A 57,280-nucleotide genomic window follows, 5' to 3' on the forward strand; every position below is an offset into this window, starting at 1 on the left:
TGGACAACCACAAGAATGCCCAGTGGGTCGACCGCTGCGCCGACCTGCTCCTGGCCAACCGCCGCTGGCTGCTGGCCCTGTTCATCCTGCTGACCCTGGTGTTCGCCGCCACGGCCACGCGCATCCGGCTCGACCCCGGCTTCTACAAGATGATCCCGCTGCAGCATCCGTACATGCAGACCTTCACCGAGTACCAGAAGGCCTTCCCGGGGGCCAACCGTGTCCTGGTCAACCTGCGCTGGAAGGGCGAGGGCGACATCTACAACCGCGAGTTCCTCAAGGCCCTGCGCGAGGCGACCGACGAGGTGTTCTTCATTCCCGGCGTCGACCGCACCCGGGTGTCCTCGCTGTTCACCCCCGACACCCGCTACATCGAGGTCACCGAACAGGGCTTCTACGGCGACGTGGTGGTGCCGGCGAAGTTCGGCGGCAGCGAAGAGGACCTGGCGACCGTGCGCCGCAACGTGGCGCGCGCCGGGGTGATCGGCCGTCTGGTGCAGGGCGACCTGCGCGGCGCGCTGATCCGCGCCGACCTGCAGGAAATCAACCCGGAAACCGGCGCCAAGGTCGACTACGTCGAGATCGCCAGGGCGCTCGATGCGGTGCGCGCGAGGTTCGCCAGCGAACGGATCGAGGTCGACATCATCGGCTTCCCGGTGCTGATCGGCGACGTCGTCAGCGGCCTGAACGCGGTGTTCGTGTTCTTCCTGCTGGCCTTCGTCATCACCGCGGTGCTGCTGCTGGCCTACTGCCGCTCGCTGCGCATGACCCTGCTGGCCCTGGTGGTGGCGCTGCTGCCGGTGATCTGGCTGCTCGGCCTGCTGCCGCTGCTGGGCTACGGCATCGACCCGATGTCGATCCTGGTGCCGTTCCTGATCTTCTCCATCGGCGTGTCCCACGCGGTGCAGATGACCAACGCCTGGAAGCTGGAGGTGCTGGCCGGGGCCAGTTCGCTGGCCGCGGCGCACCGCTCGTTCCGCCGCATCTTCGTGCCGGGCGCCCTGGCGCTGCTGGCCAATGCGCTGGGTTTCGCGGTGATCATGCGCATCCAGATCGACAGCGTGCGCGAGCTGGGCATCACCGCCTGCCTCGGCGTGCTGCTGATGATCGTCACCAACAAGATGATGCTGCCGATCCTGCTCTCCTCGATGCGCCTGGAGGACTCCGCGCGGCGCAGCGCCACGGCCGGCGGCCAGCGCCATCCGTTCTGGTGGACGCTGTCGGCGGTGACCAGACCCGGCATCGCCCTGCTGGTCGCCGTCGTCTGCCTGGGCCTGCTCGGCGCAGGCATCGCGGAATCGCGCAAGCTGGTGATCGGCGACATCGGCAGCGGCGCCCCGGAGTTCCGCGAGGACTCGCGCTACAACCGCGACAACGCCAGCATCGTCGGCAGCTACGCGATCGGCGTCGACGTGCTCAGCGTGGTGGTCGAGGCCAAGGGCTTCGAGGGCGACGCCTGCCTGCACTACTCGGTGATGAGCGCGGTCGACCGCTTCGCCACCTTCATGCGCGGCGTGCACGGCGTGCAGTCGGTGGTCAGCGTGCCGGACATGGCCAAGGTCGGCATCGCCGCCAACAACGAGGGCAACCCGCGCTGGGCGGCGTTGCCGCGCAGCAGCCAGGCGCTGCAGCAGGGCGCCGAGGCCTACAACCCGGACCTGGGCATGAACACCCAGGGCTGCACGGCGATGCAGGTGCTGATCTACACCCGCGATCACGAGGGCGCGACCCTCCATCACCTGACCGGCGAGATCAAGCGCTTTATCGCCGAGCAGCCGCAGACCGACGCGGCCGGCCGCGCCGTCGCGTTCCGCGTGGCCGACGCCTTCCGTCTCGCCGGCGGCAACGCCGGGGTGATGGCGGCGACCAACGAGGCGGTGGAGCAGGCCGAGGTGGAGATGCTGGTGGCCATCTTCGGCGCCATCACCCTGATGTGCCTGCTGATGTTCCGCTCCTGGAAGGCGGTGCTGTGCATCATCGCGCCGCTGGCGGTGGTGTCGGTGCTGTGCAACGCGCTGATGGCCACGCTGGGCATCGGCCTCAAGGTCGCCACCCTGCCGGTGGTGGCCCTCGGCGTCGGGGTGGGCGTCGACTACGGCATCTACCTGTTCGAGCGGGTCAAGCACCAGATCGAGGCGGAGGGCCAGGACCTGCGCAGCGCCTTCTACGAGGCCATGCGCCAGCGCGGCACGGCGGCGATCTTCACCGCGGTGACCATGTCGGTCGGCGTCGCCACCTGGGCCTTCTCGCCGCTCAAGTTTCAGGCCGACATGGGCATCCTGCTGGCCTTCATGTTCCTGGTGAACGTGTTCGGCGCGGTGCTGCTGCTGCCGGCGCTGGCCTGCTGGCTGAACGTCGGCGGCGAGCGCCGCGCGAGCGGGTTGCCCGCGTCGCAACCTGCCGCCTGATCGATAGCCGGGGGCTGTCCGTGACGGGCAGCCCCCGGTAATTCCGCTGATTTCGAATGCGCGCCGGAGTGCCGCGCAGGGGCGTTCGCGCGCCCGCGAAAAGGGCTGGCCGGAAGCCGAAAAAGCGCCGATCCGCCTAGTCCGAACCAAGTATGTGAGCGCTTTTTTCGCGGGTAATCATGAACTCGCTCGACGATCAGCCTGCGGTTGTCGAGGCAGCAGCCAACTGCCGTGCGCCTTGCAAGTGACGGGTCTGCCGAGATTCAGGGGCGTATCAGGAAAACCATAACCAAGGTCCTCCGAGAGGAGCTGAACTGATGAATTACAAATACAAGAAACGTGGCGTATCCCGCCTGCCGCATCATTTCAAACTCAGCCTGCTCGGCTGCGCCGTGAGCGTGCTGGCGCTGCCGACCGCGCAGGCCGGCTCCTTCGAGTTCGGCGACGGCATCGAAGTCGACTATCTGGCCACCTTCAACTACGGCCTGAACATGCGTGCCGAAAAACAGGCGCACGCGCTGCTGGACAACATCAACGGCGACGACGGCAACCGCAACTTCGATCGCGGCAGCTTCTTCAACAACCGCGTCAGCCTGCTCGCCGAGATGGACATCCACAAGGGCGACTACGGCCTGATGCTGCGCGGCTCGTCGTTCTACGACTTCGCCTACATGCGCGACAACGACAACCGCTCGGCCAACACCATCAACAAGCTCGGCGACACCGACGAGTTCAGCTCCGAGGCCGAAGACCGCGTCGGCACCCGCACCCGCCTGCTGGATGCCTACCTGTACGGCGGCACCACCGTCGGCGACAGCGGCTTCCTCGACGTGCGTGTCGGCAACCAGGTCGTAGCCTGGGGCGAGAGCCTGTTCATCTCCGGCATTTCCGGGGTGCAGGGGCCGGTCGACGCCACCAAGGCCAACATCCCCGGCACCGAGATCAAGGAAATCCTCCTCCCCGAACTGCAGGCCTCCGCGCGCTTCTCGGTCAACGACTGGACCCTGCTCGGCTACTACCAGTTCAAGAACCATCCCTACGAACTGTCGCCGGCCGGCGAGTACTTCTCCTACGCCGACATGATCGGTCCGGGCGGCCAGTACATCCGCTTCATGCCGGGCGACCTGGCGACCCTGCTGAATTTCGGGGCGGCCATTCCGCGTACCGCAAGCGACAACGCCCGCGACGGCGGCGAGTGGGGCATGGGCGTGCGCTACAAGCTCACCCCCTACACCGAGGTGGGCGCCTACCGCCTGCGCTACCACGAGCGCACGCCGAGCCTGCTGCTCAACATCGACCCCGTCACCTTCTTCCCGACCTCCTACACCCTCAAGTACTTCGAGGACGTCGACCTGACCGGCGCCAGCCTCTCCACGCGCGTCGGCGACTGGCAGGTGTCCGGCGAGGTCAGCTACAAGGACGGCCTGTCGCTGCTGACCAGGACCGGCGTGTCGCGCGGCGAGGCGACCCAGGCGCAGGTGTCGCTGCTGAAGACCTGGGGCAAAAGCTGGATCGCGCCGCAGGCCTCGTTCGCCGGCGAATTCGGCGCGGTGCACATCAACGACGTCGACGACGGCGGCGTGAGCAACCTCGCCAACGACCGCAACGCTCAGTTCGGCCAGTTCATGGTCACCCTGACCTATCCGAACGTGTTCAACGGCTGGGATCTGGACGTGCCGTTCAGCTACGGCCACGCCTTCAACCAGTCCTCGGTGAGCACCTTCGGCTTCGGTGGCGACGGCGACGCGCGCGCCAGCCTCGGCGCCAGGTTCAAGTACCTGAACAACCTCGAAATGGGCCTGACCTACAACGCCTACCTGGGCTCGGCCGACCCGCTCGAGCGTCCGCTGGCCGACAGGGACTTCGTGGCCTTCAACCTCAAGTACAACCTGTAACAGCAGGAGACACAGCGATGAAGACGACTCTTTTCCGGGCCAGCCTGCTGAGTGCAGGCATCCTCTGCGCATTCAGCCAGACCGCGTGGGCCAAGGTTTCCCCCGAAGAGGCCGCGCGCCTGGGCAAGGACCTGACCTGCTCCGGCGCCGAGAAGGCCGGCAACGCCGACGGCAGCATTCCGGCGTTCTCCGGCAAGTGGCTGGGCGCCCCCGACCACATCAGGCACGAGGGGACCGGCAAGTTCTGGGAAAACCCCTACGCCAACGAAAAGCCGCTGTTCACCATCACCGCGCAGAACATGGAACAGCATGCCGACAAGCTCTCCGACGGCCTGAAGGCGCTGTTCAGGAAGTACCCGGAGACCTTCACCATTCCGGTCTACACCAGCCACCGCGATTTCCGCTTCCCCGACTGGGTCTGCGACGCCTTCAGGAAGAACGCCACCACCGCCGAACTGGTCGACGACGGCCTCGGCCTCAAGGCGGTGACCGGCTCCCAGCCGTTCCCGATCCCGAAGACCGGCCTCGAGCTGCTGTGGAACATCAACAACACCGGCCCGCAGCCGTTCAAGACCGAGCTGACCACCCAGGACGTGGTGGTCTACCCGGACGGCAACCTGGCCTGGGGCAAGATGGAGAACAAGTTCCTCGGCGTGCGCTCCGAGCCGGGCGTGATGCGCGACACCACCGACTTCACCCCGCCCTACGGCGGCATCCAGTCGCTGACCATCCAGAAGACCCACCTGCCGCTGCGCGACAAGGGCACGGTGTATTCGACGCGGGAGACCTTCAACTACAAGACCCTGCCGCGCGACGTCTACATCTACAACCCCGGCACCCGCCGCGTGCGCCAGGCGCCGTCGTTCGGCTTCGACATGCCGCAGGGCGCCGGCGGCTTCCGCACCGTCGACGAACACCACATGTTCAACGGCTCGCCGGAGCGCTACGACTGGAAGATCGTCGGCAAGCGCGAGATGTACATTCCCTGGAACGCCTTCAGCACCAACCAGGCCGAGGTGAAGATCGCCGACCTGATCAAGCACAAGGGCCACGTCAACACCGAGCCCATGCGCTTCGAGCTGCAGCGCGTCTGGGTGCTGGAGGCCACCCTCAAGCCCGGCTTCCGCCACCAGTACGCCAAGCGCGTGTTCTACATTCAGGAAGACACCTGGGGCGCGGCGCTGTCCGACCAGTACGACGGCCGCGGCCAGCTGTGGCGCACCGTGCTGGGCAACTGGATGTGGGCCTACGAGTCGCAGACTCCCTACTGGGGCATCGCCGCGCACCATGACCTGATCTCCGGCGCCTACCTGGTGGACAACATCGCCAACGAGACCGGTGCGCCGATCCTGGAAACCAAGGAAAACTGGACGCCAGCCATGTTCAGCGCCGAGGCGGCGGGTCGCTGGGGGCGTTGATCCGGTAGCAGAGCGGTAGAAGCGGAGCCCTCCCCACGCTGTGTGGGGAGGGCTTTTCTATTCTGGGTGGCCAGTGCCTTGATCGCTCCAGGCTGCACGCCGAAGTGCCGACTACCCCTTCAGCGCCGCCTCGATCGCCGCGATATCGATCTTGCGCATGGTCATCATCGCGTCGAAGGCGCGCTTGGCCGCTGCACGATCAGGGCTGGTAACCGCGGCCGTCAAAACGCGAGGCGTGATCTGCCACGACAGGCCCCACTTGTCCTTGCACCAGCCGCATTCGCTTTCCTGGCCACCGTTGCCGACAATCGCGTTCCACAAGCGGTCCGTTTCGGCCTGATCGTCGGTCGCCACCTGGAACGAGAACGCCTCACTGTGCCTGAACGCCGGCCCGCCGTTAAGCCCGAGGCAAGGGATGCCCATCACCGTGAACTCGACGGTCAGCACATCGCCCTGCTTGCCCGCCGGATAGTCGCCCGGAGCGCGCATAACCGCCCCCACAGCACTGTCCGGGAAGGTGGCGGCGTAGAAGGTCGCAGCGTCCAGCGCATCGTTGTCGTACCAGAGGCATATGGTGTTCTTGCTGGTCATCTTGGGGCTCCGCGATTGGGGGCTGGGAGATGGAGTCTAGTCGCGCAACCAGTTGGGGGGGGGCGGTGGCAGGGCAGTGGGCATAGCCGTGTGTCATAAGCTGATCTGCGATATCGTTATCGGCATCTGTCGACCCGGAGGGGCCAGTCGCGACAGGCAAAAATCTGTCAGGTGCGGTCATTGCCCGGTGACGATAGAATCTTCGCTGACATGGCTCTTCTCAGACTTGGGCATTTGTATGCACTTCGATAAATTACTGGCACGGTCAGCCATGCTTGAGGACCGGCTTATCGGCTTCTTCGCTCTGCCTTTAGTCAATGGCTCCAGCCGCCTACAGGCAACCCAAGCGCTAGCTAGCCTAGGATTTGAGCACGCTCGGAGCCTGAAGCATCTGGTAGCAGCAGGGCTGTACACCTCAGCTGCTGCACTGCTACGAGTACAGTACGAATCACTAGTTCGTGCAATTTGGGTGCTTTATGTGGCCAGAGATGGTCAGGTGGAGTTGATGCTTGCTGAGCTCACGCACGAGACGGCAAAGCAGGCAAGCAAGATTCCTATGCTCAGCCAAATGTTGGAAGATATTGAGGCGAAAGCACCGCACGCGCCGGTAGCTCACCTAAAGGAGTTTAAGCATTACTCTTGGCGACCTTTGAGCTCCTATGTGCATGGAGGTATCCATGCAGTTAATCGTCACGAGAGGGGGGTTCCACAAGAGCTGGTTTTGGCAGAGATCCAGCACTCGAATGGTCTTCTTGGAATCGCAGGCAATCTGCTTCTGATCCTGAGTGGTATACCGCCGGAGGTAGGAACGATGGCGGGAATTTACACGGAGTTCAAAGACTGCTTCCCTGCGAATAATCCGCCATATAAGAGCACTACTGAATCAGCGCATTGATCGCCCCCCAACTCCCTGTTCGACCATTAGTCGCTCAATTGGGACAGCCTAGGGTCGTATGAATCCACTCTCAAATGGACGAAGTTCACCCAATGTGGCCGGTTGCATCTGGTGGCAATCAGCCAATAGTGGTAACTCCCGAAAGCCATGCAGCATGAAAGCGGATCAAGCTACAGTTTTCTCTAGGGTTTTAGCTGAGATTTCCGGTTTGCTCAGCGAGTCAATAATGGCTTGGATTTCCTCAGGATGCTTAGGTCGTGGTCTGTAAATAATGTCGCGCTTCTCCACTAGCGTTCGATTTTGAGCGGCCGCAAAAAAATCCATGAGTCCGCCCAAGATAAAAAACAGAGAAATCCCCAGTGTAAATGGAATAAGCACTAACCCGATCAATATCCCTAAACACCCGCCTGCCGCTTGCTTTGAATCGTGCTCACATGCCTCAAGTTTCGTTATTTCCTGAGGGGCATAAAGAGAATCATCGAGCCCAAGGATGTCGGACGAAAAGAGCTCAGATTGTCCCCTCCCGCTTAGAGGTTGGGCCGGGTCTTTGCTATATTTTCCAAAAGCACGATGCTTGCTGAAGTGGTCCAGAAGTGTTTGCTCTAAATCCCACGCATCGTTGCTTCGTGTGAAAAAAATTTCTTTATCGATAAGTTTTTCATCGCCGTGGCCGCCATACGCCATGCGCTCGACCAAGCTAGCCTTTGTCGTGAAGCCAATTTTGTAAAAAAGACCCTGCGGGGTGTTTAGGCGCACATAGTAGACGTTACCTGCTGGATTGCTAGGTCTGCGAAACCATCGCTTGACTCTCGTATACAGTGATGCATGTGGCTTGGCCATTCTTTTAGAAATCTCAATCATCATTCGGTCGGGAAATAATACATTGGTGACAATGAGCTGCCTACCTCGGCTCTGCATCTCTCTAGGCTCGTTTCAGCTGGTGCTGCATAAAAAGGGTTTCCATACCGATAGCCTGTTCTGAATCGCCCGTAAATTTGTAGTCGCTCAATTAATGATCTCAGCCGTTTGCTGCTAGTCGCACAAGTGGGATTGGTCAATCCGAACGCCATACGTGGCCAGGCCCAAGCAAATTGGCTGGAAAGTGAAGGGCAAGGCCGCGCCAGCCCGCCGACGCACTGGCATGCTTGCCGGGATTGGCGTTTCAAGGAGCAGGGAGGTTGCCTACCCACTGCGACAAGCGGGCGGGGAGAGCGCTGTAGTGCCCGCAACGGACGCCCCGCCAACCCAGCAGAACGCCCGTTCATCTCCAACTCAGCGCAGCACGAACGCCTCCAGCTTCGGCGCCGCCATCTCATCCTTGAACCGCTGCTGCGACCACGGCCATGTATTCGGGATGCCGTCGGCGTCCAGATACCAGCTGTTACAGCCGGAGCCGAACACCGTCTTGCGCGCGGCGTCCTTGCGGGCCACGTCGTAGGCATCCAGCGCGGACTGCGCGGCGCTGACTTCCCGGCACTGGCCGCTGCGCACCAGTTCGATCAGCTGGGCGATGTAGCCCCACTGCAGCTCGGCGATGTCGATCAGCGAGAAGTTGCCGACCGGCCCGGTGGGACCGTTGAGCATGAAGAGGTTGGGGAACTCGGGGATCGAGATCGCCATGTAGGCGGTCGGCCCCTGGGCCCAGGCTTGCTCCAGGGTATGGCCGTCGCGGCCGGTGATCTGCATCGGGCGCATGAACTGGTCGGCCTTGTAGCCGGTGGCCAGTACCAGCACGTCCAGCTCGTGCAGCTGGCCGTCGCGGGTGCGCACGCCGCCGGCCTCGATGCATTCGATGCCGTCGGTGACCAGCTCGGCGTTCGGATGCTGGATCGCCTGGTAGTAGTCGGGCGAGTAGATCAGCCGCTTGCAGGCGGCGCGGTAGGTGGGGCGCAGCTTCTCGCGCAGGACCGGATCGCTGACGCTGTTTTCCAGGTTGTCGCGGGCGATGGCCTCGATTTCGAGGATTTCCGGCGAGTTGGCGTCGAGCACCGCGTTGGTGAAGCGCTCGACGTTGGCCAGGTAGGTTTCCTCGTTCTGCATGCGCTTGAGCAGGGCGCGGTCGGCGCGGAAGGCGGCCTTCTGCTCCTCGCTGTAGAACGGGTTGTCGACCGGGAAGATCCACTGCGCGGTGCGCTGGAAGTGCTTGAGCTTGCCGGCGCGGGCGGCCAGCGCGGAGACGATTTGCACGCCGGTGGAGCCGTTGCCGACGATGCCGATGCGCCGGCCGTCCAGCGGGATGTCGTGGTCCCAGCGCGCGCTGTGCAGCAGGTCGCCCCGGAAGCTGTCCAGGCCGCGCAGGCTGGGTGTGTTGGGGTGGTGCAGCACGCCGGTGGCGGCGATGACGATGTCCGCGCTGTCGGTGAGGCCGCTCTTCATCTCCAGCTGCCAGCGGCCGCCGACGAATTCGCAGCGGACGATTTCCTCGTTGAAGCGGATCAGCTCGTCGACCCGGTACTTCTTAACCGTGCGCTCGAAGTACTCCTGGATTTCCGCGCCCGGCGGCAGGAAGCGGCTCCAGTCGGGGTTGGGCTCGAAGGAGTAGGTGTAGGCGTGCGAGGGCACGTCGCAGGTCAGGCCGGGGTAGGTGTTCTCGCGCCAGGTGCCGCCGATGCGCGAGGCCTTCTCGTAGATGGTCACGTTGGCGAAGCCGGCTTCGCGCAGCTTGATGCCGCTGAGAATGCCGGCCATGCCGGCGCCGATCACCACCACGCGCAGGTCGGGTCTTGCTGCTGTGTCGTTCATGGTCACACCCTTTCTTGTTGTTCGGTGGGACCACTCTAGGGAGTTGCCGGCGGGCGGACCTGCCGTGTCCTTGCTAGTCCGATCAGACAATATCGTCTGCGTTTCGCTGCATCGCGGGATGCGGATGCCCGGTTGTCCAGGCACCGCCCTCTGGGCGGCGCAGGTCGGGGCGCGCCGTTGCCTGTAGGGGCGAATTCATTCGCCTTGAGGAGGATCGTTGGCGAATGAATTCGCCCCTACAGGGGGTGGGAGGTCAACCCGCGATTGCCGGGATAGCGTCCTTCTGGTGCGCCCGCTGCCGGGCGACGTGGGCGGCGGCGCGGCGGCCGGAGAAGATGCAGTCGGCGGCGGACAGGCCGGAGATGTACAGGTGCGAGGGCAGGCCGATGGCGGTGCGGCCGGCGGCGTACAGCCCGCCGATCGGCGTGTCGTCGGCGCGCAGCACCTGGCCGCTGTCCTCGTCGACGCGCAGGCCGCCGACGGTCATCGCCGACAGCGGGAACAGCCGGCTGCGGATCGACACGTCGATGGCGTAGAACGGCCCCTGGGCGATGGCGTGGATGTCCTTCTGGTCCTTGCCGAAGGGGTCGGCCTGCCAGCCGGCGGCCGCCTGGTTGTAGTCGCGCACGTTTTCTTCCAGCACCTGCGGGTCGAGGCCGCACTTGCGCGCCAGCTCGTCGAGGCTGCGCGCCTTGCGCGAGGCGAACAGCAGGGCGAGGATCGCCGGCTGGCGCTGGAACGGCAGCATGTCGTCCTTGCGCACCTGCTGCCAGGCCTTGCGGTACAGGGCGCGGTCGAGGATCAGCAGGCCGGCGCCGTCCTGTTCGTCGCCCATGATCTGGCCGATGGCGGCGCCGTAGAGCATCTCGTTGCAGTAGCGCTCACCGCGCCCGTTGACCAGCATGGCCTCGGCGAAGGCCTTGGGCGGGTTGAGGAAGCGCCAGCTGCTGATGCGGCCGAGGCGGTCGGCGACGGCGCCGACGCTCTGGCCGAGGCGGATGCCGCTGCCGTTGTCGCCGAGCGAGCCCAAGGGCATGGCGTTGGCGTAGGCGGGGGCGTAGTGGTTGGCCATCGCGCGGTTCTGGATGAAGCCGCCGCTGCTCAGGCACACGCCGTGGCGGGCGCAGATGCGCCGCTCGACGGCGTGCGCGTTCTTCAGCGCCTCGGCCTTGCGCCAGTAGCGCAGGGCGATGGCGCTGGTGAGGCCGGAGCCGGGGAAGCTGGCCGGCAGCATCAGCTGGAAGCGCGCCGCCTGCTGCATCAGCCGGGCGAACTGCGCCGCCGCCGCGCCGGGCGGCATCTGCAGCACCTTGACCCCCAGCACGTTGCCGTCGTGGTCGACGATCAGCTGGCGCACCTCGCTGTGCGCCATGAAGCGCACGCCCAGCCGGCTGGCCCGCTCGCGCAGCGGATCGGTCATGCGCACGCCGAAGCCGATGGGGGCGGAGGTGGGTGGCGAGTAGACCTTGTGCCCGCGCGCCGCCGGCCGGGCGACCGCCACCGAGCGTGGCAGCAGGGTGTTGTCGGAGTGGTACAGGTGGTAGCCCTGCGGCGGATAGGAGGTCTTGGCCGCGTACAGGGTGCTGTCGAAGCGCACGCCGTGGCCGCTCAGCCAGTCGATCATCTGCGCGCTCTGCTCGCAGAAGCGGCGCAGGGTGCTGTCCCTGACCACGCCCTGGGTCTCCAGCCTGAGGTAGCGGAACATGTCGTCCACCGAGTCCTCGACGCCCGCCGCGCGCTGGATGGCGGTGCCACCGCCGGCGTAGACCACTCCGCCGTTCATCGCCGTCGAGCCGCCGCCGTCGTAGGCGTCCAGCGCCAGCACTTCCAGACCTTGCTCGGCGGCCTCCAGCGCGGCGGCGATGCCGGCGCCGCCGTAGCCGACCACCAGGAAGTCGGCGGCATCGTCCCACGGCACGGCCGCGGCGTCGGCCACCCGCTCCGGCTGGCGGACGGGGGAATGCCAGTGGGGGCTACCGGGTTCGTCGCGCTGGGTCACGGCGGGTATCTCCTTGAATTGGTGTTGTGCAATCCCTGTGGGGGCGCATTCATTTGCCTTGGCGGGCTTTGGGGGGCGAATGCATCCGCTCCTGCAGGGGGGGCCGGGGTTCGCCATTGCATCGGCGATAGGGTTGGCCGCCAGGCGGCATTTGTAGGGGCGAATTCATTCGCCATGGGCCGCAAAGCGGCCCCGGTGGTTGTCGAGGGCAGGCCGGTGGCCTGTTTGGCGAATGAATTCGCCCCTACATGGATCGGCGGTCAGGAGCGGGCGGGCTTGGCGTTGAGCTGCGCGTCGCCGGGGGTGCCCAGCACGCAGCTGGTGCCGCCCGGGGTGTACATCATGGCGACGCAGCGGTTGCACGAGGTGCAGCCGGTGGCGCCGGCGCCGCCCGCGGCCAGCTGGTTGACGAACTCGGGGTCGAAGATCAGCCCGCGGCCCAGGGCCACCGCCTCGAAGCCTTCGCCGAGCGCCTGCTGCACGTTGGCGGCGGTCTTCACCCCGCCCAGGTAGGCCAGCGGCATGTCGACCGCGGCGCGCACCTTGCGCGCATGTTCGAGCAGGTACAGTTCGCGGAACTCCACCTTGGGTTCGGTGAACTGCTGGATGGTCATCGCCGCGCGGACGATGGGGTTGCTGACGCTGACGCGGTTTTCCTTGGGGAAGGACGAGCCGAACAGGGTGGTGGTGGACTCGACGTTCATCCCCGCGCTGAGCACCAGCAGGTGGGCGCCTTCGCGCTCGAGGATGCGCGCCACTCCGGCGCCGTCCTCGGCGGTGTGGCCGCCCTTGGCGCCTTCGGTGACGCTGTACTTGCAGATCACCGCCAGCTCGCGGCCCACCGCCTCCAGCACGCGGCGCAGCACCAGGGCGGGGAAGCGCAGGCGCTTGTCGAGGCTGCCGCCCCAGTCGTCGCGGCGCTTGTTGTACAGCGGCGAGATGAACTGGCTGAGCAGGTAGCCGTGGCCCATGTGGATCTCCACGGCGTCGAAGCCGGCCTCGCGGGCGAGCCGGGCGGCCTGGGCGAACTCGCCGGCGATGCGCTGCATGTCGGCCTCGCTCATCGCCTGCTTGAGGAAGCGCCCGCTCATGATGCCGACCTTGTTGAAGCCGCCGCTGGCCGACAGCGGCCGGGGCGTGGACAGCTCCTCGAGGAAGGTGAAGCAGCCGCCATGGGTGATCTGCGCCGAGGCCGCGCCGCCGTGGCGGTGCACGGCGTCGGTCAGCACGTGCAGGTGGGGCACGGCGTCGCGGTCGAGGGTGATCTGGTCGGGGAAGGTGCGGCCGTCGCGGCTCACCGCGCAGTAGGCCACGGTGGTCAGCGCGGTGCCGCCGGCGGCCATCGCCTCGTGGAAGCGCACCAGCTGCTTCGACGGCGTGCCGCCGCGGGCCATGCCCTCGTTGGTGGCGGACTTGATGAAGCGGTTCTTCAGCGTCAGCGGGCCGATCTTCAGCGGGCTGAACGGCGACGGCGAGGCGGGCAGGATCTTGTTGTTATGCATGCTGAGTCCCAGCGATTCGACTTCAGGTGGCAAGCAGGGCGCCGGGCAGAAGGCGCTCCCGTTGCTGCCGGTGGCGGGCCCACGGGAGCCCGATGCGATGTTCCTACCATAGATAGCGGGGCAGGGGGCTACCTCGTCCGAACAGACTAACTGCCGGCAGGTGCTCTGCGCATCGGCCACTGGCCGGTTAGTCCCATCGGACGATGCAGGGCGGCAGCGCGTTGACGACGATCCGGACGACCCCCGTGGGCGAATTCATTCGCCAATTCCCGGCGCGAAGGCAAGGGGCGCGACAACCCCCTGTAGGGGCGAATTCATTCGCCTTGGCTGGGTGTCCGGGCGAATGAATTCGCTCCTGCAGGACCGGACTGCCCAGGGACGGCCGCACCGCGCACAACCACCGAGAGGATCAGACATGAGTTGCGAGAATCGCCAGGTCGCCGTGGTCACCGGCGCCAGCCGTGGTGTCGGCAAGGGCATCTCCCTGGCCCTGGGCGCCGCCGGCATGGTCGTCTACGTCACCGGCCGCTCGACCACGGCCAGCGGCGCGCAGCTGCGCGGCCAGGTGCTGCCGGGCTCGATCCAGGAAACCGCCGAGGCGGTGACCCGCGCCGGCGGGCTGGGCATTCCGGTGGCCTGCGACCACGCCGACGATGCGCAGGTCAGGGCGTTGTTCGAGCAGGTCGGCCGCGAGCAGGGGCGCCTCGACCTGCTGGTCAACAACGCCACCTTCCTCCACGAGAACCTCATCGATCCCGGTCCGTTCTGGGAGAAGCCGCTGGAGCTGGTCGGCATCCTCGACGTCGGCCTGCGCTCGGCCTACGTCGCCAGCTACTACGCCGCGCCGCTGCTGGTGGCCGGCGGGCGCGGGCTGATCGCCTTCGTCTCCTCCTATGGCGCCGGCTGCTACATGCACGGCCCGGCCTACGGCGCGCAGAAGGCCGGCTGCGACAAGCTGGCCGCCGACATGGCGGTGGATCTGGAGGGCAGCGGCGTCGCCGCGCTGTCGCTGTGGCTGGGCCCGCAGCGCACCGAACGCACCACCATCGCCGGCGAGGAGCGCGCCGACCAGTACGAGGCCTTCCTCGCCCAGGCGGAAACCCCCGAGTTCAACGGCCGGGTGATCCGCGCCCTGCTCGACGACCCGGCGCTGGCCAGCCTCAGCGGGCAGACCCTGGTGACCGCCGAGCTGGCGCCGGGCTACGGCATCAGCGAGTAGGGCGGCCGCCAGCCGCCGTCCTACCGCGAGCAACTGGGCGCGCCGCGCGTGCCGCATCCGGGACGGGTGATCTGACAGGGCAAACTTCCCGCTCTGTAGGGGCGAATTCATTCGCCCGAACACCCCGCCAAGGCGAATGAATTCGCCCCTACAGGGAATCAGGCGGCGAAGCCGCCTTGGGCGATCCGACCCGCCGTTATCCAGCGCCCGCACCGCCGGTGCGGACGCATTCCATCCCTTGAAAGGCAGCGCATCCATGGAAAAAGTCGTCTATGTCGTCTGGCGTGATCGCCAGGTCAATCCCGAAGAATTCGCCAGCCGCCTGCGCGGCGAGGTTGCCGAGCAGCTGCTGGCGCTCGGCGCCCGCGGCCTGCAGGTGAACGTCGCCGACGCCGCGGTCGAACCCGCCGCCGGCCTGCGCCAGGCCAACCTGCAGCCGTTGATGGACGGCAGCGTGTCGCTGTGGCTGGACAGCGCCATCGCCCAGTTCCGCCGCCCGTTCGACGAGGCCATCGCCAAGGCGGTCGAGCGCCTGGCCGCCTACCTGGTCACCGAGTCGGTGCCGATCCGCAACACCCGCTTCCCGGCCGTCCCCGGCGAGCGCACCCACGGCTTCGCCCAGCTGGCCTTCCTCAGCCGCCCGCCGCGCCTCACCCACGAGGCCTGGCTGGACATCTGGCACAACCGCCATACCCAGGTGGCGATCGACACCCAGGACAACTTCCAGTACGCGCAGAACGTGGTGGTACGGCCGCTGACCCGCGGCGCCCCGGCCATCGACGCCATCGTTGAGGAGTGCTTCCCGCCGGCGGCGATGAGCGACCCGCTGAGCTTCTTCGACGCCCCGGGCGACGAGGAGAAGTTCCGCCGCAACCTGGCGGCGATGATGGAGAGCTGCAAGCGCTTCATCGACTACGACAAGATCGACGTGCTGCCGACCAGCCAGTACCTGATCGCCAGGCCCAGCGGCGCCTGAGCCGCGCTCCAGGCGGGCCAACGCAACCCGGAGTCCGCCGCTGGCGGGCTCCGGGTTTGTTTTTTGGCGTGCGCCTTCGATTGTGGCGAGCACTCCCGCCCGGTCGGCGCGAAGCGGGTCTTCAGTACCGGGACGCAGTGGGGCATGCACTCCGGGTCAGGTTCATCGTGCTCAAGTACATGGCATGCAAAGCCGATAGGTTTTGCAAGAATTTGGCTCGACGTCGGCACTGACAGCTGCCGCAGCCACAAGAGCAGGCACAGGGTGGTGATATACCTTGTGTCATCGCGCGCTGCCGAGTTATACGAAACCAGGCCGCTACACTGGCATGTTGAGCGCTGTATAGGTGATCTCACCTGTCGCGCCGCACATTGATCGATCAAGAATCCCTTCTTATTGATAGGGGATATATTTCCAGAGGGTTTCGGATGTATTTGTCAAGTTTTTTCGCGGATGCTGACGATGATCTCATCGGATGTATCCGCTGCAGGGATGCCAGGCCGCTCGGCCTTGAATTGAAGATGGCTTTTCAGCCGATCGTCGATGTCGAGCAGCGCAATGTATTCGCCTACGAGGCGCTCGTGCGCGGGGCCGATGGTGCCTCTGCGGCACAGGTGCTGGGCGCGGTGAAGCCCGAGGAGATGTACTCCTTCGATCAGACCTGCCGTGTGCTGGCGATTGAAACCGCTCAGCGTCTCGGTATGGAGACCTATCTGTCGATCAATTTCCTGCCCAACGCGGTATATGAGCCGGCCAGTTGCATTCGCCTGACGCTGGCCGCCGCGCGGAAAGTCGGTTTTTCGCCAGACCGGCTGATTTTCGAGTTAACGGAGTCGGAAAAGATCCGTAATCCCGAGCATGCCTTGAAGATCATCAAGGACTATCGGCAACGTGGCTTCCTGACGGCGATCGACGATTTTGGTGCCGGTTATTCGGGCTTGAATCTTCTGGCCGAGTTCCAGCCCCATATCGTGAAGTTGGATATGGCGCTGACGCGGGATATCGACCGCGATGCCGTGAGGCGGGCGATAGTCGCGGGAGTGATCGGCACCTGCAATGCGCTCGGCTGCAAGATCATTGCCGAAGGGATCGAGCGGGCCGAAGAACTCTACACCTTGAGGGAAATGGGCGTTTCGCTGTTCCAGGGCTACTTGCTGGCGCGCCCGGGCCTGGAGTCGCTCCCCGAGCCCGACATGCGTTATTGCTGATCGCTCGGCTGCAAACGGGGCCCCGAGCAGCCGCGAGCTGCACGGGGCGCCAGGTTTTGTGTTTCTCCCCAAGCCCTGAAGCGTCTGGCGCCCGAGCCACGGCGCCAAATGGGATTAGTCTCCCCAGACGATGTAGCCCCTCCCACCCGTTGCAACAATCGAATCCAGTCGATTGCGCGCTCGATCCGCGCTGATCCAGCAACGGGAGAACAACAATGAAACGAGTCGAAGGCAAGGTGTGCATCGTGACCGGCGCCGCCAGTGGCATCGGTCTGGAGGACGCCAGATTGCTGGCCCGCGAAGGGGCCAGGGTGGTGCTCACCGACCTCAACGAGGAGGCCGGCCAGCGCGCGGCCGCCGAGATCGGCGGCGACGCCCTGTTCATCCGTCACGACATCGCCAGCGAGGCGGACTGGCAGCGGGTGATCGACACCACCCTGGAAACCTTCGGCCGCCTCGACGTGCTGGTCAACAACGCCGCCATCCTCGCCGTCGGCACCATCGAGGACACCTCGCTGGAGCTGTTCCAGAAGGTGCAAGGCATCAACAGCGCCGGCTACTTCCTCGGCTGCAAGTACGCGGTGCTGGCGATGAAGGAAACCGGCGGCGGCTCGATCGTCAACATGTCGTCGATGGCGGCGCTGGGCGGCATGCCGGCGTTCTGCGCCTACTCGGCGTCCAAGGGCGCGGTGGCGGCGATGACCCGCTCGATCGCCCTGCACTGCAAGCAGCAGGGCTACCGCATCCGCTGCAACAGCGTGCATCCGGACGGCGTCAACACGCCGATGACCAGCGCCCTGCACGGCGGCCAGCCGATTCCCCAGGCAGAGCTGGAGAAAGACCCGAAGAACCGCATGTGCGCGCCGCTGGACATCGCCAACGTGGTGCTGTTCCTCGCCTCGGACGAGTCGCGCTTCATCAACGGCGCGGAGATCCGCGTCGACAATGCCCAGCTGATCGGTGGTTCCGCCTGATTCGGCGCAGCGACTGCAAACCCAGTGCGTGCTGACAGGTCTGTCGCTCTGTCACCCTTTCCCCGGCCGCTGGCCGGGTTTTTTTGCTTTCCGCCAGGCTCGCCCGGTGAGGGCGTTGCCCGCCACGAGGGAATCCCATGCAGGCTGCCGCTGACTTCGAACGCCCGCTCGCGCCATTCGCGGCCACCGGCGTCGCCGCGCTGCCCGAGCTGATCGGCCTGGTCTACGAGGGGCTGAACGAAGCCCGGCCCTGGGCGGCGCTGGCCGAACGCCTGCGCCAGGTGCTGGCGGCGCGGAATGTCACGGTCACCCTGCTGCACGCCGAGGACCGGCCGACCGACATCCAGGTGATGGCGCTCGAGGAGGGCGACGACACCGACTGGCTGCAGGCGGAGCGGGTCTACCGCGAGCGTTTCGCGCATATCGAGATGGTCGACCCGAAGTCGCTGCTGCCGGGCGAAATCATCGTCTTCGGCCCCGGGGACGTGGAGGCCGAGTGCGCGGCGCACATGGTCTCCCTGAATCTCGCCAGCTGCCTGCGCACCTGCTTCGCCGAGCCCGGCGGCATGCGCTGCTGGATCGACGCGATCCGCGGAAGGAGCGAGCCGGAGCAGCCCTTTGCGGCCGGCGAGCTGGCGCTGATCCGGGCGCTGCTACCCCATCTCACCCGCGCCCTCGGCCTCTACGCCCGGCACAAGCGCCAGGAGGCGGAACGGGCGATCTACGAGGGCTGCCTGGATCATCTGCTGCTCGGCTGCCTGCTGCTCGATGGCGATGGCCGGCTGCTCTGCGCGAACCGGGCCGCCCGGGCCATCGTCGACAGGCACCGCGGCATCGAGCTGAGCCACGGGCGGCTGCAGCTGCAGGACCGCGCGGCCCAGCAGGCGCTGGAGCGGGCGATAGCCCAGGCCGTCGCGGCCGGCGCGCGCGAGGGCGGGCAGTGTCGCGGCGAACTGGTGCGCCTGCCGGCCCGCGACGGCGTGCTGCTGGGCATGCTGGCGACCCCGGCGCCGCTGCTGGACTACTACTACCAGGGCCGGCACGTGCCGAGCGCGATCATCTACCTCTCGGAGCTGACCGAGAGCCTGGCCATGCGGCCGCTCGCCGGCGGCTCCGCGGCGGAGCCGATTGCCCGGCTGCTCGACCTGACCCGCCAGGAAGCCCGGCTGGCCGCGTTGCTGGCCGGCGGGCAGAGCATCAGCGAGGCGGCCGCGCAGATGGGCATCGCGGTGACCGCCGCGCGCAACTACTCGAAGAACATCTACGCCAAGCTCGGCATCAAGGGCCAGACCGACCTGGTGCGCATCCTGTTCAAGAGCTTCGCCCTGCTGCGCTGAGCCGCGCTGCCGGCAGTACCAGCTGGTACTGGAGCGCCGCTTCCCCTCCTCACTAGCATCGAAACCGCTGCGCCAGGCCGTGCCGGGCGCAGTCCGCAGTGTGTGCTGCGCAGCGAATTCGAGGAGGCGGCAGTGAGCTGGAGAGGGTATCGAAGTGCGGCGGTGGGGCAGGTGGCGGTGTTTCCGGCCGCGGACGCCTACGAGTCGGGGGTAGTGCCGATCCGCTTCAGCGGCTGGCCGCTGCCGGGGGAAATGCCGGCCTATCCGGCCCTGGATCGGGACATCGAGGCCGACGTGGTGGTGGTTGGCGCCGGGCTGGCCGGCGCTGCGCTGGCCCTGCGCCTGGCCGAGCAGGGCGTCGCCGTCGTGGTGCTGGAGGCCGAGCAGCCGGGCAGCGGCGCCTCCGGCCGCAACGCCGGGCACGTGCAGCCCTATCTGGGCTCGTTCGAGCCGCTGCGCGCCCATGCCGACGGTGGGCGGCGCTTCATCGACTACTTCGTCGAGCACCGCAATGTGGTCTTCGAGCTGTGCGGCAAGCATGGGCTGCGGGCCGATGCGGCCCGGTGCGGCATGGTCGATGCGGCCAGCCGCCGGCACGCCGCGCTCGCGGCCAAGGTGAAGAAGTGGCAGGCCTTCGGTTACGAGGTGGAGACGGTCGGCGCCGCGCGCCTCAAGGAGCTGCTCGGCACCGACGCCTACAGCCATGGCATCCACTGGCGCGAAGGCGGACGGGTCAATCCGTTCCTGTTCACCAACGGCATGATCGCCGCCGCCGTGGGCCTCGGCGCCCGGGTCTACGGCAACTCCGGCGTGGTGGGCTGCGAGCGCAGCGGCGCGGCCTGGCGGGTGCGCACCGCCGTCGGCAGCGTGCGTACCCAGCAGGTGGTGCTGTGCACCAATGGCCACGTCGGCAACGGCTTCTTCCCTGAGCTGGCGCGTACCCAGTTCCCGCTGGTGGCTTGCGGCCTGGCGACCCGGCCGCTGCCCCAGGCGGCGCTGGAGATCATCAACCCGGCGCGGGTCGCGCTCATGCAGTATCCGGCCGGCCTGTATCCCTTGGTCATCGACGGGCGCAACCGCCTGATCACCGCGACCATCCCGGCCGCCGGCCGCGCGCAGCGGGCGGCGGAGCACTTCGCCTACTTCCTGCGCTACCTGCGGCGCACCTACCCGCAGCTCGGCGGCACGCGCATCGAGCTGGAGTCCTACTGGACGGGGATGACCGCCAATTCGTCCTCGGTCTACGACGCCTGCTACCCGAAGCTGTACCGGGTCGCCGATGGCGTGCTGGCGCTGAACAACTTCGGCTCCTGGGGCAACGTCCTCGGCCCGCTGCTGGGCGTCAACCTGGCCGATGCACTGGTCGGCGGCTGCCTGGCCAGCTGCCTGCTGCCGCTGGAAACCCCGAGGGCCGTGCAGTTTCCCGGCCTGTTCGAAACCAAGATCCGCCGCGTGCTGATCCCGGCGGCGCGCTGGGCCGACAAGTTCAACCTCGTCTGAGCGGGCGCCGCCCGCGCAGCCAATGCCTGGCTGCTGGGCGTTGTAGGGGCGAATTCATTCGCCAAAGCGCTCCGTCAAGGCGAATGAATTCGCCCCTGTGGACCGGGCAATGGGCCTCATGCAATTGCCCTGCGCTCTTGTAGAAGAACAACAACCAGAGAAGAAGGAAACAAGCATGAAAGTCCTCCTATTGGGCTGCGGCAACGTGGGCGCCAACGTGGCGCGCCAGCTGGTGCCGCGCCACCCCGAGCTTGAATGCGTGGTCGGCGACCTCGACCTCGCCGTCGCCGAGCAGCTCGCCGCCGAGCTGGGCCCGCGGGTGCGCGCCGTGGCCGCCGACGTGCGCGACCCCGCCCGCCTCGACGAGCTGCTCGACGGGGTGGACCTGGTGTTCAACGCCGTGGGGCCGTTCTACCGCAGCGCGGTGCCGGTCATCGAGGCGGCGTTGCGGGCGCGGGTCGACTACCTCGACATCAACGACGACCACGACGTGGCCGAGCAGCTGTTCCTCGATCCGTCCTGGCACCAGCGTGCCGTGGACGCGGGCATCAAGCTGGTGATCGGCTGCGGCTCGACGCCGGGGCTGACCAACGTGATGGCCCGGTTGCTCGCCGACCGCCTGGACAGGGTGCGCGAGATCCACCTGGCCACCGCCGTGCCCTTCGTGCCGGGCCTGCTGTCGCCGGCGGTGGTCGACCACATGATGCACATCACCGCCGGCGAGGTGGTGCAGTTCGTCGACGGTGAGTACCGCAAGATGCCGGGCTGGGGTGGCCGGCTGGAGGTGCCCTATGCCGCGCCGTTCAAGGCCTATCCGTCGTTCTTCATCGGCCATGGCGAAACCGTCACCCTGCCGCACTTCATCAGCGGCCTGGAGCAGGTGACCAACCGCATCGCCTTCTTCCCCGAGGCCGGCGCACAGATCTGGCGCTCGTTGATCGACCTGGGGCTGGGCAATCCCGAGGTGATCGAGGGCCTCGGCATCTCGCCGCTGAAGTTCCTCACCCGGCACCTGGCCAGCGAGGCCGGCGCCAGGAGCGTGGGCGTCGACCTCTCCGACGAGCCCTGGGCGGTCGCCTCGCGGGTCGAGGTGGTCGGCGAGCGCGACGGCGCCGAGGTGCGCTGCGTGCTGGAGCACCACCTGGACCTGCCCACCGAACAGGCCGAGGACAGCACCGCCGACCCGACGCCGACCTGCGCGCGCCTGGCCATCGAGGCCTGGCTGGCCGGTGGCGTCACCGGGCAGGGCCTGCTGGCGCCGGAGGTCTGTCTGGACGCCGAGGCCTACGTGCGCGCCTTCGCCGGCGAAACCGGTGGCCGGCTGATCGAGAGCGAAACGGTGCTCAGGCGCGACCGCTACGCCTGAGGGACGTCCCGCCCGCCTGCGTGTCGGGCAGCGACGAATGGAAACGGCCCGCTCCCCATCGGGAGCGGCCTGGTGCACAACAAGAACAAGAGGCAAGCCATGCATATCCCGTTTCGTAGAACCCTGCCGCTGGCGGCGCTGCTGATGCTGGTCGCCCAGGGCGGCTTGGCCAAGGTCTCCGGCGAGGAGGCGCAGAAACTCGGCAAGGAAATGACCTGCTTCGGCGCCGAACAGGCCGGCAACGCCGACGGCTCCATCCCGGCCTTCGCCGGCAAATGGCTGGGCACCCCGCCCGGCATCCGGTTCGCCGGCGTGGGCGCGCGCCACCCCGACCCCTACGCCGGCGAGCAGCCGCTGTTCACCATCACCGCGCAGAACATGGCGCAATACGCCGCGCACCTGTCCGATGGGCAGCAGGCGCTGCTGCGCAAGTATCCGCAGACCTTCGCCATTCCCGTCTACCCCAGCCACCGCGACTTCCGCCTCGACGACCTGCGCTGCGAGATCACCCGCAAGAACGCCCATGTTGCCGAGCTGGAGGACGGCAACATGGGCGTGAAGGCCCTCAAGGGCGGCACGCCGTTCCCGATCCCGCAGAACGGCGACGAACTGCTGCGCAACATGCTGCTGCCGGCCTACGTCCTCGAGGAGGATGCGGTGTACGACCAGGCGGTGGTCTATCCGGACGGCAAGGCGGCCTGGGGCCAGATGCGCTACGAGATCCTCGACAAGACCGGCGGTCCGGAGGATCTCGGTCAGCCGACCACGGGGGTGTTCGCCTACTCGCGGGCAACCGTGCTCAAGCCCGAACGGCAGAAGGGCGAGGCGTCGATGACCTACACCTACTTCAACGAGCTGACCAACCCGCAGACCAGCTGGCAGTACAACCCCGGCGCCCGTCGCGTGCGCCAGTCCCCCGGCTTCGGCTTCGACATGCCGCTGGGGGTCGGCGGTTTCCGCACCATCGACGACGACCGCCTGTTCAACGGCTCGCCCGAGCGCTACGACTGGAAGCTGGTCGGCAAGCGCGAGCTGTACATCCCCTACAACGGCTACCGGCTGGAAGGCGCGGACGTGAAGTACGCCGAGCTGCTCAAGGCCGGCAGCATCGACCCGCGCTTCATGCGCTACGAGCCGCACCGCGTCTGGGTGCTGGAGGCCACCCTCAAGGAAGGCTATCGCCACCGCTACGCCAAGCGCGTGCTGTACATCGAGGAGGACAGCTGGCAGGCGGTGATGGCCGACAACTACGACGCGCGCGGCCAGCTGTGGCGCACCAACTTCATGAACACCTTCTACGCCTACGACGCCCGGGTGTTCCACGCCGGGGTCACGGTCTACCACGACCTGATGTCCGGGGCCTACCTCGCCGACCGCCTGACCAACGAGATCGCGGCGCCGCGGCTCAACGGCGACCGGCTGAAGCCGTTCATGTACACCACCGACATGCTGCGCCAGGCGGGCCGCTGAGCGGACGGCGAAACGGGATTTCCTCACATATGGCTCGGTGACGACGGCATGCCGCCGTCACCGCGACCTGCCGCGCCCCGAAGATCCGCGCGGCAGGCAATCGGGAGACAGAAGATGAAGCATTTTGCAGACAGGGCGATGGTGAACGGCCGGCTGGGGCCATGGCTGCTCGGCGCCTGGTTGCTGCCCCTGGGCGCGCCGGCAGCGGCCGGTTCCTTCGCGCTGGGCGATGAGGTCGGTGCCGACTACACGCTGAACCTCTCCTACGGCGCAGCCTGGCGGCAGCACGATCCGGCACGCGCCCTGGTGGACGGGCCGCTCGACCCGGAGAGCGGCCTGCCGACCACGGTCAACGCCGACGACGGCAACCGCAACTTCAAGGGCGGGGCGATGATCAACAACCGGGTGGCGCTGCTCGGCGAGCTCGACCTGAAGTACCGCAACTACGGCGGCTTCGTGCGCGCCAGCACCTTCTACGACGACGTGTACTATCACGCCAACGACAACGACTCGCCGGCGACCGTCAACAAGCGCGGGACGCACGACCACTTCAGCTCGCAGGCCAGGAACCGCGCCGGCAGCCGCAGCCGCATCCTCGACGCCTATCTGTACGGCAACCTGCAGACCGGCGAGCAGTCGATGCTCAACCTGCGTGCCGGTCGCCAGGTGGTGCAGTGGGGGGAGAGCCTGTTCTTCCCCAACATCGCCGGCGCCCAGTCGCCCGCCGATGCCACCAAGGCCAACGTGCCGGCCGTCGAGGTGAAGGACATCCTGCTGCCGGTCGGCCAGTTGTTCGCCCAGTGGCAGCTCAACCCGGCGTTCGGCCTGGCGGCCTACTACCAGTACGAGTACAAGCCCACCGAGCTGGACCCGGTCGGCAGCTACTTCTCCTACGCCGACATGATCGGCCCGGGCGCCCAGTTCATCCATGCGGCGCCGGGCTTCACGATTCCCATGGGCCCGGACATTGATCCGCGCGACAGCGGTCAGTGGGGGGTGAGCGCCCGCTTCGCGCTCGGCAGCGAGAGCGAGGCGAGCCTCTACTACCTGCGCTACCACGACAAGAACCCCAACGTGGCGCTGAACTTCGACGGCGGCTTCCCGACCTCGTACAGCGTGGTGAATTTCGAGGACATCAAGCTGAGCGGGGCGAGCTTCTCAACCCGCCTGGGTGACGTCAACCTGGCCGGCGAGGTCAGCTACAAGGAAGATGTCCCGGTGCTGGTCGACTCGCTGATCGGCCCGTCCGCCACCCGCGCCGAGGCCACCCAAGCGCAGCTCTCGGCCATCTATCTCCTCGGGCCCATGCCGCTGTCGGACCAAACCACCTTCATCGCCGAGGTCGCCTACCTGCACGTCAACGACGTCGATGCCTTCGAGTTCGCCGGCACGCGCTCCGACCAGCTCACCTACGACCGCAACTCCTGGGCCTACCAGCTGCTGATGACGCCGTCGTGGACCAACGTCATCGACGGCTGGGACCTGAACATGCCGATCTCGTTCGCCCACCAGGCCAGCGGCACCGCCGCGGTGGCCGGCGCCTTCGGCAGCCTGGTCGGCGAGGGTGACAAGCGCGTGAGCCTCGGCCTCAACGGCAAGTACCTCAACAACCTCGAGCTGGGCATCGCCTACAACGGCTTCCTCGGCGACGCCGATCTGGACAAGCGCCCGCTGGCCGACCGCGACTACTTCGCGTTCAGCGCCAAGTACAGCTTCTGAGGTTTGCGGCGCCGCCCTTGCGCGGCGCCGTCCTGTAGGGGCGAATTCATTCGCCCAATATCTCGCTAAGGCGAATGAATTCGCCCCTACAGCGGAATGGCCAGTTGCGGCCCTGCATACCCCGAGATCGTCCGCTCGGACGATTCCGCGCCGCGCCCCGGTCGCCAGACTCGGGGCCATCCTGCCAAGCCGACCACGAGGGAAACGCCATGAACCTGGAAGCCCGCATCGCCCGCCTGGAGGCGCTGGAAGATATCCGGCGGCTCAAGCATCGCTATCTCAACGCCTGCGACCTGAAGGAAGTCGAGGTGATCCGCGACTGCTTCGCCGCGGGGGAGATCCTCATCGACTACGGCCCCATCGGCACCTTCCGCGAGCGCGACAGCTTCGTCGCGGTCTACCGGGAACTGGCCTGCCAGCCGCGGGTGATCGACCTGCACCACGGCGCCAATCCGGAGATCGACCTGCTCGGCGACGACGAGGCGGTTGGCCGCTGGGCGCTGTGCTACTGCAACCTCGACGCCGAGACCGGCGCCACCCGCAAGCTGGGCGGTTTCTACCAGGACCGCTACCGGCGCGTCGACGGCCAGTGGCGCATCGTCGCAACCGCGTTCCGCGGCCACTTCGAGACCAGCGGTGCCAGCCTGGCGCACACGCGCTGAAGATAGGTAAGGAGAGGGCAGGCTAACGGGGATCCATCAGGATCCCCGTTTTGCTTTGGCCGGTTCAGCCGGCGTTGGCGGCGGCCAGGAAGGCCGGGCTTTCCCCGCCGCCATGCACGCAGATGTCCACCCCGCTGACGTAGCTGGCCAGCGGCGAGGCCAGGTACAGGCAGGCGTTGGCGATGTCCTGCGGGCTGGCCATGCGCTGCAGCGGGATGCTGGCCGCGACCCGCGCGACACCCTCGGCATCGCCGTAGTGCAGCTCGGCCTGTTCGGTGAGGGTCAGCCCGGCGGTCACCGCATTCACCCGCACCCGCGGCGCCCACTCCACCGCCAGCGAGCGGGTCAGGTTGAGCAGGCCGGCCTTGGCCGCGCCGTAGGCGGCGGTGCCGGGCGAGGGACGGATGGCGCTGACGCTGCAGATGTTGATGATCGCGCCGCCGCCGGCCTGCGCCCGCATCACCCGGTTGGCCAGCTGGCACAGGTTGAGCGGCGCCAGCAGGTTGAGACGGATGATCGACTCCGAGAAGCGCGGCGAGGCGGTCGCCGCGTCGGCATGCGGGGCGCCGCCGGCGTTGTTGACCAGCACGTCGAGGCGGCCGTGACGCTCGACCACCGCCTCGATCAGGCGCTGGGCCTGCTCGACGTCGCGCACGTCGCAGGGCACGAAGTGCGCCTGGCGGTCGCCATGGGCCGGCAGGCTGTCCGGGACGTTGCGCCCGCAGATCACCACCTCGGCGCCGCGTTCGAGAAAGCTCTGGCTGATGCCGCGGCCCACCCCCTTGCCGCCGCCGGTGACCAGGACCACCTTGCCGCTGAAATCGATCGGATCGTGCATGCCTCACCTCGTTGGCCAGTCGCTGATGCCGCCAAGGCTAGCGGGGCAGGGCGCCGGTGCCTTCGTCCGGGCGGACTCGTCGCCGCGGGTTAGTCTGCTCGGACGATTCCGCCGCCGATACCCCTTCTGACAATGCCTTTTCCGACAACGAGACGGGGAGGGCCGCCATGGGCGCGCTACCGCAAGGGCGATTCGTGACGCTGAACGATGGGCTGCAGCTGCATTACATTGAGGCCGGCTTTCCGGAGGCCGGCTACCCGGAGGCCGGCTCCGGCGAGCCGGTGGTGTTCATCCACGGCAGCGGGCCGGGCGCCAGCGGCCACAGCAACTTCAAGCAGAACTACCCGGTGTTCGCCGCCGCCGGCCACCGGGTGATCGTGCCCGACCTGCCGGGCTACGGCGCCTCGGACAAGCCGGAAACCACCTACGACCTGGACTTCTTCGTCACTGCCCTGAGCGGCCTGCTCGATGCGCTGGACATCCCGCGCTGCGTGCTGGTCGGCAACTCGCTGGGCGGCGCCATCGCCCTCAAGCTGGCGCTGGACCAACCGCAGCGGGTCAGCAGGCTGATCCTCATGGCGCCCGGAGGGCTGATGGAGAAGGAGCAGTACTACCAGCAGATGGAAGGCATCCAGAAGATGGGCGCGGCCTTCGCCAACGGCGAGCTGAACGATGCCGCCGGCATGCGCCGCCTGCTCGGCCTGCAGCTCTACGACGCCAGCGGGATCAGCGACGAGACGGTCGCCGAGCGGGTCGCCGTGGTCCGGCAGCAGCCGCGTTGCGTGCTCTCCACCATGCAGGTGCCGAACCTGGCGCCACGCCTGTCCGAGCTGCAGTGCCCGATCCTCGGTTTCTGGGGGGTGAACGACAAGTTCTGCCCGGCCTCCGGCGCGCAGACCCTGATGGACGCCTGCCGCAACATCCGCTTCGTGTTGCTCAGCGAGTGCGGGCACTGGGTGATGGTCGAGCACCGCGAGCTGTTCAACCGCACCTGCCTGGATTTCCTCGCCGAAGGGCGGCAGTGAGCGAAGCCTGCAGCGCCGGTGGACCGCTCCGCTGGCGCTGCAGGTGTATTCCGGTCTGTAGGGGCGAATTCATTCGCCTGAAAGCCTTGTAGGGTGGGCTTCAGCCCATCAAAAGAGGTCAGCGTGGGCTAAAGCCCATCCTACAAGGCAGCTGGTTGGCTCCGGCCAGTAGGGGCGAATTCATTCGCCTTTGCGGGAATCCCGGCGAATAAATTCGCCCCTACAGCACTCTCAGCCCAGCGCCTGCTGGTTGCGGAAGTAGGGAATCACCTTCTCGCCGATGTTCTTCAGCGTCTCCAGCTGCGCCCACTGCGGCACGGTGCCCATCTGGCAGATGAACAGGATCTCGTCGGCGCCGGCGTCGATCAGGCGCTGCACGTAGCCGATGCAGTCCTCGACGGTGCCGTAGGCGTGGTTGGGGTTCATCATCGCCAGGGTCGGATCGGAGAAGTCCACGGTCACCTCCTCGGAGGCGAAGCGCGACTTGATCACCGCCTGGCCGTTGCCGTCGACGAAGGTGTCGTCCTTCCACTTCTCCGGGTCCGGGCGCTCGCCGCCGGCGTACCAGTAGGCCAGCGACTCCATGAAGTAGCGCTGGCCGCGGATGCCGATGGCGCGCGCCTTCTCGTTGTCGTCGAGAACGATGGCCGGGCACAGCGCCGCGATGTGGCGGTTGGGGCGGAAGCCGACCTGGTTCTTCTCGTTACGGTTGTCCCAGGCCTCGTGGTACACGGCGACCTTCTTGGCAATTTCGTCCGGGCCGCCGAAGCCCAGCACCAGCGCGCCCATGCCGCGGCCGCCGGCGTTCTTCAGCGACTCGGTGTTGGTGCAGGCCAGGTACATCGGCGGGTGCGGGTCCTGGTACGGCTTGGGATGGATCGGCCGCTTGGGGATCTTGATGAAGTCGCCGTGATGCTCGATCTCGTCCTGCACGAACATCTTCGGGATCAGGTACATCGCCTCGTCGATCTGCGGGTGCAGGGTGGTCAGGTCGTAGCCGAAGGTGCCGGCTTCCTGCTGGGTGCCGCCCTTGCCGACGCCGAAGTGCACGCGGCCCTTGGACAAGAGATCGAGGGTGGCGATCCGCTCGGCGACCTTGACCGGATGGTTCATCGCCGGCGGCAGGCACACCACGCCGTGGCCGATGCCGATGCGCTCGGTCTTGCCGGCGACGAAGGCCAGCATGGTTTCCGGCGCGGACATGTGCGAGTAGTTGGTCAGGGCGGTGTGCTCGACGCACCAGAAGGTGTCGAAGCCGAGCTGGTCGGCCAGCACGGCCTGCTCGACGGTCTCGTCGAACACGCGGCGGTCGCCCTCGCGGGTGGCGTCGAGGGTCTGTGCTTCGTAGATCAGGGAGAATTTCATGCGCTATCCCTTGTTGTCATCGGGGTGGTCGGTCCGGCGATACCGGCTCTCGGGCGCATGGTCGGAAATGCAGGAAGGGGCAGATACATCCGATCAGACTAGCCAATTCGGCCCGCCGCCCGGGCCGCGATCGGCCCGTCCGCACGGGGCCCAGAGCGGGCGGGAATCGGCGCCGATGGCACCAATTCTTGCTAGTCCCATGGGACGATGCCGGTGGTTTGACCCAGGTCAAGAATCGGCCCGACACAACCCATGAGGAGGGCCGAACCATGAGCCAGACCGACCTGAAATCCCAGATGCTCCAGGCCATGCGTCGCCTGGCCAAGTCGGTGACCATCATCACCACCAGCAACGGCCAAGAGCGCTTCGCCATGGCCGCCACGGCGGTCGACTCGCTGTCCACCGAGCCGCCGTCGCTGCTGATCTGCGTGAACCAGAGCGCCTCGCTGCACGCCGTGCTGGAGGAGGGCGCCGACTTCTGCGTGAACATTCTTGGCCATCATCAGGAATACCTGTCGCACCTGTGCAGCGGCCCGATCAAGGGCGAGGGGCGCTTCCAGCAGGGCCACTGGCAGACCAGCGCTGCGGGAACCCCTTGGCTGGCCGATGCCCAGGCGGCGATCCTCTGCAAACAGGACGGCAAGTTCCGCTACGGCACTCACACGGTGTTCATCGGCCGCATCGAGCAGATCCATCACCACGGCGAGATCAGCCCGCTGGTCTACGTGGACGGCAGCTACACCACCACCGCGGCGAGCCTGCCGCTGGCCGCGGCCAGCTGAGCCCACCCAATCCCGGAGCGGGACGCCGCCTGCGCGGCGCGCTGTGTGGGCCGTCCCGCCCGATCCGAGGAATTCCCATGAGACTTGCTGACAAGGTCGCGCTGGTCACCGGCGCCGGCTCGGGGATCGGCCGCGCCACCGCCGAGCTGTTCGCCGCCGAGGGCGCCCGCGTGGTGCTGGCGGACATCGACGAGGCGGCGGCGCACCGCGTGCTGGAGGGCCTGCCGGCCGGCAACGGCGGCCTGGCCTGGGGCTGCGACATCGCCGACGGCGCCGCGGTGGAGCGCTTGTTCGCCGCGGTCGAGCAGCGTTACGGCCGCATTGATGTGCTGGTCAACAACGCCGGCGTCGGCCAGGTGCCCGGCGACGGCTTCGAGCGCTACCAGCAGCGCATGACCCTGCGCAACGCGCAGCTGGCGGCCGGCCGGACGCCGGACGTGTTCACCGACATGATCGTCGACCTCACCGCCGCCGGCTGGCAGCGTCTGCTCGCCATCAACGTCAACGGCGCCTTCTACTGCAGCCGCGCGGCGGTGCGCCTGATGATCGCCAGCGGCCGGCAGGGCTCGATCGTCAACGTCGCCAGCTTGTCGGCGCTGAGCGGCGAGGGGCCGCTGGCCTACTGCACGGCCAAGGCCGCCATGCTCGGCATGACCAGGTGCCTGGCCCGCGACCTCGGCCCGCGCGGCATCCGGGTCAACGCAGTGTGCCCGGGGCCGACCCGCACGCCGATCATGCAGTCGATCTCCGCCGAGTGGATGCAGGCGCTGGAGCGCGCCATCCCGCTCGGGCACATGCTCGAGCCCGAGGAGATCGCCCGTACCTGCCTGTTCCTCGCCAGCGACGAATCCAGCGCCTTCACCGGCCAGACCCTCGCCGCCAGCGGCGGCATGTTGATGCTTTGACAAGGAGAATGACCATGAGTGTGAGCATGCAGGACAAGGTGGCGCTGATCAGCGGCGCCGGCACCGGCATCGGCGCGGCCGCCGCGCAACTGTTCGCCGCCCAGGGCGCGAAAGTGATGCTCTGCGGGCGCCGCCAGGCGCCGCTGGAGGCCGTGGTGGAGCGGATCCGCGCGGCCGGCGGCGAGGCCGACTGGGTGCAGGCCGACGTCACCGACGAAGCGGCCATCGACCGCGCGGTGGCGCGTACCGTCGAGCGCTTCGGCCAGCTCGACGTGATGGTCAACAACGCCGTCAACTACACCTGGGGCCCGCTGGCCCAGCTCAGCACCGAGGACTGGCAGCGCAGCCTGCGCGGCAGCCTCGATGTGGCCTTCTTCGGCACCCGCGCGGCGTTCCGCGCCATGGCGGGGCGCGGCGGCTCGATCGTCAACCTCGGCTCGGTGGTCGGCCTGCTGGGCAGCCCCGGGTTGTCCGCCTATGGCGCGGCCAAGGCCGGCGTGCTCAACTTCAGCCGCGCGGCGGCCCTGGAGGGTGCCGCCGAGAACATCCGGGTCAACGTGGTGATCCCCGGCGTAGTGTGGAGCGAGGGCACCCGCGAGGCGCTGCGCAGCGAGCAGATGATCGCCGGCACCGCCCGCAGCGTGCCGCTGCGGCGTATCGGCGAGCCGATCGAGGTGGCCAACGCCATCCTGTTCCTCGCCTCGGACGCCTCTTCCTATATCACCGGGCAGAGGCTGGTGGTCGACGGCGGCAAGACCTGCGAGCTGAACGTCGGCGCCACCGACTACACCTCGCAGACCTCCAGCGAACTCAGAGGAGAATAAGAAATGCACAATCTGTTGAACTCGCCGGCCAGCCCGGTACTGGTCACCGGCGGCGCTTCCGGCATCGGTGAGGCCTGCGCCGAGGCCCTGGCCGCGGTGGGGCGCCCGGTGATCATCTGGGACCTGCAGGAAGAGAAAGCGCAGGCCGTCGCCGCGCGCCTGGCCGAGCAGTACGCGGTGGCCTGCCTGGGTATCGGCATTGACCTGTGCGACGCCGAGGCCATCGCCCCGGCCTTGGCGCGCACCCGCGCCGAGCTGGGCGCGCCGGGCGGCCTGGTGCACGCCGCCGGGGTGGTCGACCAGAGCGGCCTGGAAGGGCTCACTGCCGCACGCTGGGACGCCGTGCTGAACGTCAACCTGCGCGCCATGGCCCTGCTGGTGCAGGCCATGCTGCCGGATCTGCGTTCCCATCGCGGTTCGTCGGTGGTCGGCATCGCCTCGATCAACGCCACCCTGGGCAACGGCCTGATCCCGTCCTACAGCGCCTCCAAGGGCGGCATGCTGTCGATGGTGCGCTCGATGGCCGACGCCCTGGGCGCCGATGGCATCCGCGTCAACTCGGTGTCGCCGGGGCAGATCCTCACGCCGATGGTCGCGCCCATCGCCGCAGCCCATCCGGGCATGTTCGAGCGGCGCATCCTGCTCGGCCGCCTCGGTCAGCCCGAGGAACTGGGCCGGGTGGTGCGCTTCCTGCTCTCCGACGAGGCCAGCTACATCAACGCCGCGGAGATCGTGGTGGACGGCGGCAACATCTCCTCGCAGCGCTGACCGGCTGAAGCACAACGCCCGCCCTGAAGATCAGGGCGGGCGTTGTGCTTTGTGGCTCCGTCAGATCGGACCGTGCGCCTGTAGGGGCGAATTCATTCGCCTGAAGGCGCGTAAGGGCGAATGAATTCGCCCTTACAGCTTTATGCCAGCGCGTTGCGCAGGTCGGTCGCGGCCAGTTCGAGCGCCGCGGCGGCGCCCGCGACCAGCGGGGCGAAGCTGGCGAAGCCGTGGATCATGCCGGACGCCCGCTGCAGGCGCACCGCCACCCCGGCGGCGCGCAGGCGCTCGGCGAAGGCCTCGCCCTCGTCGCGCAGCGGGTCGAACTCGGCGCTGAGCAGGGTGGTCGGCGGCAGCTGCGCCAGGTCCTCGGCGAGCAGCGGCGAGGCCAGCGGCTCCTCGGCCTGCTCCGCGTGCGGCAGGTACTGGGCGCGGAACCACTCCATCATCGCGCGGCTGAGGAAGTAGCCGTCGGCGAAGGCCTCATAGGAGGCGCTGGCGCAGCGCAGGTCGGTGACCGGGTAGAACAGGCACTGGTAGGCGATGCGCGGGCCGCCCTGCTGCGCGGCCTGGCGGCAGGCGGCGATGGCCAGGTTGCCGCCGGCGCTGTCGCCGGCCACGGCCAGGCGACTGGTGTCGAGCTGCAGCTCGGCACCGCGCCCGGCCAGATCGCGCAGGGCGTGGAAGGCGTCCAGCGCGGCGGCCGGATAGCGCGCCTCGGGCGCGCGCCGGTAGTCCACCGACACCACCGCCGCGCCGCTGAGCAGGGCCAGGCGGCGGCACAGCTCGTCGTGGCTGTCGAGGTCGCAGAGCACGAAGCCGCCGCCGTGGAAGAACACCAGCAGCGGCAGGCCGGCCTGCGCCTGCGGCCGGTACAGGCGCGCCGCCAGCGGCCCGGCGGCGCCGGCGACGCTCAGTTCGCGCACCTCGGCCAAGGGCGTCGGAACGCACAGCGGCGGCATGGCGCTGGCCTGGCGCAGGGTCGCGGCGTCCAGATGGGCGAAGTCGGGGGCCGGCTGGGCGGTCATCTGCGCGAGCAGGGCGGCGATCTGCGGATCAAGCGACATGGGCGTCTCCTTGTGGGTCGAAGGGGGCGAACTGCGGGTTGCGTTCCTCCAGCACCGACTCCAGGCGGGCGCGCAGCGCCGGCTTGAAGCCCTTGTGCGGCAGGATCCAGAAGCGTTTCTCGGCGATGGCGGCGAACACCAGCTCGGCCAGCTCGCTCGGGCTCATGCCCTGGCGGATCTGCCCGTCGAGCAGGCGGTTCAGTTCGCTGGTGGCGCCCCGGCCCTGGTCGGAGGTCATGATCTCGCTGGCCACCGGCCCCGGGCACAGCACCGAGACGCCGACCGGCGCGTTCAGCGCGGTCAGCTCGTAGTGCAGGCTCTCGGAGAGGGCCACCACCGCCTGCTTGCTGACGTTGTAGGCGGCCATGAACGGGCTGTTGAGCAGCCCGGCGAGAGAGGCGGTGTTGACCACGTGGGCCGGCCGGCCTTGGGCCAGCAGCAGCGGCAGGAAGGCGCGGACGCCGTTGATCACCCCGCCCAGGTTGACCGCCAGGGCGCGCTGCCACTGCTCATCGCCGAGTTCCCAGCAGCTGCCGGTCTGCATCACCCCGGCGTTGTTGAACAGCAGGTCGACCGCGCCGAAGCGCGCCACGGCGGCGTCGCGCAGGCGCTCCAGTTGCGCGGCATCGGCCACGTCGGTGACCTGGGTGAGCACCTGCACGCCCTGCTCGCGCAGGCGCGATGCGAGGCGCTCGAGGGCCTCGCCATCGCGGTCTGCGAGGACCAGGTGCAGTCGCTCGGGGATGGCCCGTTCGGCCAGGCCGCGGCCGATGCCGCTGGCCGCGCCGGTGATCACCGCGACGCGGTGCTGGGGTGGGTGCATGGCTGTACGCTCCTCGCTGGTCTGCCGGATGCCCGCCGTTATTTCAGGCGGGCAGGGGCGTCGCTACGTCCGAGCGGACTAAGGCAAAAGCGTGGGACGGGGGGAGAATGGGGGGCGCGGGTATCCTGCTCCAGCCGGGGCAGGACCATCGCTCGAACGTGCAGGAGTGGATTCGTGCACGACCCGCCACGGTACCGCCCGGAATGCGTCAGGAGGGCGGGCGACGGACTGCCCGGCCATGTCGTTGCTCCAGTTCAGAAGGCCGTAATATGCTGCAGATCGTCCAGAACAATTACAAAGTGCCACCCATCATGACTGCTTCTCTCACTCTGGAACGCCTCGGCGACATGCTCGGGCACCTCTATCAGGGCCCGCTGGAGTCCGTGCCCTGGAACACCTTTCTGGACGAGCTCAAGGACCTGCTGGCCTCCAGGTACGCCACCTTCATCCTGCGTCCGCCGAGCCAGCACGTGGACGGCCTGAGCATCTCCACCGCGGGGGCCTCGGAGGAGGTCACCAGCTCCTACCACCAGCACTTCTATCGCCTCGACCCCTTCGTCGACCTGCCGAACCGCCAGGTGGTCTCGCTCACCGAGTTCGTCGCCCTGAACGACTGGCTGAACTCGGACTTCTACAAGAGCTTCATGGAGCCGACCGACGTGTTCCATGTGCTTGGCGCCGACATCAACACCGCCGACGGCGCCCAGTGCCGCATCCGCATCAGCCGCGGGCGCAGCGATCCGCCGTTCAACCAGGCCGACAAGGACCTGTTGACCCTGTTCCTGCCGCATCTGGAGCGGGCGATGATCCTGCACATGCGCCTGAACCGCATCGAGAGCGAGCGCGACCTGTACGCCGGCGCGGTGGACCAGATGGCCGTCGGCACCATCCTGCTCGATTCGGACGGCAAGGTGCTGCAGATGAACCGGGTCGCCGAGCAGCTGGTGCAGGAGAAGGACGGCGTGAAACTGGTCAGCGACGGGCTGCAGGTCGGCACGCCACGTGACAGCCAGAAGTTCCGCCAGCTGATCAAGCAGGCGCTGCTGTCGCAGAAGAGCGGCAATCCCTCGGTGGTCGAGGCCATGCGCGTGCAGCGTCCCTCCGGTCGCGCCGACTTCGGCATCGTGGTGCGCTCGGTGCCGCCAGGCGAGTGGAGCGGGTCGAAGCAATGCCCCGCCGTAGCCATCTTCATCGGCGACCCGGAGCAGGAGTCGCGGCCGCCGCAGGAGATCGTCCGCGCGCTGTTCGACCTGACCCCCTCGGAAGCGCAGATCTCCCTGCTGCTGGCCAACGGCCTGACCCTGGACGAGGCCTCCGACGAGCTGGGCATCAGCCGCAACACCGCCCGCGCGCACCTGCGCTCGACCTTCTCCAAGACCGGCGTGACCCGGCAGACCATGCTGGTGCGCCTGATCCTGCGCAGCGTCGCCACCCTCGGTTGAGCAACGGTGACCTCCGTGATCCGGGCGGGCGCAGTGCGTGCCGTCTGGATCACGCGGCCTCCGCACCCAGGGCCTGCAGCGGACAGGAGCTATGGGGCCTGGTGGCGAGTCGGGAAAGCACGGCCGATTGCCGTAGTCCGGGGCGCTACTGCGAGTTGTGCTGGCCGGCACGCCTGGCCAGCATATCCAGCCTGTCCACGCCCTTGCCCAGGTACAGGCTGGCACTTCGCGAGACGACCGCCTGATCGCTGGTCTTCAAGCGCTGGCGAATGAAACTGTAGTTCATCCAGACCTCGTTCAGTTCGGGCTTCATATCCGACGCAATCGTCAGCAGGTTCTCCAGCGTGGAGCCGATGCGCTGGTCGATCTTGCCGAAGCCGATATCATCGAACTCCACCGAGTGAATACCGATATTGCTGAAACCCTTGCCCTGATAGAGCAACAGTATGCGGCTCATATCCAGGCTCATCTGATGCAGGCCGGCCACGGTCGGGGATATTTCACCGCGCCTGAGATATGCCGCTTCGGCTGCCTTGTCGAGATCGTTCTGGGCGTGCAGCACGGGGTTGAGTGACGAGGTGTACAGCACGCGGGCATCTTCCGGCTGTCGTTCGAGTTCGCCGATGCTGTTCTTCAGCCCCTGCAGGGACGCAGCGATGCCCGGCTCGCCCGCCACCGCGGCCACCAGCGTGTCGAGCTGCCGCAGACTTTGCCGATAGGCCTCGCGCGCCGCCGGATCGAAGGCGGCCGCCGGGTCCTGGTTGTTGTAGTAGACCAGCAGATTCGCGCACAGCCGGAAGCCGTGAGTTCGAATCTCGTGCAGCGGCTGGGTGACGGCAGACTCGGCTCCTGCCGTGCTGGTCATCAACAGCAAGGCGAGAAGAATGACTCTTTGCATGTCTTGTCCTTTTCGATTGTTGGCCAATCTTTCGGTCGGACGGCGATTCCCCCGCCGTTCGGCGTTTTATCGTTTGCTGGCTGGATAATTGATTGCTGCGCAATTGACCGGTAAGCGCGTAGGGCATTAGAGATCCATGCGCGCGATCTGCCCATAGTCTGTCCGGACGATGCTGGGCGATTGCCCGGGGTAATTCGGTTGCACGCATCATGCATGCACTAGTTCAAGTGAACGATGCTCGCCGATCTTCCTGCGCCATAGGCTTCATGCAACTGCTCGAAATACGTTGGAGGTTGCATGAAAGTCCTGGTCCCCGTGAAACGCGTGGTCGATTACAACGTCAAGGTCCGGGTCAAGGCGGACAATTCCGGCGTCGACCTGGCCAACGTGAAGATGGCCATGAACCCCTTCTGCGAGATCGCCGTGGAAGAAGCGGTGCGCCTCAAGGAAAAGGGCATCGCCACCGAGGTCGTCGTGGTCTCGGTCGGCCCGAATGCTGCCCAGGAGCAACTGCGCACCGCCCTGGCCCTCGGCGCCGACCGCGCCGTGCTGGTCGAGAGCGATGCCGAGCTGGGCTCGCTGGCCGTCGCCAAGCTGCTCAAGGCGGTGGTCGACAAGGAACAGCCGCAGCTGGTGATCACCGGCAAGCAGGCCATCGACAGCGACAACAACCAGACCGGGCAGATGCTCGCCGCGCTGACCGGCTTCGCCCAGGGCACCTTCGCCTCCAAGGTCGAGGTGGCCGGCGACAAGGTCGACGTGACCCGCGAGATCGACGGCGGCCTGCAGACCGTGGCCCTCAAGCTCCCGGCCATCGTCACCACCGACCTGCGCCTCAACGAGCCGCGCTACGCCTCGCTGCCCAACATCATGAAGGCCAAGAAGAAGCCGCTGGAGACCGTCACTCCGGACGCCCTCGGTGTGTCCACCGCCTCCAGCGTCAAGGTGCTCAAGGTCGAGGCCCCGGCCGCGCGCAGCGCCGGGATCAAGGTCAAGTCGGTGGCCGAGCTGGTCGAGAAACTGCAGAACGAAGCGAAGGTGATCTGAGATGGCAATCCTGGTAATCGCTGAACACAACAACAGTGCCCTGGCTGCCGCCACCCTCAATACCGTGGCCGCCGCTACCCAGATCGGTGGCGACATCCATGTGCTGGTCGCCGGCCAGGGTTGTGCCGCCGTGGCCGAGGCCGCGGCCCAGGTCGCCGGCGTGGCCAAGGTGCTGCGCGCCGACGCCCCCGCCTACGCCCACCAGTTGCCGGAAAACCTCGCGCCGCTGATCGTCGAGCTGGCGCGCAACGGCTACAGCCACGTGCTGGCGCCGGCCACCACCAACGGCAAGAACTACCTGCCGCGCGTCGCCGCGCTGCTCGACGTCGAGCAGATCTCCGAGATCGTCAGGGTGGTTTCCGCCGACACCTTCCAGCGGCCGATCTACGCCGGCAACGCCATCGCCACCGTGAAGTCTTCGGCCAGCGTCAAGGTCATCACCGTGCGCAGCACCGGCTTCGACGCCGTGGCCGCCACCGGCGGCAGCGCGAGCATCGAGGTCATCGACGCCGCTTGCGATGCCGGTATCTCCAGCTTCGTCGGCGAGGAACTGGCCAAGTCCGAGCGCCCCGAACTGACCGGCGCGAAGATCGTCGTCTCCGGCGGGCGCGGCATGCAGAACGGCGACAACTTCCAGTTGCTCTACGCGGTGGCCGACAAGCTCGGCGCCGCGGTGGGTGCCTCGCGCGCCGCCGTCGACGCCGGCTTCGTGCCCAACGACATGCAGGTGGGGCAGACCGGCAAGATAGTCGCGCCGCAGCTGTACGTCGCCGTCGGCATTTCCGGTGCCATCCAGCACCTGGCCGGCATGAAGGATTCCAAGGTGATCGTGGCGATCAACAAGGACGAGGAGGCGCCGATCTTCCAGGTGGCCGACTACGGCCTGGTCGCCGACCTGTTCGAGGCGGTGCCCGAGCTGGAACGCGCCCTGTAACACACCTGGCCCTCTGTAGGGGCGAATGAATTCGCCTTGCGAGTGTTTTGGCGAATGAATTCGCCCCTACAGACCGGGCACGCGATTGCCCTGCACCCATCCCGGGAGACTGCCATGACCGATTCACCTCTGCTCGTCGAGCGCAGCGGGGCCGTCGCCCATCTGCGCTTCAACCGTCCGGACGTGCTCAACGCCTTGAGCGTCGATCTGGCCCATGCGTTGCTGGAGGCCTGCCAGTCGCTGGCCAGCGACAGCGCCGTGCGCGTCGTCGTGCTCAGTGGCAACGGCCGCGCCTTCATGGCCGGCGGCGACCTGGCGGCGATGCGCGCCGCGCCGGTGGAAGCCGCCGACGCGCTGATCCGCCCGTTGCATCAGGCCGTGCAGTTGCTCGCCGAGATGCCCCAGCCGGTGCTCGCCAGCGTGCACGGCGCCGCTGCCGGCGCCGGCCTGAGCCTGGTGCTGGGCGCCGACCTGGCCATCGCCGCCGAGGGCACGCGCTTCAACTTCGCCTACACCGACATCGCCGCGAGCTGCGACGGCGGCGCGTCCTGGGCCTTGCCGCGCCTGCTCGGCCTGCGTGGGGCGCTGGAAGTCGCCCTGCTGGCCGAGCCGTTCGATGCCGCCGAGGCGCTGCGCCTCGGGCTGCTCAACCGCGTGGTGGCGGCCGAGAAGCTGGCCGAATCGACCCACGAGATGGCCGAGCGCCTGGCCGCGCGCGCGCCGCATGCGCTGGCCGGCCTCAAGCGGCTGCTGCGCCAATCGCTGCAGCAGCCGCTGGCCGAACAGCTCGCCGCCGAGCACCGGGGCTTCCTCGACTGCGCCGGCCGTCCCGAGTTCGTCGAGGCCATCGACGCCTTCTACGCCCGGCGCAAGCGCGGCTGAGCGACACATCAATCCGTGTAGGGGCGAATTCATTCGCCCGGATACCCCGCCAGGACGAATGAATTCGCCCCTACAGGTCGGGAAACGCCCCCTTTCACGCCCAGAAATCAAGGAGAGTGGAATGCGCATAGGTATTCCCCGCGAAACCCACGCCGGCGAAACCCGCGTGGCCGCCACGCCGGAAACGGTGAAGAAACTCGTCGGCCAGGGCCATCAGGTCGTCGTCCAGTCCGGCGCCGGTATTGCTGCCAGCGTCCCCGACGACGCCTATGTCGCCGCCGGTGCGCGCATCGGCTCGGCCGCCGAAGCCTTCGGCGCTGGCCTGGTGCTCAAGGTCGTCGCGCCCAGTGCTGACGAGCTGGCGCTGATGCAGCCCGGCGCCGTGCTGGTCGGCATGCTCAACCCGTTCGACACCGCCAACCTGGCGCGCATGGCCGCGCGTGGCATCACCGCCTTCGCCCTCGAGGCCGCGCCGCGCACCTCGCGCGCGCAGAGCCTCGACGTGCTGTCGTCGCAGGCCAACATCGCCGGCTACAAGGCGGTGATGCTCGCCGCCAACCACTACCCGCGCTTCATGCCGATGCTGATGACCGCCGCCGGTACGGTGAAGGCCGCCCGCGTGCTGGTGCTCGGCGCCGGCGTCGCCGGCCTGCAGGCGATCGCCACCGCCAAGCGCCTGGGCGCGGTGATCGAGGCCTCGGACGTGCGTCCGGCGGTCAAGGAGCAGGTGGAATCGCTCGGCGCCAAGTTCGTCGACGTGCCCTACGAAACGGATGAAGAGCGCGAATGCGCCCAGGGCGTCGGCGGCTACGCGCGGCCGATGCCGAAATCCTGGATGGAGCGCCAGGCCAAGGCCGTGCACGAGCGCGCCAGGCAGGCCGACATCGTCATCACCACCGCGCTGATTCCCGGCCGTCTGGCGCCGACCCTGCTGCACGAGGCCACGGTGGCGGCGATGAAGCCCGGCTCGGTGGTCATCGACCTGGCCGCCGCCCAGGGCGGCAACTGCCCGCTGACCGTGCCCGGCGAGGTGGTGGTCAAGCACGGCGTGACCCTGGTCGGCCATACCAACCTGCCGGCGCTGGTGCCGGCCGATGCCTCGGCCCTGTACGCGCGCAACCTGCTGGATTTCCTCAAGCTGGTCCTCGACAAGGACGGCCAGTTCCAGCTCAACCGCGAAGACGACATCGTCGCCGCCTGCCTGATGTGCACCGACGGGCAACTGGTGCGGACCAATGGCAACGCACCCGCCGCCACCGCTCCGGCCTCCCAAGCAACCGCATAAGGACCACCGCCATGGACCCGATCTCCGACGGTCTCTACAACCTGATCATCTTCGTGCTGGCGATCTACGTCGGCTACCACGTGGTGTGGAACGTCACCCCCGCGCTGCACACCCCGCTGATGGCGGTCACCAACGCCATCTCCGCCATCGTCATCGTCGGCGCCATGCTGGCCGCCGCGCTGACCGAAACCGGCCTGGGCAAGACCATGGGCACCCTGGCCGTGGCGCTGGCCGCGGTCAACGTGTTCGGCGGCTTCCTGGTCACCCGGCGCATGCTGGAAATGTTCAAGAAGAAAGACAAGCCGGCCAAGGCGGAGGCGCACTGAGATGAGCATGAACCTGATCACTGCCCTCTACCTGGTGGCGTCCGTCTGTTTCATCCAGGCGCTCAAGGGCCTCTCGCACCCGACCAGCTCGCGCCGGGGCAACCTGTTCGGCATGGTCGGCATGGCCATCGCCGTGCTCACCACCGTCGGCCTGATCTACAAGCTCGGCGCGCAGATGGGCGAAGGCGCCGGCATCGGCTACGTGGTCCTCGGCCTGCTGCTCGGCGGCACCGCCGGCACGATCATGGCCAAGCGCGTGGAGATGACCAAGATGCCCGAGCTGGTCGCCTTCATGCACAGCATGATCGGCCTGGCCGCGGTCTTCATCGCCATCGCCGCAGTCGTCGAGCCGCAGTCGCTGGGCATCGTCGCGCAGCTGGGCGACGCCATCCCGGCCGGCAACCGCCTGGAGCTGTTCCTCGGCGCGGCCATCGGCGCGATCACCTTCTCCGGTTCGGTGATCGCCTTCGGCAAGCTCTCCGGTAAATACAAGTTCCGCCTGTTCCAGGGCGCGCCGGTGACCTTCGCCGGCCAGCACTGGCTGAACCTGGCGGTCGGCCTGGCCATCGTCGGCCTCGGTCTGGCCTTCACCTTCAGCGGCGACCTGACCGCCTTTGCCGTGCTGGTGGCGCTGGCCTTCGTCATCGGCGTGCTGATCATCATCCCGATCGGCGGCGCCGACATGCCGGTGGTGGTGTCGATGCTCAACAGCTACTCGGGCTGGGCGGCGGCGGGCATCGGCTTCTCGCTGAACAACTCGATGCTGATCGTGGCCGGCAGCCTGGTCGGCTCCTCGGGTGCGATCCTCTCCTACATCATGTGCAAGGCGATGAACCGCTCGTTCTTCAACGTGATCCTCGGCGGCTTCGGCGCCGAAGCCGGCGCCGCGGTGACCGGCAGCCAGGAGCAGCGCCCGGTGAAGTCCGGCTCGGCCGACGACGCCGCCTTCCTGCTCGGCAACGCCGACAGCGTGATCATCGTCCCCGGCTATGGTCTCGCCGTGGCCCGTGCCCAGCACGCGCTGATGGAGCTGACCGAGAAGCTGACCCACCGCGGGGTGACGGTGAAGTACGCCATCCACCCGGTCGCCGGGCGCATGCCGGGGCACATGAACGTGCTGCTGGCCGAGGCCGAGGTGCCCTACGAGCAGGTGCACGAGATGGAGGACATCAACCCCGAGTTCGGCCAGGCCGACGTGGTGCTGGTGCTCGGCGCCAACGACGTGGTCAACCCGGCGGCGAAGACCGATCCGAAGTCGCCGATCGCCGGCATGCCGATCCTCGATGCGTACAAGGCGCGCACCGTGATCGTCAACAAGCGCTCGATGGCCAGCGGCTACGCCGGTCTCGACAACGAGCTGTTCTACATGGACAAGACCATGATGGTGTTCGGCGACGCCAAGAAGGTGGTCGAGGACATGGTCAAGGCGGTCGAGGCCTGAGGGGAGGGGAGCCATGCAGCGCGAATACATGGAATTCGACGTGGTCATCGTCGGCGCCGGCCCTGCCGGCCTGTCCGCCGCCTGCCGTCTGAAGCAGAAGGCCGCCGAAGCCGGCCAGGAGCTCAGCGTCTGCGTGGTGGAGAAAGGCTCCGAAGTCGGCGCCCACATCCTCTCCGGCGCGGTGTTCGAGCCACGCGCGCTCGATGAGCTGTTCCCCGACTGGCAGGCCCTCGGCGCGCCGCTCAACACCCCGGTCAAGCGCGACGACATCTATCTGCTGAAGAACGACTCCGCCGCCAGCAAGATCCCCGACTTCGCCGTGCCCAGGACCATGCACAACGAAGGCAACTACATCATCTCCCTCGGCAACCTGTGCCGCTGGCTGGCCCAACAGGCCGAGAACCTCGGCGTCGAGATCTACCCGGGCTTCGCCGCCCAGGAAGCGCTGATCGACGACAAGGGCGTGGTGCGCGGCATCGTCACCGGGGATCTCGGCGTCGATCACGCAGGCAACCCCAAGGACGGCCTGTACACCCCGGGCATGGAGCTGCGCGCCAAGTACACCCTGTTCGCCGAGGGCTGCCGCGGCCATATCGGCAAGCAGCTGATCGCGAAGTACCAGTTGGACGCCAAAGCCGACGCCCAGCACTACGGCATCGGCATCAAGGAGCTGTGGGAGATCGACCCGGCCAAACACGAGCCGGGACTGGTGGTGCACACCGCCGGTTGGCCGCTGAACGACGACAACCCGGGCGGCTCCTTCCTCTATCACCTGGAGAACAACCAGGTGGTGGTCGGCCTGATCGTCGACCTGTCCTACAGCAACCCCTACCTTTCGCCGTTCGACGAGTTCCAGCGCTACAAGCACCACCCGGTGATCAGGCAGTACCTGGAGGGCGGCAAGCGCATCGCCTACGGCGCCCGCGCGATCTGCAAGGGCGGCCTCAACTCGCTGCCCAAGCTGGTCTTCCCCGGCGGCGCGCTGATCGGCTGCGACGCCGGCACCCTCAACTTCGCCAAGATCAAGGGCAGCCACACCGCGATGAAGTCCGGCATGCTGGCCGCCGAGGCGATCGTCGAGGCGCTGGCCGCCGGTCGCGAGGGCGGCGACGAGCTGAACAACTACGTCAAGGCCTTCGAGGACAGCTGGCTGTACGACGAGCTGTTCCGCAGCCGCAACTTCGGCGCGGCGATCCACAAGTTCGGCGCCATCCTCGGCGGCGCGTTCAACTTCGTCGACCAGAACCTGTTCGGCGGCAAGATCCCGGTCACCCTGCACGACAATAAGCCGGACCATGCCTGCCTGAAGCCGGCCGCCCAGTGCCAGCGCATCGAGTATCCCAAGCCGGACGGCAAGCTCAGCTTCGACAAGCTGTCCTCGGTGTTCCTCTCCAATACCAACCACGAGGAAGACCAGCCCTGCCACCTGAGGCTGGCCGACGCCTCGATCCCGCTGGCGAAGAACCTGCCGCTCTTTGATGAGCCGGCGCAGCGCTACTGCCCGGCCGGGGTGTACGAGATCGTCATCCAGGAAAACGGCGAGAAGAAGTTCCAGATCAACGCGCAGAACTGCGTGCACTGCAAGACCTGCGACATCAAGGACCCGGCGCAGAACATCACCTGGGTGACTCCGGAGGGAACCGGCTGACCGAACTATCCGAACATGTGAGTGAGGTAGGGGGGAGGGCGCATGATCCCGGCAGTGCTGCGGAGGACTGAACAGGAGGCGGCCGGCCGCTGCCTCCCCGTCCACTGGCGTCTAACCGGTTAGAAACTGACCTGATAGCCGAGGGTGAAGGTGCGGCCACGGCCGGCGAAGAACTGGTCGTCGCGGGTGCTGGCCGCCTGCGCGTAGTAGGTCATGTAGTCGCGGTTGAACAGGTTCTCGACGCCGAAGCTGACCGCGCCGACCGGCAGCTGGTAGCCCAGCGAGGCGTCCACCAGACTGTAGCCGTCGAAGTCCAGGCCGGGGGTTTCGAAGCTGCGACTGGCGTAGTGGTTGGCCTGTACGCGGCTGTTCAGCTTGTCGCTCCAGTTAGCCTGCCAGCTCAGGCCGTAGCGGTCCGGAGCGATGTTGGCGCCGTCCAGATCGGTGTCCACCTTGCCGTCGCCATCGGTATCCGACTCGCCGTCGAGTCTGGCGTAGCTGGCCTGCAGGCGATGGACGTCGTTGATCTGCCAGCCGGCGCTGGCCTCGACGCCGTCGATTTCGGTGCGCTCGCGGCGCACCTGATAGACGCCGCCGACGTTCTGCAGGCGCGAACCGAGGTCGGAGTCGGACTCGAAATAGCTGATCTCGAAGTCGACGTCCTGCCAGTTCAGGCGCAGGCCGATCTCGCGGTTGTCGGTGACGATCGGCTGCAGGTCGAGGAAGCTGTCGACGCTCTGGTTGGGCTGGCTGATGCCGCGCAGCACGCGCCCGACATCGGGCATGCCGAAGCCTTCGGAGTAGTTGGCGAAGACCTGTGCCCAGTCGGTCACCCGGAACACCAGGCCCGCGTTGTACAGGGTTTCCTCGAAGTCGGGCTTGCCGCCTTCCACGCTGACCCCGCCCGCCGGCTTGGTGGTCGAGGCGATGGTGCGGAAGCTGTCGACGTCCAGCTCGGCGAACTCGTGGCGCACGCCGCCGTGCAGGGTCAGGCGCTCGGTGGCGCGCACCTCGGCCTGCAGGAAGGGCGCGAGGTTCTGGAATACGGTCTCCGGCACCCACTCGCGGTCGGTGGCGATCAGCATCTGGCTGGTGGTGTCCTGCAGGAAGTCGAGGCCGCCGGTGAGCTTGAGGTAGCCGTCGAGCATGTCGTCACGGCTGAGGCTGAGCTTGCCGCCGTACTTGTCCGACTCGTTCTGCGACTGGTCGAACAGGGTGCCCACCGGGGCAATCGCCGGATCCTGGAAGCTGGGCAGGGTGTTGCCGCCGTAGCGGGCGCGGAAACGCTGGCTGAACAGCTGCGCGGTGAGCTGGTTGCCGGCCAGGTCGGTGTTGCTGTAGGTCAGGCTGGTGGCCAGTACCTCGTTCTGCGGCGCCTTGCCCGGCGGCTGGCCCTTGCGCGAGGTGGTCGGGATGCCGGCGTCGCGATCGCCCGGCACGTTGACGTACTCGTGCTCGCCCTCGAGCTCGAAGCGGTTGACCATCAGTTCCAGATTCTGCTCGGAGTCGAACCAGTAGCCGAGCTTCACCAGCAGGTCGGTGCTGGCGGAGTCCATGATGTCGCCCTGGGTGTCGTCGACACCGATCAGCTCGCCGTCGGCGTCGTAGAACATGCCGCGGGTCTGGCCGCTGATGGCGGCCAGGTAGTCCCAGTTGCCCTCGCTGCCCTCGACGCGGTAGTCCAGCTTGTAGCCCATGCCTTCGCCGTTGAAGTCGTCGGAGGCTTCCAGGCTGATGCCGGCGTGCTGCGTCATGCTGCCACCCTGCGGCCGACGGGTGACGTAGTTGATGATGCCGCCGGTGGCGCCCAGACCGTGCTCGGCGCTGGCGCCGTGGATCACCTCGATGCGCTCGACCATCGACAGGTCGATGGTGTAGCCGTCGCGGCCGCCGGCACGCAGCGGGGTGGATTGCGGCACGCCGTCGATCATCACCAGCGCCGCGCGGCCGCGGAAGGTCTCGCCGGCGTTGCTCAGCTTCTGCCGGCTGGGCGAGTAGGAGGGGATCAGGTTGCTCAGCACCTGGCCGTGATCCGAGGTGATCGCCAGCTGCTGCTCGATCTGCTCGCGGGTGATCACGGTGATCTTCTGCGGGGTCTTGCCGACTTCGCTCTTGCCGCGGGTGGCGTTGATGGTCAGCGTATCCAGCTCGAGAGCCTCTTCGGCCAGGGCCGTTGCACAGGGCAGGGCCAGGCAGACCAGCGAGATGGAAAGGCAGAGGCGGGTTTTGCGGAACACGTGGCGACTCCTGATCTTGGATTTGTGGTGATGCCCGAAGCCCCGGACGGCGCTCGGGTTTTTTCGGGGCGAACGACGGCGCGCCCCGCATGCCTGCGGTGCTTCGGTGCCTGGTCGGTTGGGGGCTGCCGTGGTCGCCATTGCCGTGAGCGACAACGGCTGAGCTGCAGATGGACGCTGCTGGGTACAGATGCGATTACTTGGCTAACGAGAATTATTAACGAATCGTAAGGGGAGTGTAAAGCGGGCGAGGCACGGCACTGCCGAGCCGGATGAGCGCTGTAGCGGTGGCAGCGCCTGCCGCAGTCGGAGCGCATGACACTCGGTTCGCAGCAGACCAACGGCTCCCGGTCGGTTAAGATTCCGCGCCTTACGTCCCTGCCAAGATCATGCCGTGCCCACTCGCCGCTTAACGCCCCTGCTCGGGCTGCTGCCCGTCCTGTTCACCAGTCCTTCCGGTTGGGCGGAGGACCTGTTCCTCGACGGCAAAGCCCTGCCCGAGGTGCTCACCGCCACCCGTCTCAGGCAGTCGCCGGCGGCGGTGCCGGGCAGCGTCACCGTCATCGACCGCCAGCTGATCGAGGCCAGCGGGGCGCGGGACATTCCCGAGCTGATGCGCCTGGTGCCCGGGATGATGGTCGGCCACACCGGCTACGCCGAGAGCAACCTGGCCACGGTCAACTACCACGGCAGCCGCGCCACCGAGGCGCGCCGCCTGCAGGTGCTGGTCGACGGTCGCTCGGTGTATCGCCCCGGCCTGGCCACCGTCGACTGGCTCGACATCCCGCTGGCGATCGAAGACATCGAGCGCATCGAGGTGTTCCGCGGGCCGAATACCGTCAGCTACGGCGCCAATGCCCTGATGGGGGTGATCAGCATCATCACCCGCCGTCCGGCCGACAGCCAGGGCAGCCGCCTGAAGTACACCCGCGGCGAGCGCGGCGTGGACGACTGGTACGCCAGCCAGGGCTTCCAGGCCGGCAGCGGCGACTTCCGCCTGTCGCTGTCCGGGCAGGAGGACAACGGCTTCCACCACACCAACCGGGACGAGAAGTACCGCGACAGCCGGCGCAGCACGCGCATGCAGCTCAGCGCCAGTCACGACCTGGCCGGCGGCCAGAGCCTGGACTGGCAGCTGGCGGCCAAGGAGGGCAGCAACCAGCGCAACTACGACTACGAGGACGAGCCGCTGCTGGAGGACATCGTCGAGCCGGGCGACACCGACAGGGACGTCACCGCGCGCGACTTCGCCGGTTCGCTGCGCTGGAACCTCGACCTCTCGCCCGCGCACAGCGTCCAGGTGCAGACCTACGCGCAGCGCTGGGAGCGGCGCCAGGCGTGGCGCCGCTGCGACGTCCGGCTGGCCTTCGATCCCGATGTGGCCAAGCTGTTCGCCATGAATCCCGACTATCTCGACGACGTTGCCGGCCATATCGATGCCGGGCTGACCTATCCGCCGCGCGGGCCGAATCCCCAGCAGATCCTCGACAAGAACGATCCGATGTACCTGCTGGCGATCCGGATCATGGACAAGTTCTACAGCGATCCGTCGATGAGCGAGGCCGTCTGCGGCGACACCGATCAGGACATCGACGAGACCCGCTACGACCTGGAAGTGCAGGACACCCTCAGCCTGACCCCCGATCTGCGCCTGCTCAGCGGCATCGGCTACCGTCACGACCGGGTCGACTCGCAGACCTACTTCAACGGCGCGATCGACAACGACATCGGCCGCCTGTTCGCCCACCTGGAGTGGTACCTGACCGAGCACATACTGCTGCAGGGCGGCGCCATGTACGAGAACGACAGGCTCAGCGGCGACTCGCTGACCCCGCGCGTGGCGCTCAACTACCTGATCACCCCGCGCCACGGCCTGCGCTTCGTCTATTCCGAGGCCATCCGCTCGCCGGACATGCAGGAGAACAACGTCGACTGGAGCTACCGGCTGGACAACCTGAGCGGCCTGCCGGGGCGCAGCAGCGCGTACGCCTACGGCTGGGCCAAGGGCTCGGGCGATCTCGAGCAGGAGATCATGCGTTCGCGGGAGATCGGCTACAATGGCCACTTCGACTTCGGCCTGAGCATCGACATCAAGATCTTCAACGACGAACTGCACCAGATGATCAGCGAACCGCTGGACGTCAACGAGTTCGTGGTCAGCAACAACAACTGGATGTGGTTCCGCGGCGCCGAGACCGAGATCGACTGGCGCATCGGCAACCGCGACCGCCTGCGCCTGACCTATGCCTACGTCGACTTCGACGCCTCGCACAAGAGCGACCGCCGGCTGACCGCGCGCTACAGCGGCTCGGGCGGCTGGATGCATGACTGGGGACGCGGCTGGTCGAGCGGGCTGTTCTACTACGGCGCCGACCTGCTCAACGAGCGGCGCTTCGAGCGGGTGGACGTGCGTCTGGCCAAGCGCTTCGACCTCGGTCGCACCGACCTCGAGCTGGCCGGCGTGCTGCAGCAGCGTCTGGACGACGAGGCGCTGACCTGGCGGGAAAATCTCTACGACGACCGCCGGCAGGTCTACTTCAGCGCGCAGCTGACGTTCTAGTAAAGCGGTTGCAATGGCGCGGAAATCCTGCGAAAACCCCCGCCCCGGCAGCCAGCAGCGGCTGCCGCCCGAACGAGAGCGAGCCATGAGCAACGAACTGCAGATCGAAGACATCCAGCTGGGCGACGGCAAGGCCGTGGTCAAGGGCGCCCTGATCACCACCCAGTACACCGGCTGGCTGGAGGACGGCACCAAGTTCGACTCCTCCTGGGACAAGGGCCGGCCCTTCCAGTGCGTGATCGGCACCGGGCGGGTGATCAAGGGCTGGGACCAGGGGCTGATGGGCATGCAGGTCGGCGGCAAGCGCAGACTGTTCGTGCCGGCCCACCTGGCCTACGGCGAGCGGCAGATCGGCGCGCACATCAAGCCCAACTCCAACCTGATCTTCGAGATCGAGCTGCTGGAAGTGCTGACCCGCGACGACTGACCGTCGCGGCCAACGCTCAGCCCGGCGCCACGCGGCCGGCGAGCTGGCGCAGCCAGCCGTAGCCGCTGACCAGCACGATGCCGGCGACCACCAGCAGGGCGCCGGTCAGGAAGCCGGGCTCGACCGGCTCGCCGAGCAGCCAGGCGCCGAACAGCACGCCGAGCAGCGGGGTGAGGAAGGAGAACACGCCCAGGCGCGAGGCCAGGTAGCGGCGCAGCAGGGCGAACCAGATCAGGAAGCTGACGAAGCACACCAGCACCGACTGGAAGGCCAGGCTGGCCCACACCGCGCTACTCGGCACGAAGGTGGTGTGGCCGAACAGCAGGGCCGCCGGCAGGATCAGGGCGAAGCCCGTCGCCAGCTGGTAGAGCAGCGTCTGGCTGGCCGGCAGCGCTGACAGGCGCGTGCTGCGCACCAGCACCGTGGTCGCGCCCCAGCAGGCGCCGCCCAGCAGGGCGAGGAAGTCGCCCCAGAGGATGTCCGTCAGCGTTGCGGAGTCGCCGCCGAGTCCGCCGAGGAAGGCGAGGGCGATGCCGGCGAAGGCCAGGCCGATGCCCAGCCACTGCAACGGCGCCAGGCGCTCGGCGGGCAGTTTCCAGTGCAGGCCGAGGGCGGCGAATACCGGCGCGGTGTAGAGGAACACCACCACATGGCCGGAAAGGGTGTGGCGCAGGGCCTCGCCGACCAGCATGTACTCGAAGGCGAACAGCGCGCCGGCGGCCAGGCCGGGTTGCCAGATGCCGTCATCCAGGCTCATGCGCTCGCCGCGCAGGCGCATCAGGGCCATCAGCAGTACGGCGGCGATCCCCGAACGCAGGGCGATCTGCAGCATCGGCGAGAAGTCGGCCGCCGTCGCCTTGAGGACGACCTGCTGGATACTCCAGATCAGGCAGAGGAGAAGCATCAGGCCGACGGCCTGACTATCGAGGGGGCTGCGCGAATCCACGGTGCGCTCCGCAGGCATGGAACAAGGGCGCACATTGTCCTGCGGCGGCGGCGCGCCCGCCAGCGGAAAACCCCCCGCCCCGTAGCGCCGATGCCATCCTGGCCGCCGCGGCGCCCGGGACTGCGCTGCCCCGTGCACCGCGCATCTCGCAAAAACTGACGTGGATCAACGCTGCAGCCAATCCCCCGGGAAATCCCCGGGGTCAGTCATGAAATGAAAAACGGCTGTCGCCGAATGAAAGGTCGACGGCCTGGCGCCTCCCTAAATTCCTCCTCACGGCCTGACCGGCAAGCCCCGCCATCCGGCGCCTCGCCCGGTCGCTGCAACCGACCTTCGCCTGAGGAGAACAACAAGATGCGCGTAGAACCACTCACCTGCAGTATCGGCGCCGAGCTGATCGGCGTGAACCTCGCCGATGCCGTCCACGACGACGGCCTGTTCAACGAGATCAAGGGCCTGCTGCTGCAGAACAAGGTGCTGTTCCTGCGCGATCAGGACATTTCCCGTCCGGATCACGTGGCCTTCGCCCGCCGCTTCGGCGCGCTGGAAGACCATCCGATGGCGCCGACCCATCCGGAAGCGCCGGGTCTGGTGCAGATCTACAAGCGCCCCGACCAGCCGATCGACCGCTACGAGAACGCCTGGCACACCGACGGCACCTGGCGCGAGACCCCGGCGCTGGGCTGCGTGCTGCGCTGCGTGCAGTGCCCGCCGGTGGGTGGCGACACCATGTGGGCCAACATGGCGCTGGCCTACGAGCGTCTGCCGCTGGAGATCAAGGAGCAGATCGAGGGCCTGCGCGCCAACCACAGCTTCGAGTCGTCCTTCGCCGCCGCCATGCCGCTCGAGCAGCGCCTGGCGATGAAGGCGCAGTACCCCGACGCCGAGCACCCGGTGGTGCGCACCCACCCGGAAACCGGCGAGAAGATCCTCTTCGTCAACGCCTTCACCACCCACTTCACCAACTACCACACCAAGGAGCGGGTGCGCTTCGGCCAGGACTACAGCATGGGCGGCAGCGACCTGCTGCGCTACCTGATCGGCCAGGCCTACATCCCCGAGTACCAGGTGCGCTGGCGCTGGAAGCCCAACAGCATCGCCATCTGGGACAACCGCAGCACCCAGCACTACGCGGTCATGGACTACCCGGCGTGCCATCGCAAGATGGAGCGCGCGGCCATCGTCGGCGACAAGCCCTTCTGAAATCCGAACAGCACAACAAGCACAACACCGAGCAATCCGAGGAAAACGCCATGAACTTCATCGATGGTTCCCTGTTCGTCGAAAACATGCAGAAACTGGTCATCACCGCCGCGCCCTACGGCCCGGAGTGGATGCCCTCCGACTTCCCGGAAGACATCCCGGTGAGCATGGAGGCGCAGATCCAGAAGGCGGTCGACTGCTACAACGCCGGCGCCACCGTGCTGCACGTGCACGTCCGCGAGGAGGACGGCAAGGGCTCCAAGCGCCTGTCCAAGTTCAACGAACTGCTGGCCGGCATCCGCGAGGCGTGCCCGGGGATGATCCTGCAGGTCGGCGGTTCGATCTCCTTCGCCCCGGAGAACGACGGCGACGTCGCCAAGTGGCTGTCCGACGACACCCGCCACATGCTGGCCGAGCTGACCCCGACGCCGGACCAGGTGACCATCGCCATCAACACCAACCAGATGAACGTCTGCGAGCAGATGACCGCCGCCGACATCCGCGGCACCTCGCTGGCCGAGCCGGCGATGCTCAAGGCCTACCAGGAGATGACCATCCCGGCAGGTCCCGCCTGGGTCGAGGAGCACATCCGCCGCCTCTCCGCCAAGGGCATCCAGACCCACTTCCAGCTGGCCAACATCACCCAGCTCAACACCGTCGAGCGCATGATGCGTCGCGGCGTGTGCAACGTGCCGCTGATCCTCACCTGGGTGGCCATCGGCGGCGGCTTCGACTCGCCCAACCCCTACGACCTGGCCAACTTCGTGCGCGCCTGCCCGGATGGTTCGGTGCTGACCCTGGAAACCAGCATGCGCAACGTGCTGCCGCTGAACATGATGGCCATCGCCCTGGGCCTGCACGTGCGCTGCGGCATCGAGGACAACATCTGGAACCAGAAGCAGACCGCGAAGATGACCACCGTCGAGCAGATCGAGCAGCTGGTGCGCCTCTCCCGCGAGTTCGGCCGCGAGGTCGCCAACGGCCAGGAGGCGCGCGAGATCTACAGGATCGGCACCTTCTACAAGGACGCCGACGAGACCCTGGCCAGGAACGGCTTCGCCCCCAATCGCAAGCCGGGGCAGGTGGGCTTTACCCAGCACGCCTGATTCCTTGAGCGGCCAGCGCTGAGCTGAGCCTTGCCGGCACGCCCGGCAGGACCTGCATGCAGATGCAGGCCTGCCGCGCCTGCCGGCTTTTTTGCATGCGGCGCGCGGAGGGGCAGGAATCCCCAGCGGTTGTCATGAAATGAAAAATCGCTGTCGCCCGATGAGAAGCGCCGGGCAGGGCAACTCCCTAAATTCGCTGTTACACGAGCGGCAGTGCTCAACAAGAATGCATTTGGGAGACAAGCATGGCCAAAGCCGTACGCTTCTATGAAACCGGTGGTCCCGAGGTTCTGCGCTACGAGGATGTCGAAGTCGGCGAACCCGGTCCCGGTCAGGTCCGCCTGCGCCATGTGGCGGTCGGCCTGAACTACGCCGACACCTACTTCCGCAACGGCACCTACCCGATCCCGCTGCCCAACGGCATGGGCGTGGAAGCCTCCGGCGTGGTGGAAGCGGTGGGCGAGGGCGTGACCAACGTGGCGGTCGGCGATCGCGTCACCTACACCGGCTTCCTCAACACCCTCGGCGCCTACTCGACCGAGCGCCTGATCCCGGCCGCGCCGCTGATCAAGCTGCCGGAGACCATCGCCTTCGAGACCGCCGCGGCGATGACCATGCGCGGCCTGACCTCGGCCTACCTGATGCGCCGCATCTACGACTTCAAGGCCGGCGACACCGTCCTGCTGCACGCCGCCGCCGGCGGCGTCGGCCTGATCGTCTCGCAGTGGGCCAAGCTGCTCGGCCTCACCGTGATCGGCACCGTGTCCACCGAGGCCAAGGCGGAAGTCGCCCGCGCCCATGGCTGCGACCACACCATCAATTACAGCCACGAGGACGTCGCCAAGCGCGTCCGCGAGCTGACCGACGGCGTCGGTGTCAACGTGGTGTTCGACAGCGTCGGCAAGAACACCTTCATGGCCTCGCTGGACTCGCTCAAGCGCCGCGGCCTGATGGTCTGCGTCGGCACCGCCTCCGGGCCGATCCCGGCCTTCGATCCGGTGCTGCTGGCGATGAAGGGCTCGCTGTACCTGACCCGCCCGGCGCTGGCCGACTACATCGCCGATCCGGCCGAGAAGGCCGACCTGGCCGGCGAGCTGTTCGACCACGTCGGCAGCGGCCGCATCAAGATCGAGATCAACCAGCACTACGCCCTGCAGGACGCCGTGGAAGCCCACCGCGACCTGGAGTCGCGCAAGACCACCGGCTCGTCGATCTTCGTCATCTGAGGAGGCCCGCCATGCAAGTCGAACAACTGACCTGCGCCATCGGCGCCGAGCTGGTCGGCGTCAGGCTGGCCGACGCCATCCACGACGACGGCCTGTTCGCCGAGATCCGCGCCCAGCTACTCAAGCATCGCGTGCTGTTCCTGCGCGACCAGGACATCAGCCGCGCCGAGCACGTGGCCTTCGCCCGCCGCTTCGGCGAGCTGGAGGACCACCCGGTGGCCGGCAGCGACCCGGAGCATCCGGGCCTGGTGCAGATCTACAAGCGTCCCGACCAGCCGATGGACCGCTACGAGAACGCCTGGCACACCGACGCCACCTGGCGCGAGGCGCCGCCGCTGGGCTGCGTGCTGCGCTGCGTGGAGTGCCCGCCGGTGGGCGGCGACACCATGTGGGCGAACATGGTGCTGGCCTACGAGCGCCTGCCCGACGAGGTGAAGGCGAAGATCGCGGGCCTGCGCGCCCGCCACAGCATCGAAGCCAGTTTCGGCGCGGCGATGCCGATCGAGAAGCGCCTGGCGCTCAAGGCCCAGTTCCCGGACGCCGAGCACCCGGTGGTGCGCACCCATCCGGAAACCGGCGAGAAGGTGCTGTTCGTCAATGCCTTCGCCACCCACTTCAGCAACTACCACACCCCGGAACACGTGCGCTTCGGCCAGGACTACAACATGGGCGGCAGCGACCTGCTGCGCTACCTGATCAGCCAGGCGTACATCCCGGAGTACCAGGTGCGCTGGCGCTGGAAGCCCAACAGCATCGCCATCTGGGACAACCGCAGCACCCAGCACTACGCCGTCATGGACTACCCGCCGTGCCATCGCAAGATGGAGCGCGCCGGGATCATCGGCGACAAGCCGTTCTGAATCGCGCGTCACCTGCGTGCATGCCAGCGCCGCCCCGGCCCGACCGGGGCGGCCAGATAACAAGACCGAGGACTACAACATGCAATTCTTCGACGATTCCCTGCACCCCGAGAACATGGAGAAGGTGGTCATCACCGTCGCCCCCTACGGCCCCGAGTGGATGCCCGCCGACTTCCCGGAAGACATCCCGGTGACCATGGACGAGCAGGTGCAGAAGGCCGTCGACTGCTACGAGGCCGGCGCCACCGTGCTGCACCTGCACGTGCGCGAGCTGGACGGCACCGGCTCCAAGCGCCTGTCCAAGTTCAACGAGCTGATCAAGGGCGTGCGCGAGGCCGTGCCGGAGATGATCATCCAGGTCGGCGGCTCGATCTCCTTCGCGCCGGAAGGCGAGGGCGAGGCGGCCAAGTGGCTGTCCGACGACACCCGCCACATGCTCGCCGAGCTGACCCCCAAGCCCGATCAGGTCACCGTGGCGATCAACACCACCCAGATGAACATCATGGAGCTGCTCTACCCGGAATACCTGGAAGGCACCTCCCTGGCCAACCCGGCCTACCAGGCCGCCTACAGCGAGATGACCGTGCCGGCCGGCCCGGCCTGGGTCGAGGAGCACCTCAAGCGCCTGTGCGCCAACGGCATCCAGCCGCACTTCCAGCTGACCGGCATGCACGCCCTGGAAACCCTCGAGCGCCTGGTGCGCAAGGGCGTCTACAAGGGCCCGCTGAACCTGACCTGGATCGGCATCGGCGGCGGTTTCGACGGCCCCAACCCGTTCAACTTCTTCAACTTCATCCACCGTGCGCCGGACGGCTGCACCCTGACCGCCGAGTCGCTGCTGAAGAACGTGCTGCCGTTCAACATGATGGCCATGTCCATGGGCCTGCACCCGCGCTGCGGCATCGAGGACACCATCGTCGGCCAGCACGGCCAGCGCATGACCTCGGTCGAGCAGATCCAGCAGTGCGTGCGTGTCGCCCACGAGCTGGGCCGCGAAGTGGCCAACGGCAAGGAAGCGCGCGAGATCTACCGCATCGGCGTGCAGTACGACAGCGTCGAGGAAACCCTGCTGGCCAACGGCATGGCGCCGAACCGCAAGCCGGGGCAGAAGGGCGTGCCGCAGCGCGGCTGATCCCTGAGCGGGAGGGAGGCCACAGGCTTCCCGCCCCCTCTACGCTCTTCATACAGGTTGTGCAAAGGCTTCACCCTTGTGGCGAAGCCTTTGCAGAACCCGGTCAGGCATGACCCATAACAACAAGACACGCGCCAAACACAGATTAAGGAGGCAGCATGGCCGGCTACCATCCCACCGCCGACGACGGCGAGGACACTTCCATCGGCATCCCGCGTCGCTACGCCTGGATCGTCTTCGCCCTGACCTTCGGCCTGCTGATCTCCGACTACATGTCGCGGCAGGTGCTCAACGCCGTATTCCCCATGCTCAAGGGCGAATGGGCGCTCTCCGACGCCCAGCTCGGCCTGCTCAGCGGCATAGTCGCGCTGATGGTCGGCCTGCTGACCTTCCCCCTGTCGCTGCTCGCCGACCGCTTCGGCCGGGTCAGGAGCCTGACCATCATGGCCGTGCTGTGGAGCCTGGCGACCCTCGGCTGCGCGGTGGCGGAGAGCTACGAGCAGATGTTCGTCGCCCGCTTCCTGGTCGGCGTCGGCGAGGCCGCCTACGGCAGCGTCGGCATCGCCGTGGTGGTCTCGGTGTTCCCGCGCGAGATGCGCGCCACCCTGTCCGGCGCGTTCATCTCCGGCGGCATGTTCGGCTCGGTGCTGGGCATGGCCCTCGGCGGGGTGATGGCCCAGCATTTCGGCTGGCGCTGGGCGTTCGCCGGCATGGCGTTCTTCGGCCTGGCCCTGGCGCTGCTCTATCCGATCATCGTGCGCGAGGCGAAGATCGCGCCCCAGCGCATCGTCGACGCCGCCAGCAAGGCGGCGCTCAAGGCCCAGCGCCCGCTGCGTACTCTGTACTCCAGCCGCTCGGTGATCTGCGCCTACGTCGGCAGCGGCCTGCAGCTGTTCGTCGGCGGCACCGTGATCGTCTGGATGCCCAGCTACCTGAGCCGCTACTACGGGATGGGCACCGACCAGGCCGGTGGCGTCGCCGCCATCATCGTGCTGTGCAGCGGTGTCGGCATGATCCTCTGCGGCATGCTCAGCGACCGCCTGTGTCGCAACCGTCCGGATCGCAAGATCGGCCTGGCCATGAGCTACTGCCTGGGCAGCTGCCTGCTGCTGTCGGCAGCCTTCGCCCTGCCGGTAGGCACCGCCCAGCTGGCGCTGATCTGCCTGGGCATGCTGATCGCCGCCGGCACCACCGGTCTCGCCGGGGCGATGGTCGCCAACCTGACCCACTACACCGTGCACGGCACCGCGTTCGCCACCCTGACCCTGGCCAACAACCTGCTGGGCCTGGCCACCGGCCCGCTGCTGACCGGCAAGGTGTCCGACCTGATCGGCCTGGACAACGCCTTCCAGCTGGTGCCGCTGGTCAGCATCGCGGCGGCGGCGGTGTTCTTCTACGCCAAGCG

Annotated in this window: 47 protein-coding genes (2 of these 47 only partly in view); 35 read left to right on the plus strand and 12 right to left on the minus strand. The window is 67.3% G+C overall.

Annotated elements, in window-relative coordinates; translation table 11 throughout:
* The 3 genes from BLT78_RS05015 to BLT78_RS05025 form a co-directional block, all read left to right on the plus strand.
* Positions 1-2,408: the 3' portion of an efflux RND transporter permease subunit gene (locus BLT78_RS05015; RefSeq protein ID WP_090347912.1), read on the plus strand. The gene continues 1 nt to the left of window position 1, outside the view; only the last 2,408 of its 2,409 coding nucleotides appear in the window; the start codon is cut by the window's left edge — 2 of its three bases fall inside, at positions 1-2; the stop codon is at positions 2,406-2,408.
* 317 nt (positions 2,409-2,725) lie between these two features.
* Entirely contained in the window at positions 2,726-4,303 is a 1,578-nt protein-coding gene (locus tag BLT78_RS05020) for a DUF1302 domain-containing protein (protein ID WP_090347913.1), read from the plus strand.
* Between the two features lie 17 nt (positions 4,304-4,320).
* Complete coding sequence (locus BLT78_RS05025) at positions 4,321-5,721, plus strand: DUF1329 domain-containing protein (protein WP_090347914.1); 1,401 nt, start codon at positions 4,321-4,323, stop codon at positions 5,719-5,721.
* Positions 5,722-5,832: 111 nt separating this feature from the next.
* On the opposite strand, the gene BLT78_RS05030 is transcribed toward BLT78_RS05025, so the two are convergent.
* Complete coding sequence (locus BLT78_RS05030) at positions 5,833-6,312, minus strand: VOC family protein (protein ID WP_090347915.1); 480 nt, start codon at positions 6,310-6,312, stop codon at positions 5,833-5,835.
* Between the two features lie 238 nt (positions 6,313-6,550).
* On the opposite strand from BLT78_RS05030, the gene BLT78_RS05035 reads away from it, so the two are divergent.
* Positions 6,551-7,207: a DUF6988 family protein gene (locus BLT78_RS05035; protein ID WP_090352149.1), complete on the plus strand. Its 657-nt coding sequence runs from the start codon at positions 6,551-6,553 to the stop codon at positions 7,205-7,207.
* 165 nt (positions 7,208-7,372) lie between these two features.
* On the opposite strand, the gene BLT78_RS21315 is transcribed toward BLT78_RS05035, so the two are convergent.
* From BLT78_RS21315 to BLT78_RS05050, 4 genes are all read right to left on the minus strand, one after another.
* Positions 7,373-8,125: a hypothetical protein gene (locus BLT78_RS21315; RefSeq protein WP_157719482.1), complete on the minus strand. Its 753-nt coding sequence runs from the start codon at positions 8,123-8,125 to the stop codon at positions 7,373-7,375.
* A gap of 354 nt (positions 8,126-8,479) precedes the next feature.
* Positions 8,480-9,949, minus strand: a complete 1,470-nt coding sequence (locus BLT78_RS05040) for a flavin-containing monooxygenase (RefSeq protein WP_090347916.1) — start codon at positions 9,947-9,949, stop codon at positions 8,480-8,482.
* Positions 9,950-10,202: 253 nt separating this feature from the next.
* A complete protein-coding gene (locus BLT78_RS05045; RefSeq protein ID WP_231975708.1) occupies positions 10,203-11,948 on the minus strand; it encodes an FAD-binding protein in 1,746 nt (581 codons plus the stop codon).
* 260 nt (positions 11,949-12,208) lie between these two features.
* Complete coding sequence (locus tag BLT78_RS05050) at positions 12,209-13,450, minus strand: NADH:flavin oxidoreductase (RefSeq protein WP_090347918.1); 1,242 nt, start codon at positions 13,448-13,450, stop codon at positions 12,209-12,211.
* Positions 13,451-13,865: 415 nt separating this feature from the next.
* Between BLT78_RS05050 and BLT78_RS05055 the strand changes: the two genes are divergently transcribed.
* From BLT78_RS05055 to BLT78_RS05100, 10 genes are all read left to right on the plus strand, one after another.
* The gene (locus BLT78_RS05055; protein ID WP_231975710.1) at positions 13,866-14,669 is read left to right on the plus strand and encodes an SDR family NAD(P)-dependent oxidoreductase; all 804 of its coding nucleotides are present in this window, start codon (positions 13,866-13,868) and stop codon (positions 14,667-14,669) included.
* Between the two features lie 256 nt (positions 14,670-14,925).
* Positions 14,926-15,645, plus strand: coding sequence for an EthD domain-containing protein (locus tag BLT78_RS05060; protein WP_090347919.1), 720 nt, complete (start codon positions 14,926-14,928; stop codon positions 15,643-15,645).
* A 428-nt stretch (positions 15,646-16,073) separates the two neighbouring features.
* Positions 16,074-16,853, plus strand: coding sequence for an EAL domain-containing protein (locus BLT78_RS05065; protein WP_197673140.1), 780 nt, complete (start codon positions 16,074-16,076; stop codon positions 16,851-16,853).
* 215 nt (positions 16,854-17,068) lie between these two features.
* Complete coding sequence (locus tag BLT78_RS05070) at positions 17,069-17,827, plus strand: glucose 1-dehydrogenase (RefSeq protein ID WP_090347920.1); 759 nt, start codon at positions 17,069-17,071, stop codon at positions 17,825-17,827.
* Positions 17,828-17,964: 137 nt separating this feature from the next.
* The gene (locus BLT78_RS05075) at positions 17,965-19,164 is read left to right on the plus strand and encodes a helix-turn-helix transcriptional regulator (protein ID WP_090347921.1); all 1,200 of its coding nucleotides are present in this window, start codon (positions 17,965-17,967) and stop codon (positions 19,162-19,164) included.
* Between the two features lie 132 nt (positions 19,165-19,296).
* Positions 19,297-20,664, plus strand: a complete 1,368-nt coding sequence (locus BLT78_RS05080; protein ID WP_197673141.1) for an NAD(P)/FAD-dependent oxidoreductase — start codon at positions 19,297-19,299, stop codon at positions 20,662-20,664.
* A gap of 175 nt (positions 20,665-20,839) precedes the next feature.
* Positions 20,840-22,030 carry a saccharopine dehydrogenase family protein gene (locus BLT78_RS05085; protein ID WP_172830764.1) on the plus strand — a complete coding sequence of 397 codons (1,191 nt, stop codon included), beginning with the start codon at positions 20,840-20,842 and terminating at the stop codon, positions 22,028-22,030.
* Between the two features lie 99 nt (positions 22,031-22,129).
* On the plus strand, positions 22,130-23,500 hold the full coding sequence (locus tag BLT78_RS05090; protein ID WP_090347923.1) for a DUF1329 domain-containing protein: 1,371 nt from the start codon (positions 22,130-22,132) through the stop codon (positions 23,498-23,500).
* A 114-nt stretch (positions 23,501-23,614) separates the two neighbouring features.
* Positions 23,615-25,219, plus strand: a complete 1,605-nt coding sequence (locus BLT78_RS05095) for a DUF1302 domain-containing protein (RefSeq protein ID WP_157719483.1) — start codon at positions 23,615-23,617, stop codon at positions 25,217-25,219.
* 209 nt (positions 25,220-25,428) lie between these two features.
* A complete protein-coding gene (locus BLT78_RS05100) occupies positions 25,429-25,881 on the plus strand; it encodes a nuclear transport factor 2 family protein (RefSeq protein WP_090347925.1) in 453 nt (150 codons plus the stop codon).
* Positions 25,882-25,945: 64 nt separating this feature from the next.
* Here BLT78_RS05100 and BLT78_RS05105 read toward each other — a convergent pair whose 3' ends face one another.
* A complete protein-coding gene (locus BLT78_RS05105; RefSeq protein WP_090347926.1) occupies positions 25,946-26,719 on the minus strand; it encodes an SDR family oxidoreductase in 774 nt (257 codons plus the stop codon).
* 167 nt (positions 26,720-26,886) lie between these two features.
* On the opposite strand from BLT78_RS05105, the gene BLT78_RS05110 reads away from it, so the two are divergent.
* Entirely contained in the window at positions 26,887-27,744 is an 858-nt protein-coding gene (locus BLT78_RS05110) for an alpha/beta fold hydrolase (protein ID WP_090347927.1), read from the plus strand.
* Between the two features lie 231 nt (positions 27,745-27,975).
* On the opposite strand, the gene BLT78_RS05115 is transcribed toward BLT78_RS05110, so the two are convergent.
* Positions 27,976-29,109, minus strand: a complete 1,134-nt coding sequence (locus BLT78_RS05115) for an LLM class flavin-dependent oxidoreductase (RefSeq protein WP_090347928.1) — start codon at positions 29,107-29,109, stop codon at positions 27,976-27,978.
* A gap of 269 nt (positions 29,110-29,378) precedes the next feature.
* Here BLT78_RS05115 and BLT78_RS05120 point away from each other — a divergent pair, with 269 nt between their 5' ends.
* From BLT78_RS05120 to BLT78_RS05135, 4 genes are all read left to right on the plus strand, one after another.
* On the plus strand, positions 29,379-29,891 hold the full coding sequence (locus BLT78_RS05120) for a flavin reductase family protein (RefSeq protein WP_090347929.1): 513 nt from the start codon (positions 29,379-29,381) through the stop codon (positions 29,889-29,891).
* A 77-nt stretch (positions 29,892-29,968) separates the two neighbouring features.
* The gene (locus tag BLT78_RS05125) at positions 29,969-30,796 is read left to right on the plus strand and encodes an SDR family NAD(P)-dependent oxidoreductase (protein WP_090347930.1); all 828 of its coding nucleotides are present in this window, start codon (positions 29,969-29,971) and stop codon (positions 30,794-30,796) included.
* A 14-nt stretch (positions 30,797-30,810) separates the two neighbouring features.
* Positions 30,811-31,620: an SDR family NAD(P)-dependent oxidoreductase gene (locus tag BLT78_RS05130; RefSeq protein WP_090347931.1), complete on the plus strand. Its 810-nt coding sequence runs from the start codon at positions 30,811-30,813 to the stop codon at positions 31,618-31,620.
* 3 nt (positions 31,621-31,623) lie between these two features.
* Positions 31,624-32,388 carry an SDR family NAD(P)-dependent oxidoreductase gene (locus BLT78_RS05135; RefSeq protein ID WP_090347932.1) on the plus strand — a complete coding sequence of 255 codons (765 nt, stop codon included), beginning with the start codon at positions 31,624-31,626 and terminating at the stop codon, positions 32,386-32,388.
* Positions 32,389-32,528: 140 nt separating this feature from the next.
* On the opposite strand, the gene BLT78_RS05140 is transcribed toward BLT78_RS05135, so the two are convergent.
* Positions 32,529-33,452 carry an alpha/beta hydrolase gene (locus tag BLT78_RS05140; RefSeq protein WP_090347933.1) on the minus strand — a complete coding sequence of 308 codons (924 nt, stop codon included), beginning with the start codon at positions 33,450-33,452 and terminating at the stop codon, positions 32,529-32,531.
* Entirely contained in the window at positions 33,442-34,275 is an 834-nt protein-coding gene (locus tag BLT78_RS05145) for an SDR family NAD(P)-dependent oxidoreductase (protein ID WP_090347934.1), read from the minus strand. Before BLT78_RS05145 ends, BLT78_RS05140 begins: the two co-directional genes overlap by 11 nt.
* Positions 34,276-34,586: 311 nt before the next feature.
* On the opposite strand from BLT78_RS05145, the gene BLT78_RS05150 reads away from it, so the two are divergent.
* Positions 34,587-35,717: a LuxR C-terminal-related transcriptional regulator gene (locus BLT78_RS05150; RefSeq protein WP_090352152.1), complete on the plus strand. Its 1,131-nt coding sequence runs from the start codon at positions 34,587-34,589 to the stop codon at positions 35,715-35,717.
* Between the two features lie 145 nt (positions 35,718-35,862).
* On the opposite strand, the gene BLT78_RS05155 is transcribed toward BLT78_RS05150, so the two are convergent.
* A complete protein-coding gene (locus BLT78_RS05155) occupies positions 35,863-36,615 on the minus strand; it encodes a hypothetical protein (RefSeq protein ID WP_157719484.1) in 753 nt (250 codons plus the stop codon).
* A 297-nt stretch (positions 36,616-36,912) separates the two neighbouring features.
* Between BLT78_RS05155 and BLT78_RS05160 the strand changes: the two genes are divergently transcribed.
* The 7 genes from BLT78_RS05160 to BLT78_RS05190 all read left to right on the plus strand — a co-directional run bounded on the left by BLT78_RS05160 (position 36,913) and on the right by BLT78_RS05190 (position 44,178).
* Positions 36,913-37,662: an electron transfer flavoprotein subunit beta/FixA family protein gene (locus BLT78_RS05160; RefSeq protein WP_090347936.1), complete on the plus strand. Its 750-nt coding sequence runs from the start codon at positions 36,913-36,915 to the stop codon at positions 37,660-37,662.
* A 1-nt stretch (position 37,663) separates the two neighbouring features.
* On the plus strand, positions 37,664-38,596 hold the full coding sequence (locus tag BLT78_RS05165; RefSeq protein ID WP_090347937.1) for an electron transfer flavoprotein subunit alpha/FixB family protein: 933 nt from the start codon (positions 37,664-37,666) through the stop codon (positions 38,594-38,596).
* 114 nt (positions 38,597-38,710) lie between these two features.
* Positions 38,711-39,478, plus strand: a complete 768-nt coding sequence (locus BLT78_RS05170) for an enoyl-CoA hydratase/isomerase family protein (protein WP_090347938.1) — start codon at positions 38,711-38,713, stop codon at positions 39,476-39,478.
* Between the two features lie 121 nt (positions 39,479-39,599).
* Complete coding sequence (locus tag BLT78_RS05175) at positions 39,600-40,763, plus strand: Re/Si-specific NAD(P)(+) transhydrogenase subunit alpha (RefSeq protein WP_090347939.1); 1,164 nt, start codon at positions 39,600-39,602, stop codon at positions 40,761-40,763.
* 11 nt (positions 40,764-40,774) lie between these two features.
* Entirely contained in the window at positions 40,775-41,089 is a 315-nt protein-coding gene (locus BLT78_RS05180) for an NAD(P) transhydrogenase subunit alpha (RefSeq protein WP_041506114.1), read from the plus strand.
* A gap of 1 nt (position 41,090) precedes the next feature.
* Positions 41,091-42,530 carry an NAD(P)(+) transhydrogenase (Re/Si-specific) subunit beta gene (locus tag BLT78_RS05185; RefSeq protein ID WP_090347940.1) on the plus strand — a complete coding sequence of 480 codons (1,440 nt, stop codon included), beginning with the start codon at positions 41,091-41,093 and terminating at the stop codon, positions 42,528-42,530.
* 13 nt (positions 42,531-42,543) lie between these two features.
* The gene (locus tag BLT78_RS05190; protein ID WP_090347941.1) at positions 42,544-44,178 is read left to right on the plus strand and encodes an electron transfer flavoprotein-ubiquinone oxidoreductase; all 1,635 of its coding nucleotides are present in this window, start codon (positions 42,544-42,546) and stop codon (positions 44,176-44,178) included.
* A gap of 119 nt (positions 44,179-44,297) precedes the next feature.
* Here BLT78_RS05190 and BLT78_RS05195 read toward each other — a convergent pair whose 3' ends face one another.
* Entirely contained in the window at positions 44,298-46,415 is a 2,118-nt protein-coding gene (locus BLT78_RS05195) for a TonB-dependent receptor (RefSeq protein ID WP_090347942.1), read from the minus strand.
* Positions 46,416-46,809: 394 nt separating this feature from the next.
* On the opposite strand from BLT78_RS05195, the gene BLT78_RS05200 reads away from it, so the two are divergent.
* Together BLT78_RS05200 and BLT78_RS05205 are read left to right on the plus strand one after the other, a co-directional pair.
* On the plus strand, positions 46,810-48,975 hold the full coding sequence (locus BLT78_RS05200; protein ID WP_408003092.1) for a TonB-dependent receptor plug domain-containing protein: 2,166 nt from the start codon (positions 46,810-46,812) through the stop codon (positions 48,973-48,975).
* An 85-nt stretch (positions 48,976-49,060) separates the two neighbouring features.
* Entirely contained in the window at positions 49,061-49,402 is a 342-nt protein-coding gene (locus tag BLT78_RS05205; protein WP_090347943.1) for an FKBP-type peptidyl-prolyl cis-trans isomerase, read from the plus strand.
* A 16-nt stretch (positions 49,403-49,418) separates the two neighbouring features.
* Here BLT78_RS05205 and BLT78_RS05210 read toward each other — a convergent pair whose 3' ends face one another.
* Positions 49,419-50,348, minus strand: a complete 930-nt coding sequence (locus BLT78_RS05210) for a DMT family transporter (RefSeq protein WP_090347944.1) — start codon at positions 50,346-50,348, stop codon at positions 49,419-49,421.
* Positions 50,349-50,702: 354 nt separating this feature from the next.
* Between BLT78_RS05210 and BLT78_RS05215 the strand changes: the two genes are divergently transcribed.
* The 6 genes from BLT78_RS05215 to BLT78_RS05240 all read left to right on the plus strand — a co-directional run.
* Complete coding sequence (locus BLT78_RS05215; protein WP_090347945.1) at positions 50,703-51,551, plus strand: TauD/TfdA dioxygenase family protein; 849 nt, start codon at positions 50,703-50,705, stop codon at positions 51,549-51,551.
* A gap of 50 nt (positions 51,552-51,601) precedes the next feature.
* Entirely contained in the window at positions 51,602-52,657 is a 1,056-nt protein-coding gene (locus tag BLT78_RS05220) for a BKACE family enzyme (RefSeq protein WP_090347946.1), read from the plus strand.
* 245 nt (positions 52,658-52,902) lie between these two features.
* The gene (locus BLT78_RS05225; RefSeq protein WP_090347947.1) at positions 52,903-53,883 is read left to right on the plus strand and encodes a quinone oxidoreductase family protein; all 981 of its coding nucleotides are present in this window, start codon (positions 52,903-52,905) and stop codon (positions 53,881-53,883) included.
* Positions 53,884-53,894: 11 nt separating this feature from the next.
* Positions 53,895-54,743 carry a TauD/TfdA dioxygenase family protein gene (locus tag BLT78_RS05230; protein ID WP_090347948.1) on the plus strand — a complete coding sequence of 283 codons (849 nt, stop codon included), beginning with the start codon at positions 53,895-53,897 and terminating at the stop codon, positions 54,741-54,743.
* Positions 54,744-54,822: 79 nt separating this feature from the next.
* Positions 54,823-55,875, plus strand: coding sequence for a BKACE family enzyme (locus BLT78_RS05235; RefSeq protein WP_090347949.1), 1,053 nt, complete (start codon positions 54,823-54,825; stop codon positions 55,873-55,875).
* Positions 55,876-56,033: 158 nt separating this feature from the next.
* Positions 56,034-57,280, plus strand: the 5' portion of a protein-coding gene (locus tag BLT78_RS05240) for an MFS transporter (protein WP_090347950.1). It continues 85 nt past the right edge of the window; the window shows 1,247 of its 1,332 coding nt (coding positions 1-1,247); it begins with the start codon at positions 56,034-56,036; the stop codon falls past the right edge of the window.

This window comes from Pseudomonas oryzae (assembly GCF_900104805.1).
GTDB lineage: Bacteria > Pseudomonadota > Gammaproteobacteria > Pseudomonadales > Pseudomonadaceae > Geopseudomonas > Geopseudomonas oryzae.

What these genes read in the sequence shown, in the direction of transcription:
- BLT78_RS05070 (WP_090347920.1), top strand. Translation starts at nt 17,069, where the DNA reads ATGAAACGAGTCGAAGGCAAGGTGTGCATCGTGACCGGCGCCGCCAGT.
- BLT78_RS05090 (WP_090347923.1), top strand. Translation starts at nt 22,130, where the DNA reads ATGCATATCCCGTTTCGTAGAACCCTGCCGCTGGCGGCGCTGCTGATG.
- BLT78_RS05020 (WP_090347913.1), top strand. Translation starts at nt 2,726, where the DNA reads ATGAATTACAAATACAAGAAACGTGGCGTATCCCGCCTGCCGCATCAT.
- BLT78_RS05220 (WP_090347946.1), top strand. Translation starts at nt 51,602, where the DNA reads ATGAACTTCATCGATGGTTCCCTGTTCGTCGAAAACATGCAGAAACTG.
- BLT78_RS05130 (WP_090347931.1), top strand. Translation starts at nt 30,811, where the DNA reads ATGAGTGTGAGCATGCAGGACAAGGTGGCGCTGATCAGCGGCGCCGGC.
- BLT78_RS05050 (WP_090347918.1), bottom strand. Translation starts at nt 13,450, where the DNA reads ATGCATAACAACAAGATCCTGCCCGCCTCGCCGTCGCCGTTCAGCCCG.
- BLT78_RS05235 (WP_090347949.1), top strand. Translation starts at nt 54,823, where the DNA reads ATGCAATTCTTCGACGATTCCCTGCACCCCGAGAACATGGAGAAGGTG.
- BLT78_RS05150 (WP_090352152.1), top strand. Translation starts at nt 34,587, where the DNA reads ATGACTGCTTCTCTCACTCTGGAACGCCTCGGCGACATGCTCGGGCAC.
- BLT78_RS05190 (WP_090347941.1), top strand. Translation starts at nt 42,544, where the DNA reads ATGCAGCGCGAATACATGGAATTCGACGTGGTCATCGTCGGCGCCGGC.
- BLT78_RS05145 (WP_090347934.1), bottom strand. Translation starts at nt 34,275, where the DNA reads ATGCACCCACCCCAGCACCGCGTCGCGGTGATCACCGGCGCGGCCAGC.
- BLT78_RS05225 (WP_090347947.1), top strand. Translation starts at nt 52,903, where the DNA reads ATGGCCAAAGCCGTACGCTTCTATGAAACCGGTGGTCCCGAGGTTCTG.
- BLT78_RS05085 (WP_172830764.1), top strand. Translation starts at nt 20,840, where the DNA reads ATGAAAGTCCTCCTATTGGGCTGCGGCAACGTGGGCGCCAACGTGGCG.
- BLT78_RS05115 (WP_090347928.1), bottom strand. Translation starts at nt 29,109, where the DNA reads ATGAAATTCTCCCTGATCTACGAAGCACAGACCCTCGACGCCACCCGC.
- BLT78_RS05135 (WP_090347932.1), top strand. Translation starts at nt 31,624, where the DNA reads ATGCACAATCTGTTGAACTCGCCGGCCAGCCCGGTACTGGTCACCGGC.
- BLT78_RS05160 (WP_090347936.1), top strand. Translation starts at nt 36,913, where the DNA reads ATGAAAGTCCTGGTCCCCGTGAAACGCGTGGTCGATTACAACGTCAAG.
- BLT78_RS05165 (WP_090347937.1), top strand. Translation starts at nt 37,664, where the DNA reads ATGGCAATCCTGGTAATCGCTGAACACAACAACAGTGCCCTGGCTGCC.
- BLT78_RS05175 (WP_090347939.1), top strand. Translation starts at nt 39,600, where the DNA reads ATGCGCATAGGTATTCCCCGCGAAACCCACGCCGGCGAAACCCGCGTG.
- BLT78_RS05025 (WP_090347914.1), top strand. Translation starts at nt 4,321, where the DNA reads ATGAAGACGACTCTTTTCCGGGCCAGCCTGCTGAGTGCAGGCATCCTC.
- BLT78_RS05065 (WP_197673140.1), top strand. Translation starts at nt 16,074, where the DNA reads ATGTATTTGTCAAGTTTTTTCGCGGATGCTGACGATGATCTCATCGGA.
- BLT78_RS05205 (WP_090347943.1), top strand. Translation starts at nt 49,061, where the DNA reads ATGAGCAACGAACTGCAGATCGAAGACATCCAGCTGGGCGACGGCAAG.
- BLT78_RS21315 (WP_157719482.1), bottom strand. Translation starts at nt 8,125, where the DNA reads ATGCAGAGCCGAGGTAGGCAGCTCATTGTCACCAATGTATTATTTCCC.
- BLT78_RS05215 (WP_090347945.1), top strand. Translation starts at nt 50,703, where the DNA reads ATGCGCGTAGAACCACTCACCTGCAGTATCGGCGCCGAGCTGATCGGC.
- BLT78_RS05180 (WP_041506114.1), top strand. Translation starts at nt 40,775, where the DNA reads ATGGACCCGATCTCCGACGGTCTCTACAACCTGATCATCTTCGTGCTG.
- BLT78_RS05060 (WP_090347919.1), top strand. Translation starts at nt 14,926, where the DNA reads ATGGAAAAAGTCGTCTATGTCGTCTGGCGTGATCGCCAGGTCAATCCC.
- BLT78_RS05030 (WP_090347915.1), bottom strand. Translation starts at nt 6,312, where the DNA reads ATGACCAGCAAGAACACCATATGCCTCTGGTACGACAACGATGCGCTG.
- BLT78_RS05075 (WP_090347921.1), top strand. Translation starts at nt 17,965, where the DNA reads ATGCAGGCTGCCGCTGACTTCGAACGCCCGCTCGCGCCATTCGCGGCC.
- BLT78_RS05155 (WP_157719484.1), bottom strand. Translation starts at nt 36,615, where the DNA reads ATGCAAAGAGTCATTCTTCTCGCCTTGCTGTTGATGACCAGCACGGCA.
- BLT78_RS05140 (WP_090347933.1), bottom strand. Translation starts at nt 33,452, where the DNA reads ATGTCGCTTGATCCGCAGATCGCCGCCCTGCTCGCGCAGATGACCGCC.
- BLT78_RS05100 (WP_090347925.1), top strand. Translation starts at nt 25,429, where the DNA reads ATGAACCTGGAAGCCCGCATCGCCCGCCTGGAGGCGCTGGAAGATATC.
- BLT78_RS05035 (WP_090352149.1), top strand. Translation starts at nt 6,551, where the DNA reads ATGCACTTCGATAAATTACTGGCACGGTCAGCCATGCTTGAGGACCGG.
- BLT78_RS05170 (WP_090347938.1), top strand. Translation starts at nt 38,711, where the DNA reads ATGACCGATTCACCTCTGCTCGTCGAGCGCAGCGGGGCCGTCGCCCAT.
- BLT78_RS05095 (WP_157719483.1), top strand. Translation starts at nt 23,615, where the DNA reads ATGAAGCATTTTGCAGACAGGGCGATGGTGAACGGCCGGCTGGGGCCA.
- BLT78_RS05185 (WP_090347940.1), top strand. Translation starts at nt 41,091, where the DNA reads ATGAGCATGAACCTGATCACTGCCCTCTACCTGGTGGCGTCCGTCTGT.
- BLT78_RS05110 (WP_090347927.1), top strand. Translation starts at nt 26,887, where the DNA reads ATGGGCGCGCTACCGCAAGGGCGATTCGTGACGCTGAACGATGGGCTG.
- BLT78_RS05230 (WP_090347948.1), top strand. Translation starts at nt 53,895, where the DNA reads ATGCAAGTCGAACAACTGACCTGCGCCATCGGCGCCGAGCTGGTCGGC.
- BLT78_RS05105 (WP_090347926.1), bottom strand. Translation starts at nt 26,719, where the DNA reads ATGCACGATCCGATCGATTTCAGCGGCAAGGTGGTCCTGGTCACCGGC.
- BLT78_RS05125 (WP_090347930.1), top strand. Translation starts at nt 29,969, where the DNA reads ATGAGACTTGCTGACAAGGTCGCGCTGGTCACCGGCGCCGGCTCGGGG.
- BLT78_RS05055 (WP_231975710.1), top strand. Translation starts at nt 13,866, where the DNA reads ATGAGTTGCGAGAATCGCCAGGTCGCCGTGGTCACCGGCGCCAGCCGT.
- BLT78_RS05120 (WP_090347929.1), top strand. Translation starts at nt 29,379, where the DNA reads ATGAGCCAGACCGACCTGAAATCCCAGATGCTCCAGGCCATGCGTCGC.
- BLT78_RS05040 (WP_090347916.1), bottom strand. Translation starts at nt 9,949, where the DNA reads ATGAACGACACAGCAGCAAGACCCGACCTGCGCGTGGTGGTGATCGGC.